Annotated in this window: 47 protein-coding genes, 1 tRNA gene, 1 pseudogene and 1 riboswitch (1 of these 50 running past the window's edge); of the genes and pseudogenes, 31 read left to right on the top strand and 18 right to left on the bottom strand. The window is 39.3% G+C overall.

All coding sequences use genetic code 11. The features are described from left to right. The 3 genes from thiD to H6G08_RS23655 all read left to right on the top strand — a co-directional run. Positions 1-461, top strand: partial view of a bifunctional hydroxymethylpyrimidine kinase/phosphomethylpyrimidine kinase gene (gene thiD, locus H6G08_RS23665; RefSeq protein ID WP_190547350.1) — the 3' portion only. Its footprint begins 367 nt before the window's first position; only the last 461 of its 828 coding nucleotides appear in the window; its start codon lies off the left edge, out of view; its stop codon occupies positions 459-461. A 191-nt stretch (positions 462-652) separates the two neighbouring features. Then, complete coding sequence (locus tag H6G08_RS23660; protein WP_190547348.1) at positions 653-1,279, top strand: hypothetical protein; 627 nt, start codon at positions 653-655, stop codon at positions 1,277-1,279. A 439-nt stretch (positions 1,280-1,718) separates the two neighbouring features. Further along, positions 1,719-2,057: a P-II family nitrogen regulator gene (locus tag H6G08_RS23655; RefSeq protein WP_017749852.1), complete on the top strand. Its 339-nt coding sequence runs from the start codon at positions 1,719-1,721 to the stop codon at positions 2,055-2,057. A 170-nt stretch (positions 2,058-2,227) separates the two neighbouring features. On the opposite strand, the gene rdgB is transcribed toward H6G08_RS23655, so the two are convergent. From rdgB to H6G08_RS23625, 6 genes are all read right to left on the bottom strand, one after another. Next, entirely contained in the window at positions 2,228-2,812 is a 585-nt protein-coding gene (gene rdgB, locus H6G08_RS23650; protein ID WP_190547346.1) for an RdgB/HAM1 family non-canonical purine NTP pyrophosphatase, read from the bottom strand. A 120-nt stretch (positions 2,813-2,932) separates the two neighbouring features. Beyond that, complete coding sequence (locus H6G08_RS23645; protein WP_190547341.1) at positions 2,933-4,369, bottom strand: phosphoglucomutase/phosphomannomutase family protein; 1,437 nt, start codon at positions 4,367-4,369, stop codon at positions 2,933-2,935. A 196-nt stretch (positions 4,370-4,565) separates the two neighbouring features. Then, on the bottom strand, positions 4,566-5,057 hold the full coding sequence (fcmC, locus tag H6G08_RS23640; RefSeq protein WP_096642207.1) for a filament morphology membrane protein FcmC: 492 nt from the start codon (positions 5,055-5,057) through the stop codon (positions 4,566-4,568). Positions 5,058-5,062: 5 nt separating this feature from the next. Further along, a complete protein-coding gene (fcmB, locus tag H6G08_RS23635; RefSeq protein WP_190547339.1) occupies positions 5,063-6,211 on the bottom strand; it encodes a filament morphology actin-like protein FcmB in 1,149 nt (382 codons plus the stop codon). Between the two features lie 210 nt (positions 6,212-6,421). Next, positions 6,422-7,045, bottom strand: coding sequence for a DedA family protein (locus H6G08_RS23630; protein ID WP_190547337.1), 624 nt, complete (start codon positions 7,043-7,045; stop codon positions 6,422-6,424). Between the two features lie 203 nt (positions 7,046-7,248). Next, on the bottom strand, positions 7,249-8,331 hold the full coding sequence (locus tag H6G08_RS23625) for a Gfo/Idh/MocA family oxidoreductase (protein ID WP_190547335.1): 1,083 nt from the start codon (positions 8,329-8,331) through the stop codon (positions 7,249-7,251). 614 nt (positions 8,332-8,945) lie between these two features. On the opposite strand from H6G08_RS23625, the gene queC reads away from it, so the two are divergent. Beyond that, positions 8,946-9,620, top strand: a complete 675-nt coding sequence (queC, locus tag H6G08_RS23620; protein WP_190547333.1) for a 7-cyano-7-deazaguanine synthase QueC — start codon at positions 8,946-8,948, stop codon at positions 9,618-9,620. Between the two features lie 176 nt (positions 9,621-9,796). On the opposite strand, the gene H6G08_RS23615 is transcribed toward queC, so the two are convergent. Continuing rightward, complete coding sequence (locus H6G08_RS23615) at positions 9,797-11,158, bottom strand: hemolysin family protein (protein ID WP_190547327.1); 1,362 nt, start codon at positions 11,156-11,158, stop codon at positions 9,797-9,799. Between the two features lie 206 nt (positions 11,159-11,364). Beyond that, the gene (locus tag H6G08_RS23610; protein ID WP_190547326.1) at positions 11,365-12,063 is read right to left on the bottom strand and encodes a hypothetical protein; all 699 of its coding nucleotides are present in this window, start codon (positions 12,061-12,063) and stop codon (positions 11,365-11,367) included. A 348-nt stretch (positions 12,064-12,411) separates the two neighbouring features. Between H6G08_RS23610 and H6G08_RS23605 the strand changes: the two genes are divergently transcribed. Then, positions 12,412-12,484 (top strand) — tRNA-Ile (locus H6G08_RS23605). 92 nt (positions 12,485-12,576) lie between these two features. Here H6G08_RS23605 and H6G08_RS23600 read toward each other — a convergent pair. Continuing rightward, on the bottom strand, positions 12,577-12,990 hold the full coding sequence (locus tag H6G08_RS23600) for a hypothetical protein (RefSeq protein WP_190547324.1): 414 nt from the start codon (positions 12,988-12,990) through the stop codon (positions 12,577-12,579). 101 nt (positions 12,991-13,091) lie between these two features. On the opposite strand from H6G08_RS23600, the gene pyrE reads away from it, so the two are divergent. Both pyrE and H6G08_RS23590 read left to right on the top strand, forming a co-directional pair. After that, complete coding sequence (gene pyrE / locus H6G08_RS23595) at positions 13,092-13,712, top strand: orotate phosphoribosyltransferase (protein WP_190547322.1); 621 nt, start codon at positions 13,092-13,094, stop codon at positions 13,710-13,712. A 108-nt stretch (positions 13,713-13,820) separates the two neighbouring features. After that, positions 13,821-14,663 carry an RpnC/YadD family protein gene (locus H6G08_RS23590; protein WP_190547320.1) on the top strand — a complete coding sequence of 281 codons (843 nt, stop codon included), beginning with the start codon at positions 13,821-13,823 and terminating at the stop codon, positions 14,661-14,663. A 45-nt stretch (positions 14,664-14,708) separates the two neighbouring features. Here the strand turns inward: H6G08_RS23590 and H6G08_RS23585 are convergent, their stop codons facing one another. Then, complete coding sequence (locus H6G08_RS23585; RefSeq protein WP_190547319.1) at positions 14,709-15,413, bottom strand: DUF4058 family protein; 705 nt, start codon at positions 15,411-15,413, stop codon at positions 14,709-14,711. 189 nt (positions 15,414-15,602) lie between these two features. Here H6G08_RS23585 and H6G08_RS23580 point away from each other — a divergent pair, with 189 nt between their 5' ends. Together H6G08_RS23580 and H6G08_RS23575 are read left to right on the top strand one after the other, a co-directional pair. Continuing rightward, a complete protein-coding gene (locus H6G08_RS23580; protein ID WP_190547318.1) occupies positions 15,603-15,890 on the top strand; it encodes a Txe/YoeB family addiction module toxin in 288 nt (95 codons plus the stop codon). Between the two features lie 49 nt (positions 15,891-15,939). Beyond that, positions 15,940-16,254 carry a type II toxin-antitoxin system Phd/YefM family antitoxin gene (locus tag H6G08_RS23575; RefSeq protein ID WP_190547316.1) on the top strand — a complete coding sequence of 105 codons (315 nt, stop codon included), beginning with the start codon at positions 15,940-15,942 and terminating at the stop codon, positions 16,252-16,254. 203 nt (positions 16,255-16,457) lie between these two features. Here the strand turns inward: H6G08_RS23575 and thiC are convergent, their stop codons facing one another. Further along, positions 16,458-17,837: a phosphomethylpyrimidine synthase gene (gene thiC / locus H6G08_RS23570; protein WP_190547315.1), complete on the bottom strand. Its 1,380-nt coding sequence runs from the start codon at positions 17,835-17,837 to the stop codon at positions 16,458-16,460. A gap of 6 nt (positions 17,838-17,843) precedes the next feature. Beyond that, positions 17,844-17,940: riboswitch (TPP riboswitch) on the bottom strand. Between the two features lie 687 nt (positions 17,941-18,627). On the opposite strand from thiC, the gene H6G08_RS23565 reads away from it, so the two are divergent. From H6G08_RS23565 to H6G08_RS23550, 4 genes are all read left to right on the top strand, one after another. Further along, on the top strand, positions 18,628-19,221 hold the full coding sequence (locus H6G08_RS23565) for an rRNA large subunit pseudouridine synthase E (protein ID WP_190547380.1): 594 nt from the start codon (positions 18,628-18,630) through the stop codon (positions 19,219-19,221). A 346-nt stretch (positions 19,222-19,567) separates the two neighbouring features. Next, entirely contained in the window at positions 19,568-21,298 is a 1,731-nt protein-coding gene (locus H6G08_RS23560; protein ID WP_190547314.1) for a sensor histidine kinase, read from the top strand. A gap of 262 nt (positions 21,299-21,560) precedes the next feature. Then, on the top strand, positions 21,561-23,561 hold the full coding sequence (locus H6G08_RS23555; RefSeq protein ID WP_190547313.1) for a serine/threonine phosphatase: 2,001 nt from the start codon (positions 21,561-21,563) through the stop codon (positions 23,559-23,561). A 104-nt stretch (positions 23,562-23,665) separates the two neighbouring features. After that, the gene (locus H6G08_RS23550; RefSeq protein WP_190547378.1) at positions 23,666-24,919 is read left to right on the top strand and encodes a protein kinase domain-containing protein; all 1,254 of its coding nucleotides are present in this window, start codon (positions 23,666-23,668) and stop codon (positions 24,917-24,919) included. Between the two features lie 53 nt (positions 24,920-24,972). On the opposite strand, the gene H6G08_RS23545 is transcribed toward H6G08_RS23550, so the two are convergent. Beyond that, entirely contained in the window at positions 24,973-25,191 is a 219-nt protein-coding gene (locus H6G08_RS23545) for a DUF4327 family protein (RefSeq protein WP_096642191.1), read from the bottom strand. Between the two features lie 943 nt (positions 25,192-26,134). On the opposite strand from H6G08_RS23545, the gene H6G08_RS23540 reads away from it, so the two are divergent. From H6G08_RS23540 to H6G08_RS37680, 5 genes are all read left to right on the top strand, one after another. Further along, positions 26,135-26,527, top strand: a complete 393-nt coding sequence (locus tag H6G08_RS23540) for a tetratricopeptide repeat protein (protein ID WP_190547311.1) — start codon at positions 26,135-26,137, stop codon at positions 26,525-26,527. A gap of 171 nt (positions 26,528-26,698) precedes the next feature. Next, positions 26,699-27,523 (top strand): methionyl-tRNA formyltransferase, encoded by an 825-nt coding sequence (locus tag H6G08_RS23535; protein WP_190547309.1) that lies wholly within the window; start codon positions 26,699-26,701, stop codon positions 27,521-27,523. A gap of 244 nt (positions 27,524-27,767) precedes the next feature. Further along, on the top strand, positions 27,768-28,199 hold the full coding sequence (locus H6G08_RS23530; RefSeq protein WP_190547307.1) for a sugar 3,4-ketoisomerase: 432 nt from the start codon (positions 27,768-27,770) through the stop codon (positions 28,197-28,199). After that, positions 28,180-29,304 (top strand): DegT/DnrJ/EryC1/StrS family aminotransferase, encoded by a 1,125-nt coding sequence (locus H6G08_RS23525; RefSeq protein ID WP_190547306.1) that lies wholly within the window; start codon positions 28,180-28,182, stop codon positions 29,302-29,304. The genes H6G08_RS23530 and H6G08_RS23525 overlap by 20 nt, the downstream gene beginning before the upstream one ends. Next, positions 29,291-35,095 (top strand): glycosyltransferase, encoded by a 5,805-nt coding sequence (locus tag H6G08_RS37680; RefSeq protein ID WP_190547305.1) that lies wholly within the window; start codon positions 29,291-29,293, stop codon positions 35,093-35,095. Before H6G08_RS23525 ends, H6G08_RS37680 begins: the two co-directional genes overlap by 14 nt. 174 nt (positions 35,096-35,269) lie before the next feature. Here H6G08_RS37680 and H6G08_RS23515 read toward each other — a convergent pair whose 3' ends face one another. Both H6G08_RS23515 and H6G08_RS23510 read right to left on the bottom strand, forming a co-directional pair. After that, positions 35,270-37,498: an O-linked N-acetylglucosamine transferase, SPINDLY family protein gene (locus H6G08_RS23515; protein WP_190547303.1), complete on the bottom strand. Its 2,229-nt coding sequence runs from the start codon at positions 37,496-37,498 to the stop codon at positions 35,270-35,272. A gap of 236 nt (positions 37,499-37,734) precedes the next feature. Next, entirely contained in the window at positions 37,735-38,274 is a 540-nt protein-coding gene (locus H6G08_RS23510; protein ID WP_190547300.1) for a type IV pilin-like G/H family protein, read from the bottom strand. A 306-nt stretch (positions 38,275-38,580) separates the two neighbouring features. Here H6G08_RS23510 and trxB point away from each other — a divergent pair, with 306 nt between their 5' ends. The 4 genes from trxB to H6G08_RS23490 all read left to right on the top strand — a co-directional run bounded on the left by trxB (position 38,581) and on the right by H6G08_RS23490 (position 42,458). After that, the gene (gene trxB, locus H6G08_RS23505; RefSeq protein ID WP_190547299.1) at positions 38,581-39,954 is read left to right on the top strand and encodes a thioredoxin-disulfide reductase; all 1,374 of its coding nucleotides are present in this window, start codon (positions 38,581-38,583) and stop codon (positions 39,952-39,954) included. A gap of 179 nt (positions 39,955-40,133) precedes the next feature. Beyond that, the gene (locus H6G08_RS23500; protein ID WP_190547297.1) at positions 40,134-41,108 is read left to right on the top strand and encodes a cysteine synthase A; all 975 of its coding nucleotides are present in this window, start codon (positions 40,134-40,136) and stop codon (positions 41,106-41,108) included. Positions 41,109-41,189: 81 nt separating this feature from the next. Further along, positions 41,190-41,522, top strand: a complete 333-nt coding sequence (locus H6G08_RS23495) for a (2Fe-2S) ferredoxin domain-containing protein (protein ID WP_190547295.1) — start codon at positions 41,190-41,192, stop codon at positions 41,520-41,522. A 54-nt stretch (positions 41,523-41,576) separates the two neighbouring features. After that, the gene (locus tag H6G08_RS23490) at positions 41,577-42,458 is read left to right on the top strand and encodes a DUF5331 domain-containing protein (protein ID WP_190547293.1); all 882 of its coding nucleotides are present in this window, start codon (positions 41,577-41,579) and stop codon (positions 42,456-42,458) included. Positions 42,459-42,652: 194 nt separating this feature from the next. Here the strand turns inward: H6G08_RS23490 and H6G08_RS37675 are convergent, their stop codons facing one another. Then, complete coding sequence (locus tag H6G08_RS37675; RefSeq protein ID WP_242046253.1) at positions 42,653-42,892, bottom strand: hypothetical protein; 240 nt, start codon at positions 42,890-42,892, stop codon at positions 42,653-42,655. Between the two features lie 232 nt (positions 42,893-43,124). Then, complete coding sequence (ygfZ, locus tag H6G08_RS23480) at positions 43,125-44,114, bottom strand: CAF17-like 4Fe-4S cluster assembly/insertion protein YgfZ (RefSeq protein ID WP_190547291.1); 990 nt, start codon at positions 44,112-44,114, stop codon at positions 43,125-43,127. 207 nt (positions 44,115-44,321) lie between these two features. On the opposite strand from ygfZ, the gene cobJ reads away from it, so the two are divergent. Further along, positions 44,322-46,055 carry a precorrin-3B C(17)-methyltransferase gene (cobJ, locus tag H6G08_RS23475; protein ID WP_190547290.1) on the top strand — a complete coding sequence of 578 codons (1,734 nt, stop codon included), beginning with the start codon at positions 44,322-44,324 and terminating at the stop codon, positions 46,053-46,055. 243 nt (positions 46,056-46,298) lie between these two features. Beyond that, on the top strand, positions 46,299-46,655 hold the full coding sequence (locus H6G08_RS23470; protein WP_190547288.1) for a hypothetical protein: 357 nt from the start codon (positions 46,299-46,301) through the stop codon (positions 46,653-46,655). A gap of 426 nt (positions 46,656-47,081) precedes the next feature. Here the strand turns inward: H6G08_RS23470 and H6G08_RS23465 are convergent, their stop codons facing one another. After that, complete coding sequence (locus tag H6G08_RS23465) at positions 47,082-47,324, bottom strand: hypothetical protein (RefSeq protein ID WP_190547286.1); 243 nt, start codon at positions 47,322-47,324, stop codon at positions 47,082-47,084. A 544-nt stretch (positions 47,325-47,868) separates the two neighbouring features. On the opposite strand from H6G08_RS23465, the gene H6G08_RS23460 reads away from it, so the two are divergent. The 4 genes from H6G08_RS23460 to H6G08_RS23445 all read left to right on the top strand — a co-directional run bounded on the left by H6G08_RS23460 (position 47,869) and on the right by H6G08_RS23445 (position 52,694). Beyond that, entirely contained in the window at positions 47,869-48,705 is an 837-nt protein-coding gene (locus H6G08_RS23460; protein WP_190547284.1) for a class I SAM-dependent methyltransferase, read from the top strand. Between the two features lie 69 nt (positions 48,706-48,774). Next, positions 48,775-49,461 carry a sigma-70 RNA polymerase sigma factor region 4 domain-containing protein gene (locus H6G08_RS23455; RefSeq protein WP_190547282.1) on the top strand — a complete coding sequence of 229 codons (687 nt, stop codon included), beginning with the start codon at positions 48,775-48,777 and terminating at the stop codon, positions 49,459-49,461. Between the two features lie 14 nt (positions 49,462-49,475). Then, complete coding sequence (locus tag H6G08_RS23450) at positions 49,476-50,630, top strand: DUF1822 family protein (RefSeq protein WP_190547280.1); 1,155 nt, start codon at positions 49,476-49,478, stop codon at positions 50,628-50,630. A gap of 78 nt (positions 50,631-50,708) precedes the next feature. Continuing rightward, positions 50,709-52,694 (top strand): CHAT domain-containing protein, encoded by a 1,986-nt coding sequence (locus H6G08_RS23445; RefSeq protein WP_190547278.1) that lies wholly within the window; start codon positions 50,709-50,711, stop codon positions 52,692-52,694. A 31-nt stretch (positions 52,695-52,725) separates the two neighbouring features. Here H6G08_RS23445 and H6G08_RS23440 read toward each other — a convergent pair whose 3' ends face one another. Further along, the gene (locus H6G08_RS23440; protein WP_190547276.1) at positions 52,726-53,697 is read right to left on the bottom strand and encodes an SGNH/GDSL hydrolase family protein; all 972 of its coding nucleotides are present in this window, start codon (positions 53,695-53,697) and stop codon (positions 52,726-52,728) included. A 460-nt stretch (positions 53,698-54,157) separates the two neighbouring features. Here H6G08_RS23440 and H6G08_RS37245 point away from each other — a divergent pair, with 460 nt between their 5' ends. The 3 genes and pseudogenes from H6G08_RS37245 to H6G08_RS23430 all read left to right on the top strand — a co-directional run. Further along, the gene (locus H6G08_RS37245; protein WP_190477982.1) at positions 54,158-54,298 is read left to right on the top strand and encodes a hypothetical protein; all 141 of its coding nucleotides are present in this window, start codon (positions 54,158-54,160) and stop codon (positions 54,296-54,298) included. A 191-nt stretch (positions 54,299-54,489) separates the two neighbouring features. Next, entirely contained in the window at positions 54,490-57,384 is a 2,895-nt protein-coding gene (locus H6G08_RS23435) for a glycerol-3-phosphate acyltransferase (protein WP_190547274.1), read from the top strand. Between the two features lie 6 nt (positions 57,385-57,390). Then, positions 57,391-57,567, top strand: a pseudogene (locus H6G08_RS23430) (cupin domain-containing protein); the annotation flags it as partial. Between the last annotated feature and the right edge of the window lie 104 nt (positions 57,568-57,671).

Below are 57,671 nucleotides of genomic sequence, written 5' to 3'. Positions count from 1 at the left end.
TTGATGATGATGCAGTATATACTCTTTGCCATGCTTTAATCCCCCAGGCGGCTATTGTGACGCCAAACCGTTATGAAGCGCAAATTATGAGTGGGTTAACTATTGATAGCCTGGATGATATGCAAGCAGCAGCGCAAATTATTCACCAGAAATTAGGCGCGAAAGCGGTTTTGGTAAAGGGTGGTGGAATGGAGGGAAAAGCACATGGTGTTGATATCTGGTTTGATGGCGAACAATTATCAACCTTGTCAACTCAGTTGATAGATACAAAAAATACTCATGGTACTGGTTGTACTTTATCAGCTGCGATCGCGGCTAACCTAGCTAAAAACTACGATATATTCACAGCAGTACAACAGGCAAAGAACTATGTTACAACTGCCCTCACTTACTCTCTTGATATTGGTCAAGGACAAGGCCCTGTAGGACATTTTTTCCCTTTACTGCAAAATAACAATTAGTATGTTATCTGCTGTACTTCAAGCCAATAGGGCTTTAAGGTACTTAGTATGTAATTATTTCATCATCTCCTGCAAAAATCTTTGCCCTGTTATCATTTTTCTATTATTCTTGGGCATAGTTTCAGTGTTGACTATCTCTGATAGTATCTCTAGAACCATAACCTACTCTAATTTTTCATGCTAAGTAACCTATGCAAGCAACAAATTCTATTTACAGCAATCCAAATACACAAAATACACCCACTTATCCCCCCTCAGTACCCCTGTCTGTATATCGGGAATTAGCAGATGAGTTACAAACAGCACAAGCACAATTAAAAAGCCTATCTACTAAAAACCAGCAATTAACACAAGAAAATCAACTACTACGTCAGGAAATGACTAAATTGATTCAATCTTGTCTGCGGTTACAAAAATTGGTGGATGTTCCCGGACAACAGCCAAATATAGCTAATAACCAAGCTAATAGTCCAGCACCTGCTAATAATACCCAAGGGAAAAAGACAGCACCGCCAAAAGCAGCCACAAAAGCACGTCCCCAGCAGCAAGTTGCGCGTCCTCGTCCACCTGTATCGGAAACCCCAAGTAGTAAAATTCCAGCTGCTTCCGTCTCTGCGCCTGTGATGGAAATGATCCCGCCAACACCGCAACCAGTTTTTATAGAAGAGCAGGAAGTTAGGTATTATGCTGCTAATGAGTCAAAAACTAAGGAAATTAGCGGTTGGTGGTTAGTTATTAGTATTTTATTAATTATGCTGGCAGCTTTTAGTGCTGGGTATTTGGTTGTGCGACCTTTATTTGAACACCAGAGCCGTTAGTTACATCTGTCTGTATTGCAGTTGTAACTTGATACTTGTTGAAAAATTTCGCCCTCACAATTATAATACCAATTTGAAAAATGATTGCGACAGATGCACAGCCCCAAACCCTTGTTGTGTTTGGTTTCTTAATTTTGAATTTTGAATTTTGAATTTTGAATTGGTATAAATTAATATTTCAGGACATTTACCTATTTTTTGTTAACAAAAAATACATATTTTCATGCAAAAATATGCTTGTTTTTTTGATATCATAATCACAAAAAATAGTTTAATAACAAATACATTGCCATAGTTAATTTAAGAACTGTTCCCATCTGTCATTTAAAGTCGTAAATTATTACATATATTTTTAAAATAGTTCTACTAGTTAAAGTCTCAGACAAAGAATCTGGTTAGATAGATAAACAAAGCTAGTAGAAACAAGGAGTCCAATTTAATGAAAAAAGTAGAAGCAATTATCCGTCCATTTAAGCTGGATGAAGTCAAAATTGCCTTGGTAAATGCCGGTATTGTTGGGATGACTGTTTCCGAAGTTCGCGGATTTGGGAGACAAAAAGGTCAAACCGAACGCTATCGCGGTTCTGAGTACACCGTCGAGTTTCTGCAAAAACTGAAAGTAGAAATCGTTGTGGAAGACAACCAAGTTGATATGGTGGTAGACAAAATTATTGCTGCTGCCCGCACTGGTGAAATTGGTGATGGTAAAATCTTCATTTCGCCTGTGGAACAAGTTGTTCGGATTCGGACGGGAGAAAAGAATACAGAAGCAGTTTAAAATCTGATGGCTGAGTTTTGAGTACTGAGTGGTTAAAAAAGAGTTAATAGAGTAAAGTTTTGGGTTTTTAGAAGATGCTTAATACCTCTATATTAAGAGAGTTTTGAAAAAATGGTGAAATATCATCTTTTCACACTAAATTAACGCAAAATTTACTCCAAACTCCCAACTTATGACTCAGGACTCAGCTTTGCTAATTGCGGAAGTAACGCTGTAAAAGCTTTACCACGATGACTAAGCGATCGCTTTAATTGTGGTGTCATCTGCGCAAAGGTTAATTGTTTATCTGGCACATAAAAAATCGGATCGTAGCCAAAACCACGAGTACCGCGAGGCGCATGAAGGATGACACCGCGACAAATACCTTCAGATTGCAGGACTATTTCACCATCAGGACTGGCGATCGCAATTACGCAAACAAATTGCGCTTGTCGGTTAATCTCCGCGCCTAATTCGCTTAATACTCTAGCAATACGTTCGGCGTCGTTTCTTGCGTAACGTGCAGAATAAACCCCTGGTGCGCCATCTAAAGCATCTACTTGTAAGCCAGAATCATCAGCTATAGCCCATTGTCCCGTAGCTTTGGCGGTTTGGGAAGCTTTCAGACAAGCATTAGCGGCGAAAGTCTCCCCTGTCTCTTCAATTTCTAATTCTTCCGGTTTCAGGGATAATTCCCAGCCAGAATCAGCCAGATAAGCTTGCATTTCTTTTAACTTACCGGGGTTACCTGTGGCTACTATAAGTTGTTTAGTCATTGGTCAGAAATGCGATTAATCGCGTCTGTACATTGGTCAATGTCAATAGTCAATGGTCAATGGTCAATAGTCAATATGGTTAGGAATTTTTGACTGTGGACTTTTGACTATTGACTAATTTTACGTCGCCCAGTGTTTCGCCCAAGCAAGAGTTTCATGTACGCGATCGATTGTAGCGGCTTCGCAGTACAGGCGTAAAACTGGTTCGGTTCCGCTAAAGCGAATCATTAACCAGCTATTATCAGCTAGGCGGAATTTATAGCCGTCGATGGTTTGACAGTCAGTTACAGCTTGTCCGGCTATTTCTGTTAATGGTTGGGTTTGCAGTTGTTGCAAAAGCCGCGATCGCACTTCCATACTCGCTAGGGGTAAATCAATGCGATCGTAGGCGGAATCAAAGCCTGTTTGCTGTTGTAACTGTCGGTAATATTCCCCTAAATCTTGTCCTGATTCAACTATGGCTTCTAGCACATATAAAGCTGATAGCAGTGCATCTCTTTCAGGAATATGGCTACCATAGCCAATTCCTCCCGATTCTTCACCACCTAACAAAACTTCTGCAGCTAACATTCTGTCAGCAATATATTTATAGCCAACAGGTGTCTCAAAGACAGAGAGTTTATGTAATGCAGCTACTAGGGGAATTAAGTCAGAACCACTGACTGTTTTGACGATTTCACCTGTAAAACTACGCCGTAAGGTTAAATGGTCAATTAATATCGGAATTAAGACTTGAGAACTTAAAAAGTTAGCATCGCCATCAACGGCGGCGATGCGATCGCAGTCACCATCAAATACTAAACCTACAGCTAAGTTATTTGGATTGCTGGCGCGGTGATTTTTGATGACTGTAAATAGCTGGGAGAGGTATTTTGGTAAGGGTTCTGGCGCACCACCACCAAATAAAGGATCGCGATCGCTGTTGATTTCCTGGACGCGATCGCCCAATAATCTAGCTAATCCAGTAGCCGCAGCTCCATGCATGACATCGGCAAATACAGTTAATCTCCCATCAGCGATCGCTGTGCGAATTTTGCTAATATCAACTTTACCTTCTAAACCTGCCGTATAGCTGGGCCAAGGGTCAAATTTCTCCACTTTACCAGGTGTAGCTGCTGTAGGTACTCCTTGCGGTAAAAGTGTTTCTATTTCTTTGGTAAATTCTGGCGATACCGAACCCCCAAAATATCCCTTGACTTTTAATCCTAAATATGCACCAGGATTATGACTGGCAGTAATTACCAAAGCACCCAAAGCATTAAGTTGTTTCGCCGCCCAGCTAAAAGCCGGAGTGGGCGCATAACTATCGCTGAGTAGCACATCAAATCCGATAGCAGTAACAGCATCAGCGACAGCACGGGCAAAATCTTCTGCCATAAATCGGCGATCGTAGCCGACAACTATTTTCTTAGTCCCGACAATTGAAAAATAAGTATCATATAATACTTTCGCGGCAACTGGTGCAACCAAGGCTAGGCGTTCAAAGGTGAATTCTTCACCAATCACACCTCGCCAGCCGTCTGTACCAAATTTGATGGAGTTTGCTACAACTGGCATGGAGTTATCCTAATTTTTACTGAGGATTCTATCATTTAGACTGTAAGCTTTATTAAAAAAATATAGTACTAATACGTATAATTTCTAGTAACTAGCTGTGAAATTTCCGCGAATAAAAATATTAATAATCCTTAATAGCGAACACTATTAAGGATTTTATATAGGAGCAGGAAACTGCTCAACACCCCGATAGTCTTTAAAAATCATCAAGAAACTGGCTAAGTCTGCTGATCACCGGGTCAACCTCTTGAGGAGGAGGTGGAGGCGGAACATAGGTATTATGGACTACCTCCCCTACTGGTGTTCCTGAAGCTGCATACTGAATCACTGGTCGTTCAGCGACCATGATAGCCAAATGGGCAACTTGCTGAGTAAGTTGCAGAATTTGGCTTTCCATTGATTCTAAACGATGAGATTCTTTGGCAAAAAAGCGTTCCTCAAGGTCAGCCAGTTGATGTTGCAGTCTACCGATTTCTTGTTCAACCGCCGTTGTCGATATTGTGTGCGCACCAGGTTTGACTGATTCCGGGACACATAAAGATTGCCATAAAGCTTCTTTACAGAGGTCGCTGAAAGTTTTATCGACTTGTTTCTCTAAATAGCTTTCTACAAGAGCCAACAAGCTTTCATCAGCAACCCCTGGATTGAACGTGACCGATTTAACTACTTTTTTTGACCATTGGAACATCAGTTTTAAGCCCTAGAAGAGCGAACAGCAGATAATTGCGCCTCTCCATAAATATACTGCCCCAAGGCATTAGCTTGTCGGGAAGGTGCAGCTAAATAAGCGTTAATTCTAGCCTCCTTCAATAGCCGTTGTACATCTTCCCAGAAAAATTGACCGCCACCACCGGTGATGATCACATCAGTTACCCGTTCTGGTAACCAGGCGAGAACGCGACTGCAAATTTCTCGAGAAAACATCTCTGTGAGATTGGGGAGAAAATCATCAAGATTTGTTGGCTTGCTGGCACCTTTGGGACGGTAGAATCTTTCGCCTTTGGGTTTATTTACAGCCGAAATCAATGCCAAAGATTGACTATCAGCGCCTTCAATTTCAGCAGCGACAAGTTCATAAAACTTATTCATCCCGAAATCTTCACTCTTAGAAGCGCCTCGAGCGAAGCGGAAGTTATCCACCATCAACAAATCGATGGTTTGATGGCCAATATCGACGATACCCACGGAAATTTTCGTAAAATCCGGGAGAGTAGCACCTTTTTGTGGTTGAGCTTCTGTCCACAGCAGGCTACCGTAGCCTTCTGGCATTACCCAAACTTTACTAATGTTGAGGTTGATGGTTTCGCCACGGAAGTTTAACACATGGGGGCCGCTTACCAAGCTGGTCAACTGTGCTTTTTCTTTTTCAAATTGTTCTAGAGATAGGAAAGGTAAACCTAGAACGACGGAAATCTCGTCTTTGAGTTTAAAGTAGCCCGCACTGGCTAATACTTTTACGAGTGCATCCTCTACCTTGGATTGACCTACTCCCAAATTAGCCCCAAAGTCTGCGGCTAGTTGACCGACTGCATAGCCATTACCTTGATACTCTAGCCACAAATCCATTAACGGATCTGTCGCGCGGGCTTCAAACACACCGCCACGTACTTGTTCGATGGACATTTGCTTGACGTTTGCTGGTACGAACACCACATTATTGGGTTCGCGAGTAACGCAAGTCTTGGTAGAAGTTCTGCCTAAATCCACACTGAGAATTGCCTTACCAGAAAAGGTGCTTGGCTTGGGTGTCGTAGTCGCGTTAATGGGGGTAGACGCAGACACCCGATTCATAGGTATAGCGGCGGCATTTATTGGGGTAGCGGCGGAAGGTTGGTCTGTCATAAAGCTCCTAGTCCTAACTTAACTGTAAAAACTAAATCCTGCTCAATCTTACAAAAATGGGAATTATCAAAAATTCCTGGCTGCGTCAAGTGTAGCTAGAAATACGCAAAAAATTAAGTCAGGCGATCGCGAATCTAGCATTATTGGGGATAGTTTAGGCCAATATCAAGTATATTTAACACCTATTTTGATGCCAAAAACCTTTCTATTTCATTTTCTAGTGATTTTACGCTTGCGTTTGAATACCCAAATAAAAAATCCCACAATCAAGCTCCCAAGCACAATTTTTGATACAGGCGCAAGGTACTTGTCCACCAGTTCATACTGACTACCCAACAGATATCCTGAGTATGTTAGCAAACCTACCCAAGCTGCGCTACCCATAGTTGTGTAAAATAAAAAAGGCACTAAAGGCATATTGCTCAGACCAGCCGGCACAGAGATTAAAGTCCTGATTCCTGGCACTAACCGACCAAGTAATACAGCCTTACTACCTTTTTTATTAAACCATTGGTTTGCTTTGGTAATATCGTCACTCGATATGGCAATCCATTTACCATATTTATCGGCTAATTTTTTCAAGCGGTTTTCGCCTAAAAACTGTCCTGGGTAGTACCAAATTAATGCACCTAATACCGAACCTAAAAGTCCGGCGAGAAACACGCCAATAATACTCAGCTTTGCGCCTCCTGGCTGATGGGGACTGGCGGTAAATCCTGCCAATGGCATAATTAACTCTGAAGGAATCGGCGGAAAAAGATTCTCTAAAAACATCAACAGAGCAATCCCCCAATATCCTAGAGAGTTGATTGTATTAGTTATCCATTCCAGCATGATTTAATTCCTACAATTACTGTATTTAGTTACAAAATTTCCTTATCTGTACCGCAGATAAGCTCAATAAATTAAGTTGAGAAAATCTGCGAATTACACATAAAAAATTAAAATCAAAGATTTAGCTCACAAGAAAAGGCAAAAATCAAAAATGCTTTTAACATTTGACTTTTGCCTTTTGATTTCATCTTCCTCCAACTTTTCTAGACTGTTGGAGTTAGTGATTGTACTCTTGGTTCTGATTGCCAATCTAATGGATTCCAAACTTTATCTTCTAGAGCCATTTGCTCAATTAAACTGGCTAGTCTTAAAGCTTTTAAGGCTTGTTCCCCGCCAACGGAAGGTTGATTTCCACCATGTACGCAGTTGACAAAATGTTCTAGCTCTGCACTGAGAGGTTGAACATTAGTCGTATAAACTTTCTCAATCACACCATCCTGGCGATAAAGTACTTGTCTTGGATCGTTGAGAGAATTGTGATTTGTTTGGCGGTGAATCAAAATTTCATTCTTGAGGAAATCCGCTTCCGTAAAGGAATTTTTGCAATGGGCAACTATCCGCCGGATTTTCCGATGAGTGACTTTGCTTGCAGTTAAAGTTGCTACAATACCATTAGCGAATCCTAAGGTGGCAGTCACGTAATCTAGATAACCAGAGTCTAATGCACGGGTGCCACTAGCGGTTAACTTGACGACTGGAGAGGCTGCTAATTCCAGAAGTAAGTCAATGTCATGGATCATTAAATCCAGCACCACAGATACATCATTTGCCCGATCTGAATAAGGACTCATACGATGGGCTTCTATCGCCAATAAATCCTCGGTTTTCAGTACTTTACTCAGTTCGCGAAATGCGGGATTGAAGCGTTCAATGTGACCTACTTGGAGAATACACTGAGATTCAGCAGCAGCATTCACGAGGGATTCTGCTTCCGAAATACTAGCAGCAATTGGTTTTTCAATTAAAACGTGAATTCCGGCTAACAAACAGTTAATACCCACAGCGTAATGCAAGCGTGTAGGAACGGCAATGCAAACTGCTTCTACATGAGGTAGTAAGTCACAGTAATCTTCAAAAAATTTGACTTTGTATTTGCTAGCAGTTTCTAATCCTCGTTCGACGTTAATATCGGAAACACCCACCAGTTCAACATCTTTCATTGAACTCAGGACTCGGGTATGATGTTGCCCCATGTTACCCACTCCAATTACGCCTATGCGAATTGGTCGTGGTTGGTTGCGCTGTGTATATGGATTTGGTTCTGCCACTGACATGCTATTTTGCACTATGATTCTCTCCTCAACCACCAAATTTAGAGACGCTACGGTCGTTGGCCTTTATACTTAACTGCCTGTTACGATCCGTCTAAAACCATCCAGATGGTAACATAGAGGTTCTGTTTATGAAGAATTTCAAAGTTTGTTATGGGTTCCCGCAATCTGAGTATCTTTTGGAATTTGAGTTGATTGTTGATTAATTTTTTACACTTTACACAAAATATAAAATGTCTTTTTATTAACTTTACAATCTCAGTAATACTTAAAACTCAATTACTCAATAGGAATTAGGTAATTGATTATTTCAATCACTATTTGGTTGAGATAATCAAAAGTCATCCTTTTTTGTGAGTAAAATTACATAAAAATCAAAATTTCCTACTTAACTTAGGTCGGAAAAAAATTGCAGTCATTGAACAATAGTGAAGACTAATGAGTAATTTAATAATTTTTACATAATTATCTGTAACACTGACAGATTAGGCAGTGATATTTTTAGAGACTTTAGTTGAGAGAATGTCCTTTGACGGTTGAGGTCGTAATTGAAAATGCGATCGCTCACAAAAGTGCAAAGGCAACCGCAGTCAGATTTCGCGATTAAAAAGCCCAAATTATTAACCCCGATGAAAGCTGTAATTCTGTTGTCTGGAGGATTAGACTCTTCCACAATTCTGTATCAAGCCAAAGCTGATGGCTATGAGTGCCACGCCCTTTCTTTTGATTATCGCCAGCGACATCAGCGAGAGTTACAGTCTGCCCTATTGGTAGCACAAAAAGCTGGGGTAGCAACACATCAGATAGTCAACTTTGATTTACGTCAATGGGGCGGTTCAGCCCTAACAGATGATGACATAGATTTACCACAGGAACGTTCCCTGACGGAAATGTCGCAAAATATTCCTGTAACTTATGTTCCTGCCCGAAATACAATCTTTTTAAGTTTTGCCCTCGCTTATGCAGAAACAATCACTGCCGAACGTGTCTATATTGGTGTTAATGCTTTAGATTACTCTGGTTATCCTGATTGTCGCCCCGACTATATCCAGGCGATGCAAGAAGTTTTTCGCTTAGGAACTAAGCAAGGTAGGGAGGGAGAAGCGATTACGATTGTTGCGCCCTTAATTAATTTGAAAAAAACCGAAATTATCCAGCTTGGTAATCAACTGGGCGTACCTTGGGAACTCACATGGTCTTGTTATGCTGGTGCTGATGTCGCCTGTGGTGTCTGTGATTCTTGCCGCCTCAGGCTAGCAGCCTTTGGGGAATTAGGTTTAAGTGACCCTGTGGCTTACGCTTAGTGGTAGCAGGGAGCAGGGAAGGGGGACAATTGTACAGACGCGATTCATCGCGTCTCTGCCCAATGCCCAATGCCCAATGCCCAATGCCCAATGCCCAATGCCCAATGCCCAATGCCCAATGCCCAATGCCCAATGCCCAATGCCCAATGCCCAATGCCCAATGCCCAATGCCCAACTCACTGACTTTCTGTCTCTTCCTTCAGCCGTCGTAGTTGGACTTGGTGCAACCGGGGGCCTATGACGGAAACTACGGTAAATTCCAGATTTTGAAAACTGAATGTTTCCCCTTTGGCGGGTAGTTTTTGCAGATGATACAGCAGAAAACCCCCCAGGGTTTGATATTCTTTTGCCAGAGGTAAATTCAAATTTAAAATGGCGTTGAGGTCTTCTAAGTTGATTTGTGCTTGCACGAGAAATGTTTGCTCATCTAACATTTGGATGAGTAAATCTTCAGTACTATCAAGTACACCTGCATCGCCAATAATTTCCGCAATCACATCTTGAAGTGTAACTAAGCCGACAATTCCGCCAAATTCATTCACCACCATCACCATAGCGGGCTTTTCTTGCTGCATCATTGGTAAAAGTTCGCTTAAGGGAGTGTGTTCGGGAACAAACCGGGCTGGACGCATCCAAGGTTGAATCGATGATTTTAAAGTCAGCTTACCTACAGCTAAAGGCTGTGCCATATCTTTAAAGTAAGCAATACCGCGAATATCGTCTAAAGAGTCGCCGATAATGGGGTAACGGGAATGACCAGTATCAGCCATTTCATGGAGGAATTGCTCAAATGTAGCGTCTTTAGGTAAGGCAACGATGCTGGTGCGGGGAATCATCACTTCTTGCACCTTGACATCGCCAAATTCAAAGATGTTATTCAGCAATTCTCGCTCAGAACGCTGTAAACCAGTGGATTCTCGTTCTGTAGAGATGATTAGCTGCAATTCTTCGGGGGTAACAGGTGGTCTCCAGCCTTGACCGGTGTATTCAATACCAAACAATCTTAACAGCCAGCGATTTGATTGGTTAAGAATCCAGATAAAGGGGCTGAAAAAACGGACGATCGCTTTGACTGAAGGCCCTAAAAATCTGGCAAGCTGTTCTGAATACAGCATCGCCACTGATTTAGGGCAGAGTTCTCCTAAAACTATTTGTAAATAGGCAATTAAAAAGAAAGCGATGGGGATAGAGAGAGAATGAGCGATCAACAGACTCATTTTTTGCGGTAAAGGCCAGGATTTCAACCATGCATCTACCAACAGCACAATTGTATTTTCGCCAATCCAGCCTAATGCCAAACTAGAAAGAGTAATGCCTAACTGGGTGGTAGATAGCAGGCGATCGATACTACGCTGCAACATTTCTACAGCGATCGCGGGAATGTCACCAGCTTGGACTAACTGATGGATACGCGATCGCCTCACTGTCACCATTGAAAACTCGGCTGTGACAAAAAAAGCATTGATGGTAATCAGTAGCAAAACTGATAACAATCGCAGCCCCACATCTGTCCAAATTAAACTAGGAAAACCACTCACCGCTACAGCTCGTGTACAACTTATGCACCCACTCTTGGATTGGTAATTTTAGATTTGGGAATTAGGGATGGTGGTTGCGATCGTTCCCCAGTTCCCAATACTACACAACAACAGTAACTTGACTCAGGAACTTGCTTACTCTAATAGCTTTAACATCGCCATCTCAATCTCAAATTTCCCATCCCTTATTTTCACAATTGCCTAGTTTATTTTTCTACCGGAATATTTGACACTTCCAACTTTAATTCTTGAGCAGGATAGTCTGTCAACGACAGAGAAATCTTACTGACATCATCAAGTAAAGCTGTGGGAATGCTCACTGTACCAGAAAACGTTGGCCCGTTAGCTGGTAATTCTGCTGGTAAACCCTCTGTACTGGCGCTAAGAGTACGTCCCTTATCATCGGTGACATCCAAGAAACTATATAAGAAGCGCACAGAATCAGCACCTTTATTCTGCATTTTCACTCTCAGGAGTAAATCTCCCCCAGAATAGCGTGCAGATTGGACAGCGAAAGTTACACCTTTATTTTCAGCTGTAACGGGAAATCCTTTTTGGGGTTTTTCTTCAGCTACTTCTGAAGGCTTTTCTTGTGGCTTTTGCTGATTATTAGTCTCCTCTTCATCTTCATCTAGTTTTTCGGATTTAGCAGCTTTGGTTTTACCTTCAATGCGTGCTTTAACAATTTTTAGTATTTCTTCTTCTCTTAAGAGTACTAAGCTTCCTGCTTGGGAGTTAGAGGATTTACTGGTAGTAAATTTACTGGTAGGACGACCATCTGGCGTAGTTACACCTTTGAGTGCGGAACTCCCTAAGGTGAACCCCCAAAATGCACTAACAGATCCTGCGCCCAACATCAGGGTTAACAAAATTAACGTAAGAAGTACAGTGGAATTTAGTTTCATCGCTCTGGCGCTGTTGGCAAATTAGCCTAGTTTATTTAAAAAACATCTTTAGACTGTTGACCTTGCCCATTTTAGACTTTAGATTACCGATTTGAGATTTTTTTGCTTGAGAACTTATTACAGCCTGAGTGCTAGTAACCTGCACATCCGCCTATATACCGAGTTTCCAGCCCTATCCATTCATCGGCAGGGTCAATCTAAAGTTTCCTATCATAATTGTGTACAATCGCCTACTGAGTTAGTCTGGACTATTTCATAATCAAATTATGTAGTAAAAAAATCTGCTAAACTATTATCCAGGGTACAAAAGCTGGTATAATCAGCGTACAATATATAATAAAAATCCGCCCAGGGTTGGCCGAGCGGTTGAGGCAGCGAACTCATAATTCGCCCAAGGCAGGTTCAACTCCTGCACCCTGGATTAAAAAATTTATAAAATTAGAGTGCTGAACTAGCATCAGCAGTCAGCACTGAGCAATCTTAACTGTGGCAATCTAGCCGTTGTAGTAAATTTTAAAAGCGAAACTCGGTGCCAACTTTCATCCGTTCAGCATTGCTGCGGGGAGACATGAGAATCGATGTACCGTAAGGATTAGGTAAATCTGGGGTACGCAGATAGGGATCGTTGGTAGCTTGCTGTGTCATCATATCCCGGTAAATCCCATTAATTAATTCACCATCACGGGCGATTTCGTTTTCTGGAAAAGTGTTGGAAAATGACCCAGCACCGAGAAAAGAGTCTAACTGCCGTTTTAAACTGCGATTGTCATAGAAATTCGGGTTATGACGAAAATAGGCTCGCTCCATAGCATCACTGTTGGTTTCATAATTGGATGTTGTGGTTTGAGCGTTGCTAACTGAAGGAACAGCAATAGTAGTAGCTACCAGTACTAAAAAAATACTTGAAGGTCGAAGTTTTATACCCATATTCATGACTCCTCAAATTTTGGGCAAATCTTAATTTATGCTTAAATTCAGAACACCGATCGGTTCAACCTTTGGTGTAGCACAATAATTAACCTCTTGTAATGACTTATTCTACTGAAACCGACAACTTATCCAATATTTGGGCGGCTACTGCTGACTTGACTACGCTGCGCCAAAATTTACTAGATTTATTTTGTCAACTGGCTTATCAAGAGGGTGATTTTGTTCTTTCTTCTGGGTTACGTAGTACTTACTACGTGAACAAAACACAAGTAACGCTACATCCCCAAGGCGCTTTAGCTGTAGGTAGGCTACTTTTTCCTTTATTACCTGGCGATACCCAAGCTGTAGCTGGTTTAACATTGGGTGCTGACCCCATTGTGACAGCAGTTAGCGTGGTTTCTGTGTATGAAAATCAACCAATTCCCGCGCTGATTATTCGTAAAGAAGCCAAAGGTTATGGAACCAAGGCTTATATTGAAGGGCCGAGTTTGCCAGAAGGTGCAAAGGTTGTAGTGTTGGAAGATGTAGTTACAACTGGCCAATCTGCACTGAAAGCAGTTAATCGTCTCCAAGAAGCAGGTTATACAGTTGAGGAAGTAATTGCACTAGTAGACAGATTGCAAGGAGGCGCAGAGTTATATCAGTCAGCAGGCTTAAAGTTTACAGCGTTATTTTCGATTGAAGAAATTCAGCAGCGGTATCGGGAATTAGGAAGTTAATTGACTGATGCAAGATGCGATCGCATTTTTACTTTGTTGGTAATTAACCGATCAAGAGTGCGATCGCATTTTTGATATTGTGAATAATTTCTCTGCATCTACAAATCAATGACAAAATCCGCAGACGTTAGTACAAAACGCTTAATTAGCCTCGCACCAGATAACTGGGTAAAGTGGGTTACAGGCATTCCTGATATTATCGCAGGTGAAATACTCAATTCAGAATTTCAATGGATCAGTCGAGAAAGTGACGTTTTAATTCGCGCGAAAAATCCCCAGTATGGTAATTTTTTAGTTCTCAATGAACTACAACTGCGTCCCACGCCAGAAATGCCCAGAAGAATGCGTGCTTATGCCGCACTTGCAGAAGAAAAATATAAATTACTAACATATCCTGTATTAATTAATATTTTGAAAACTGGCGATGCAGAAATACCTACAAGTTATGAAACCAATATTGCTGGTTTGCGGGCAATTCAAGATTATCGTGTCATCAATTTGTGGGAAGTTGATGTAAATATTGCTTTTGAACAGCCTTTACCATCTTTACTACCTTTTGTGCCAATTCTTAAAGGTGGTGAAAACGAATCAATCATTAGAGAAGCCTTAAGAATTCTCCGGGATGACGAACAGCTAAACCAACTTGAGACGGTTTTAGCATTTTTTGCTACGTTTGTATTAGAAAGCGCCCTAGTTCAAGAAATCATGAGGTGGGATATGGCTGTATTGCGCGAATCGCCTTGGTATCAAGAAATATTAAAACAAGGACGACAGGAAGGTACTGAATTAGCATTGCAGGGTATCGAGATTCTATTAGAGATGAAGTTTGGTAGTACAGGTTTAGAATTGATGCCAATAATCTCTCAAATAAATGATTTAGAAAGATTAAAATCGATTCAACAGGCGATTAAAACTGCTAATTCAGTTGAGGATTTACGACAAATTCTTTAGTGCTGGATAAGTGCATTCCTAATAACTTCACCTACCAATGTATAACTAAGCAGTATGCATTGGAATTCGCTGTTCTCGGCAAGTCCGTTCGTAAATACTATCTAGTTCTACTGGTAAACAAATTTCACCATGCAACCACAATGGTAAAGTCGGTAGCATACTACCTACATTCAGTTTTTCTTGCCAAATATCTAGTTTATACTGCCCATTTTGTTGGATGGGTCGATAGGCAGTAGCATAAAGTTCAGCATTAAAAAGCAATGCATTATTTTCTGCGACACGGGTTAATAATTCATTGTGGAGATTTGTCTTCCGTTCTGTTACAACATCAACAATTACTAAACCAATACCTTGTCGTAAATAGGTTTCACATTTAGAAACAAAAGCATTGCGATGAGTAGAACGGTCTTTATTAGCAGGACTGACTAGTTCTATTGCTCCGGCTAAAGTTGGGCCAGCCTCAGTATTAAAAATATTTACTTCTACTGTTTCATCTGTGGGTAGAAAAGCTATTGTTTGATCGGGTGGTGGCGGACTCCAAATATTATAAATATTTTTTGATTCCTGCCATGACTCTTCAAAAGCTGCTATATCAATTTCAATGCCAAATTGTACATTTGGTTCAGCAAAATAACCTTCTGGCAATTTAGCATTTAAATCAGATGCAATATAAGTCGCCCAGGCATTATGAAATGCGTGCCAGTGACGGCGAATTGAGAGTGGTGGACGAAAATGGTCTTGCAGCATCATATTTCTACATTCCCAGTGCCATACTCTTAGCAAGTTAGTTCACGATGCATTCGGTAACGTTTACTCGTCGAAAGAAGAACGCATTTCTTATATTATCTTGTTTACGTTTAGTTAGTATTGATACAAATTAACTTTACTTATTTACAGATTAGCGATTAAATTGAAAATAGCTCTTCAAGGCTTGATTACATGGGTGATGAGGGTGACATTCAACGTCAGCGCGAAGCTGTATTTCAGCCAGAATTTATAGAAGACTTAGAATACTGGGTTGACAAAGACCGGAAAATGGCGCTGCGTATACTTAAAATAGTCAAAGAAATTTTACGAGATCCTTTTGAAGGCATTGGTAAGCCTGAACCGTTAAAATATGAGTATTCTGGATGCTGGTCGCGTCGTATCAATCAAGAACATCGGCTTGTTTACCTAGTAAGCGATGACAGAATTGATTTTCTTAAAGCTCGATATCATTACGAATAAGTATGTAGCTTTAAAAAGTTGAAAAAATAGTCAAGAAATGTAAATTATTATGTCAATTAAAATTACATCAGAAGAAGCCGCTAAAAATTTAGACACCATTTGTAATCAACTTATTGACACCAATGAAGTAGTTAGAATTAGCCGACCTGATGGTAAAAATGTTGTATTAATTTCTGAAACTGAATTAGAAAGCTTACTAGAAACACTTTATTTACTTCGCTTTCCAGCAAATTCTACTCGTTTATTTACTGCTTTACAACGTGCAAAAGAAAAAATTGTTAAGCCTCAATCTGTTAGCGAATTATACGAAAGGTTAGGGTTACAGGAAGAAGATAAAAGTAGTGATATCAACTTAGCTAGTTAGCTAAAAGTTTTATTGTTAGGGAATGATTTTATCGATTTTTCTTTACGTCTTTGCACCTAGCCTACGGAAACTACTTTGTAAAATGCGTGCAACGCAATTCATATTTTTATTGTGCAATCCCATTTTTAAAGATGTATATAATTAGCCTGCGAAGGCAGGCTTTGTATTGATAGCCCCACCCTTATAGGGTGAGGGCTATCTGATTAACTTTGTGTCACTGCTTCCTTATCTTTCGCCAAGAACTTCTCAAGTTCTGTCAACGCATCAGCATCAACTTTGGTTTGCATGGGACAGAACTTAGGCCCGCACATAGAACAAAATTCAGCAGTTTTATAAATATCTGCTGGTAAAGTTTCATCGTGATATTCTTTAGCTCTTTCTGGATCGAGTGATAATTCAAATTGACGATTCCAGTCAAAGTTATAACGGGCTTTCGACAATTCATCATCTCTATCTCTAGCACCTTGACGATGTCTAGCGATATCGGCGGCATGTGCGGCAATTTTATAAGCGATTAAGCCATTGCGCACATCTTCAGCATTGGGTAAACCCAAGTGTTCTTTGGGCGTGACATAGCACAACATTGCTGTACCATACCAACCAGCCATTGCAGCACCAATCGCTGAGGTAATATGGTCATAACCAGGAGCAATATCTGTCACCAATGGCCCCAACACATAGAAAGGCGCTTCGGAACACTCTTCCATTTGCTTGCGGACATTAAACTCAATTTGATCCATTGGTACATGTCCAGGCCCTTCTACCATTACCTGAACATTATCTTCCCAAGCTCTACGGGTTAGCTGTCCGAGGGTTTTCAATTCGGCTAATTGGGCAGCATCTGAGGCATCATGAGTACAGCCAGGGCGGAGAGAATCACCTAAACTAAAGGAAACATCGTATTTTTTGAAAATTTCAATGATGTCCCGGAAGTGTGTGTATAGCGGATTTTGTTTGTGGTGATGCAGCATCCACCGCGCTAAAATACCGCCACCACGAGAGACAATTCCTGTAATCCGGCTTCTGACTAAAGGTAAATGTTCTAGCAAAATTCCCGCATGGATAGTTTGATAATCTACCCCTTGCTGGGCGTGTTTTTCGATGACATGAAGAAAGTCATCGGGAGTAAGTTTCTCAATTGTGCCGTGAACGCTTTCTAAAGCTTGATAAACGGGTACCGTACCAATAGGAACAGGTGAAGCTTGAATAATCGCGGTACGAATTTCATCTAAGTTACCGCCGCCTGTGGACAAGTCCATTACGGTATCAGCACCATACTTAACCGCTAGTTTGAGTTTATCCACTTCTTCTTGAAGATTGGAAGAGTTGGGAGAAGCACCGATATTAGCATTTACCTTACATTTAGAGGCAATACCAATAGCCATTGGCTCTAAATTGGTGTGATTAATATTAGCAGGGATAATCATTCGCCCCCGCGCCACTTCCTCACGAATGAGATCCGCAGGAAGGTTTTCCCGTTGGGCGACGTAGTGCATTTCTTCTGTGATGACACCCTGACGCGCGTAGTGCATTTGAGTTACATTGCTCTGCCCACGACGCTTGGCAACCCATTCTGTCCGCATATTGAATTCCTCGATAAACAGCTTCCCTCCGCTGGTATTACCCAGACTCAGGTGTTAAGGGTGTGATCTCAGCCTAGTTATTCAGGCACCCCTAGCATGGATGTAGATTGTACCATTTTGCTTATGGCTGCAAGCAATGCTGTTAACAATTCCTGAGGTGAGAGAAAAAGCTGTTAACAACTTTCTTGAAAATAGCGTTGACTGTTGACTGTTGACTGTTGACTGGAAAGAGAAATTTTCACGGTTGGTTGTGAGATTGTCTCGTGATTAGCTGATTAGTATAAAGCGATCGCACTCACCCTCAACTATCTAACTTGTCAACTAGCAGATGGATGATTTTTATAGCCAATCCTCATCTTTTCCTCATTTTTAATTGCTATAAGCGACACAGGTATACATTGAACCTATACAGTACTCCCCGGCTGTTGCGTCGGGGTTTTTTCTTATAGCATGATGCGATCGCTATCTTTGAGCAAGTCTTAATTAACCAGCAAGTAACACCAAGCGATCGCCTTTTTGACACTTCACCCATGCTGGTTGTAAATACTTAGGTACAGATTTATCGCATCATCAACAATTTAGAACTTGGCATAATTAATTTTTTACTATATTTTTGTTCTCAAAATGCCCGAAATCGTGCTTTATTCTAGTAAGCCAGTAGAGGGTGTGCCGGGATGATGGGAATGTGAAAAGGTAGGAAAAGTGGGGAGAATATCGAAAAAGCTGCCTTCCCAATGCCCCATGCCCAATGCCCAATGCCCAATGCCCAATGCCCAATGCCCAATGCCCCATGCCCAATAACAATAGATATATTATTTTTCATAAACCCTATGGCGTTCTGAGCCAGTTTACCCAGGAAACACCCAAACACCGTACCCTAAAAGAATATATTCCCGTTCCTGATGTTTATCCTGTGGGGCGTTTAGATTGGGATAGTGAAGGCTTACTGCTGCTCACCAATAATGGACAATTGCAACATCGTCTTGCCAATCCAAAATTTGGCCATGAACGTACATATTGGGTACAGGTAGAACGCATCCCCGATGCAGAGGCTATAAATAAGTTGCAAACTGGGGTAAAAGTTCAAGATTACCGTACTCGACCAGCTAAAGTACAGTTATTACTAGAACAACCACCTGTAAGCGATCGCAATCCACCAATTAGATTTCGCCAAAATATACCAACAGCTTGGCTAGAAATGACTCTCACTGAGGGAAAAAATCGACAAGTGCGGCGGATGACTGCTGCTGTAGGATTTCCAACTTTGCGATTAATTCGCGTGAGTATCGCTCACTTACAATTAGATGGTTTAGAACTAGGTCAATGGCGTGACCTCACAGATTCAGAAATTAACATGTTTTCTCAGTTAGGGAATAAATCCTGAGTCAATTTTCCAATTAATTTCTGTATCTATTTAATAAGTATTATTGCTTATTTTTTCTCAATAAAAATTGTCCAGTCAAACTCTGCGGATGAGGCTGTGTTTCAGGCTGTATATATAAAATAAATTTTTTCTCTGGAATTAACTAGGGAAAAAATGTAGCCTAGTAAACATAATTTACTCCTTAACTTGAGCTAAAAATTCACAAACGATAAAACAGTGTTGTAGTTTGTTACATAAGTTTTTATTTTCATTTTTTGACAAAAATCTCAGCAAAAGCCTTATAATATTCTTTTTTTTATTCCTGCCGATATCTACGTCAACCCTTGGGTGCAAGTGATTAAATCTTATGAGCCTTAATCAGCAATCTATTTGGCATGAAAATCGCCAACCACAAGATATCTTATCTACAACCCCTGCACGCTTGGAACTTGTGCCTGAACGACCCTGCGATTTACACATTTGTACAGCAGAAACCTTGCATTGTCTGCAACAGGAACTTAACTTGTATCGTAGGCTTTATGAAAATATTCCTTCTGTATATTTTAGTTTGGATACAACAGGAATAATTTTGTCAGTCAATAAGTTTGGCGCTAACTGTCTGGGATATACCGTAGAGGAATTGCTCGATCAATCTGTTTTTAATTTATTTACACAATCAGACAGACAAAAATTATTTCAAGCATTTAAAACACTATTAAATAGTACCACTGATAGAGAAATTACCAATTGGGAGTTTCGCTTAAATTGTCCCGCCAGCAAGATTTTTTGGGTAAAAGTAGTTGCTCGTTTATTACCAGAAGAAGAGATAAATTATCTCATAGATGAAAGCTTGAGCGATGAATGTCCTCCGAAAAAGCCACAAATTCTCATGGTTTTAGAAGACATTACTGCTCATAAACAAGCAGAAGATGCATTACGAGAAAGCGAACAACGCTTTCATACTATGGCTAATACCGCACCAGTAATGTTATGGATGGCGGGAGTAGATGGCCTATTTAATTTTTTTAATCAATCTTGGTTAAAATTTACTGGCCGGACTATGGAACAGCAGCAAGGTTTAGGTTGGCTAGAAGGAGTTCATCCCCAAGATCAAGAATTCTGTCAAGAAATTTATGATTCAGCCTTCCATGCCAGAGGTAAATTTGAGATGGAATACCGACTGATGCGTCATGATGGCGAATATCGTTGGATTTTAGATACTGGCGTACCTCGGTTTACACCTGATGGCAAGTTTGTTGGTTACATAGGATGTTGCATAGATATTACAGAGCGTAAATTAGCAGAAGTCGCGCTTAAACATAGCCAAGCATCTGTACAGGCGCAATTAGAAGAAATGGAAGGACTAAATCGCCTCAAAGATGAATTTCTCAGTACAGTTTCTCACGAACTCCGCACGCCACTTACCAATATGAAAATGGCGATTCAAATGCTGGGTATCGCGCTCAATCAAGAGCAAAACTTTATGATAGAGATGGCCAAGCCACAAGCACAACGCTCGAAAGCGGCTCGCTATTATGAAATTTTAGATAATGAATGCGATCGCGAAATTAATCTCATTAGTAATTTTCTAGATTTACAAAGATTGGATACAACAACTAAACCCTTAGTGCTGGAAACAATTCAAATACAGCAATGGCTGTGGCGAGTAGTTGAACTCTTTAAAGCACGCAATCGCAACTCTAGCCAGCAAAAATTGCGCCTCAGCGTCGCCGCTAATCTCCCAACTTTTGTCTGCGATCCCTTTAGTCTAGAACGCATTTTAATAGAATTACTCACCAATGCTTGTAAATTCAGCCCTCCAGATGCAGAAATTACAATTTCCGCCCAATTAAAAACTCCCAATCTCCAATTTCAAGTGATTAATTCGGGTGTAGAAATTCCTAGTTCCGAATTACCGCGGATTTTCGATAAATTTTACCGCATTCCTAGCAACGACCCCTGGAAGCAGGGTGGTACAGGACTAGGTTTAGCATTAGTACAGAAGCTCACCAAGTATTTAGGAGGAACAATCGAAGTAGAAAGCGGGTCAAACCTTACCTGTTTTACAATTCAGTTACCGCTCAATCATGAGGTGTAAAGGAGATTTTGCCAGAGTTATTAGTCATTTATTTAACGCCTGCTTCCTTGTCTTCCTTCCCTTACACCCCAATGTTAGAAAAATTAGCTTGCGAATATCTAAAATATTTAGCTAATATGCGTCACAATTAATACTGCTACTAAAATTCGCTGTGAAACCGCAATTTTTTATTAGGTCTACTTTAGGCAGGGGTAGCCAGTTGTGGCACTATGAATTTGAAGTGGCTAGAAGCACCTTGGAACGGGAATGAGGAACTTCCACTATGCTGATTTGCCCTCAGTGTAAATTTGAAAACTCTAATACCAATAAATTCTGCCAAAACTGTGGTGCATCACTGACACAGAAATTCTGTCCTGAATGCAGTACCTCAGTACCTGTAAACGCACAAAATTGTCCTAACTGCGGCGCAGATTGTGGAACAGTCTGGCTGGCTATTATTGCCAAACAGCCGACTGTCATCGGAGAAATAAGTACTGGGGACTATGGGAAAAATGAGGAAGTAGAAAAAGATGAGGGTGCAATATCATCGCCATCTGCTGTACCTGTTAGCGCTCCACTGGTAGTAGGCTCTTATTTAGACCCAGAGCAACGCTATCAGTTATTAGAGCCACTACCCAGCTTAGAAGAACTTGCCCCTGATGCTGAGGTGTGTATTCAAGTTATTGACTGCCAACCATATCAAATTTCCCCACTGGCGACAATGTTAGAAAATCGCCAAAAGGGCCTGGTAACACCATCAGTAGAAGCAACGGCAATTCCCCAACTGGCTAAACCTTATATTGCTTTACAAGCACAAGGGAATCCAGGAATTCCAGAAATTCATGATGCATGGCAACAAGGCGATATACAAGTCGTACTCATCCCAGACAAGTCCCATTGGCCGCATTTACTTGACCGATGGCAAGAAAACACAACCAGTTCATTGCAAATTTTACATTGGTGTTATCAAATGACCCAATTGTGGACATTGCTAGAACCAGTCAATTGTTGTCAAAGTCTGTTGGATCTATCAAATTTGCTCTTAGATGAAGACCAAACATTGACTCTAGGGCGCTTATATTCTGCGCCATTAACTAAGTATATTAATACTAATGTATCGGTAGACAATAACGAACAGCAAGCAGGGGAACCAGAACAGCTTTTAACAATCCAAGCGTTGGGGAGAGTTTGGCAGGCACTATTTAGACAGTCGCAACGGACTCAATTTGGTTCTATAGTCCAGATGTTAGGAGATTTAGAACTCGGTAAAATTGAGACGATCGCACAATTGCGATCGCGTTTAGAAGAAATGTCTACAGAAATAGTCGCCTCTACATGGGAAACTTTACCGCCTACCGAAGAACAGTACCCTAGCGCACCAACCATGCTGCAAGTAGATGAGCTAGACAATTTCAACTCAAAAAGCGAAGATATGCCTACAGTTGTCTTGCCGATGCAGCTTAGTAGCTTGCAAGATGCGGGACAAACTGATGTTGGTCGTCAACGTCATCACAATGAAGACTACTTTGGCATTGAAAGTAATATTAATAAACTAGAGTTACCCAAAACTCGCGTTCTTCAAGCTCGTGGCTTATATATTCTCTGTGACGGTATGGGCGGTCATGCTGGTGGTGAAATAGCTAGCGAATTGGCAGTCAGTACGATCAGGCAGTACTTTCAACAGCAATGGATAGACAACCAACTGCCAACAGAAGATGAGATTCGCGAAGCAGTATATCTCGCCAATCAGGCAATTTACGATCTCAATCAAAAAGATGCTCGTTCTGGGGTGGGACGCATGGGTACTACCCTAGTCATGCTGCTAATTCAGGACAGCCACGCCGCCGTTGCTCATGTGGGAGATAGCCGTCTCTATTCCATCACTCATAAACGCGGACTGGAACAAATCACCATCGACCACGAAGTCGGTCAACGAGAAATTACTAGGGGAGTAGATGCTAGCATCGCTTACGCCCGTCCCGATGCTTACCAACTTACTCAAGCTTTAGGGCCCCGTGACGAACACTCAATAAATCCTGATGTAGACTTTTTTGAGATTAATGAAGATACTCTCTTCTTACTAGCCTCGGACGGTTTATCGGATAATGATTTATTAGAAAGCCATTGGCAGACGCACTTATTGCCTCTGCTTGGTTCTGGGACAAACCTAGAAGCAGGTGTCACAGACCTAATTGATTTAGCCAATCAATACAATGGCCATGACAATATTACTGCTATCCTGATCAGGGCAAAAGTGCGTCCCAATCTCGATAGTCAAAGATAAATCGGGGCTAGGAATTGTACAGACGCGATTAATCGCGTCTCTACCCAATGACCCAATGCCCCAAGCCCCATGACCCATGCCCCATTACCTTATTAGTTTGTATTGTGGTTACTCTGACCCTGCTAGAACCGCAACAAAAAACACCACTCAAGCAATGGTATTTTGAAAACTCTTCCCTGATTAAGATTGGCAGAGCGACAGATAATGACGTTGTTTTGAGCGATACTTTAGTTTCTCGCTACCATCTAGAACTTAAACAAGTTAATTCTGCCAAAAATGGTAGTTTGTGGCAGGTGATTAGTCACGGCACTAATGGCACTTTCCTCAATGGTGTGCTTGTGACTCAGAGCCAACTACCAGATAATTCTCTGCTGCAATTAGCACAGGGAGGCCCCATCATCAAATTCCAATTGCAAGAGGTAACAGCACCCGATTCTTGGCTGCTACAACCAGAGATTCCTGGCTCAACAGAAAAGACAATTGCACCTTCATTTGTTCACTGTACCCATGAAGGAAACTCCCCGAAAAATCTGTTCTGTATTCATTGCGGTCAACCACTGACAGTAGAAAAGAAGATTCGCCAGTATCAAGTATTACGAACATTAGGACAAGGCGGTATGGGTACTACCTATCTCGCCTGGGATACAGCAGGTGCAATTGTGGGACATCCCCAACTGCTGGTATTAAAACAGATGAATGCTGATATGGCAAAAATTGCCAAAGCCCAAGAGTTATTTGAACGCGAAGCCTATACTCTCAGATCCTTGAACCATTCGGGAATACCCAAATATTATGATTTTTTTGTCGAAAGTGGCAAAAAATACTTGGCTATGGAATTAGTCCACGGGCAAGATTTAGAAAAGCGGATTTATACCACAGGGCCAGTTACCCCCAAACAAGCGATCGCCTGGATGATCCAGACCTGTGATATTTTAGACTATCTCCACAGCCAACAACCGCCACTGATTCACCGGGATATTAAACCCGCTAATCTAATGGTGAAAAATTCTAATAATCGGATAGTAGTGCTAGATTTTGGTGCAGTTAAAGAAATTGGTACAGCACCAGGTACTCGGATTGGTGCAGAGGGTTACTGCGCTCCCGAACAAGAACGAGGACAACCCCTGACGCAATCAGATTTATACGCTATTGGCCCAACTTTAATTTTCTTGCTGACTGGGGAAAACCCTTTCAAGTTTTACCATCAACGTGGAAGACATTTTCGCTTTGATGTCAGCAGTATTCCGACAATTACGCCGCAATTAAGAGAAATAATTGACCGGGTAACAGAGCCTTTACCACGCGATCGCTATCAGACAGCTAAAGAGCTTTCTTTGGCATTAACTGCTTGCCAATAAAGGGATGTAGTCAACAGTGGAGGCTGAAACATTTCATCCTTCACTTCAACAATTTATTCTTCATCCCAGGCTTCCACTGCCAACAATTCACTGATTGGATCTTGCATACTAAAGCCAAAATCTAACAGTTCTTGTTTCCAATGTTGCCATTCATTGCCATAGAGCAAAGCAATTTTCCAAATACTATCATTTGGCTTGATAATGTTGGATTCGACGAGTGATTGCACGTTACGCTGCAATTTCACCATTGGGTGAATTACTTGCTGAGTCATAACCTCGATTCAATTCAGATTTTGTTTAGTAAATACTTAATCAAAACTGCTTTCCGTTTTGCAAATTTTACCTATGCGTAGAGCGTTGTAATTTGGGCAAAGCTAGTCTTAACTTCTTAAATATACCATACTCGCCCTAAATATGTTGCTCCATAAGTCGGTTTTGTACGGTAATTACCACCACAACCAACTCAGCCCAAGAGATTGACAGTAACCGCAAAACGCAAAACCAGCCGTCCTCACAGATGCATCAATAGCATAAGCAAACACGACTAGTAACACTGTATTTGTTTTCGTCAACAAAATGTGTGCAGATTTTAGAAAACCCATAAGAAACGGGCTGATATAAAGTTAATTAACTGACGGTGAAATTATTTACCCTGTTGGAATCCTATATACAATATCGCAAACATTCCAGCATAAACAACGTTATTGCAAATCTTCATATAAATTTTATTTCCACCCTAAAAACATGTTAGAGCAAGTATATATTTTTACTTCTATTTGTAAATAGAAATCAAGCTTTTGGTAGATGGAGAAAAGCAAAATTATGAGCAATTTACATGGTAGTCTCTCACAAAACAATCTCACAACCAAATATAAAAATCTCTCTCCCCTAGCCCCTAGTGCGTGTTTTCAAAGTTGCCGTCACCCTAAAGGGTGCGGCTATATAAACAAAGTCCGCCTGCGCGGACTACGAAAAATAAGGCTTTTTAGCCCACCTGCGTGGGCTTTGTTCGTGTAGCCTCAGGCATTGGTTCCTGAAGGGGTTTGAAAACACGCCCTAGCCCCTAGCACAAGACTATGGAGATCGTCCAGACTCATCTGTTAAAGGTTGTGTAAAAAATTTTTAGTTAAGATGTTAGTTTCTTGAGAGCAGTGGGTATCCTCATACCAGAGGGTTGCTAGTACCTAAGTAATTACCACAGGATCTAAGGAAAATATGGGAGCGGGAGAAGAATACTTAATTAATCGCAAGAAGCAGATTCAACGCCGACAAAAATTTTTAACAATAGTGTCAATTGCATGTTTCTTAGGCCCCATCTTGTTTTCAGCAGTTCCTGTCATCCAAAAAGCTTTGCAAGAACCACAGCCAAAGGCTGTAACTCAGAAATCTCCTGATGTTTTATTACAGGAACAGGCAAAGGGTTGGGAAATGGTGTTACAAAGAGAACCACAAAACCAACTAGCTTTAGAAGGTTTAGTAAATGTACGGATCAAGTTGAACGATACTCAAGGTGCTATTCAAATTTTAGAAAAGCTAGTGAAGTTACACCCAGAACGCCAAGACTACAAGGTCGTTTTAGAGAAAATGAAGCAAGAAGTAGGTAAATAATAGCGACAGGCGAGATCGCTAAACCAATATTACAAAAAGTTTAGATACTACAAAAAATAAATTGTGATTAAAAAGATGCTTGCAGATGATCTTAAAAGAATATTTTCATAGTTCAAAAATAGAAAATTTTTCTACACAAATGCTATTGTTGGGCTTATTTAGGAGTTGATAATGAAAATTTGTATTGCTGGACAAAATGACATAGCCGTAAAATCCACTAGTTTCTTGATATCCGAAAAAATAGTATTACCAGAAGATTTAATTGTTTGCTTTAATCAAGCAGATACTGGTAAAGACTTATTTCAAAAATCATTTAAGAAATATTCTCAAGAGCATAATTTAGTAAATGCAAAGCTTGAGGATTTGTATAACATAAATAACTTATTATTTATATCTCTTCAATATGATAAAATAATATTTCCTGAAAAATTTAAGAGCAATCTTCTGTTTAATATTCATTTCTCTTTACTTCCTAAGTATAAAGGAATGTATACATCTGTATGGCCCATCTTAAATGGAGATCAATATAGTGGTGTAACACTTCATACAATAGATGCAGGAATAGATACAGGAGAGATAATAGACCAAATTAAGTTTGATATAAATTTTCATGATACCAGTAGAGATTTATATCTTAAATACATAGAACATGGAATTTATTTATTTAAGAAAAATATCTATGACTTAGTATCTGGTCATTATAAAACAGTTCAACAATCTGCTATTGAATCCTCATATTATTCTAAATGTTCAATTAATTTCAGCAATATAAGTATCAATTTAAATAAGAGTGCTTTTGAAATACGAAATCAAATAAGAGCTTTTAATTTTAAAGAATATCAAATTCCTGTAATATATGGTTTTAAAATAGTTTCAGCCAACATTTTAGATTCAATCACAAGAAAGAAACCTGGCACTATATTATATAGTACCCAGGACTACATTGATATTTCCACAATAGATTATGACCTGCGACTTAATAAGGAGAAACTATAAAAATAGTAAGATAAAATTATTTATATTTATTGACTTTACAAATTCAAATAAATATTTTATTTGTAAGTAAGCAATTAAATAAAAACATAAATTAAATAATTTTTAAATATAAATTTGAAACCTACTAGATAACCTTAGATAATCTAGATATTAATTGTATGATGGATTAATTTATATTATTTATGCTAAAAAATATTAACAAAATCTCAAAGTTACATTTATTTGAAATAATTCAATTATTCTTATGACTATAGAAGATTGCCGTATTATCCATTTACCAAAAGTACAAGATCCAAGAGGGAATTTAACATTTATAGAAGGTAAAAAGCATGTTCCTTTTGATATAAAAAGAGCTTATTATCTCTATGATGTTCCTGGAGGTGCAGAGAGAGGTGGACATGCACATCAACAATTGGAACAACTAATTATTGCTATGTCCGGTAGTTTTGATGTTGTTTTAGATGATGGACATGGTCAATGGCGTTTTCATCTAAATCGCTCATATTACGGTCTTTATATTAGCTCTATGGTCTGGCGGGAACTAGATAATTTTTCGTCTGGTTCAGTTTGTATGGTTTTAGCATCAACTTACTATGAAGAATCTGACTACTATCGCAATTATGACGAATTTATAAAGGCTGTAAGGAAAATAGACAATGGAAGTCCCGTTTCTTGATTTAAAGACGCCTTATTTAGAATTAAAAGATGAACTTGATGCAGCTTATCAGCGTGTTATGGAGTCTGGCTGGTATATTTTGGGTCAGGAATTAGAAGCTTTTGAAGAAGAATTTGCAGCTTATTGTGAAGCAAAATATTGTGTTGGTGTGGCTAATGGCTTAGACAGTTTACATTTAATTTTGCGAGCAATGGAAATAGGATCAGGTGATGAGGTAATTGTTCCAGCTAATACATATATCGCCACTTGGTTAGCCGTTTCTTATGCAGGAGCAATACCAGTTCCAGTAGAACCAGATATAAAAACTTATAATATTGATCCGACCAAAATAGAAGTAGCCATTACTTCTAAAACAAAAGCAATTATTGCCGTTCATCTTTATGGACAGCCAGCAGATATAGATTCTATTAATCAAATTGCTAGCAAACACAATATTAGAGTAATTGAAGATGCTGCTCAAGCTCATGGCGCACGTTACAAAAGTCGTCGTGTTGGTAGTTTAGGAGATGCAGCTGGATTTAGTTTCTATCCTGGTAAAAATTTAGGCGCATTTGGGGATGGAGGTGCAGTTACTACTAATAATGAGAAATTAGCTGATAAAATTCGTTTACTGCGTAACTATGGTTCAAGAATTAAATATTATAACGAAATTCAAGGATTTAATTCTCGCTTAGATGAATTACAAGCTGCTTTTTTAAGGGTGAAGCTTGCTAAGTTAGATGAATGGAATGAACGCCGTAAAAAACTAGCTATATACTACCTAGACAAATTACAAAAAATTACTAATTTAAAATTACCCTACGTTCCTGAATGGGCTGAACCAGTATGGCATTTATTTGTAATTAGTCACAAGTATAGAGATAAATTAAAACAATATTTAGCTGATGCGGAAGTTAAGACTTTAATTCACTATCCTATACCGCCCCATTTATCAAATATTTATGCCGAACAACTAGGTAGATTTCTGCAAACTAAGAGCTATTCAATTACAGAAATTTTATCTCAAGAAATACTTAGTTTACCAATTAATCCTCATCTGCATCAAACAGAAGTAAAAAGAGTTATTGAAATTTTATCAAAGGTATTAAAAAATGACATTATCTAATCCTTTAATTAGTGTAATTATGACTACATATAATCATGAATTATATGTAGGCGAGGCTATAGAAAGTGTTCTATCTCAAACATACGAAAATATTGAACTAATTATTGTAAATGATGGCTCTACAGATAGAACAGATGACATTATTAAAAAATTCGATGATAAGCGAATTACTTATATTTATCAAAAAAACCAAGGCACAAGTAGTGCAACAAATAAGGCTATATTAGCTTCTAAAGGAAAATATATTGCTTTAATGTCTGGAGATGATATTTGTTACACTTCTAAGCTAGAAAAACAATATAATTATCTTTCAAATTTTGATATAAGAGTTGTATTTTCTTGGGTAGACTTTATTAATGAAAGCAGTCAACTTATAGATTGTCCTCATTTTCTAGAACAATTGTTTAATCATCCTAATAGAGCTAGACATGAAATCCTAAGATATTTATTTTTTCGGGGCAACTATATTAATGCTGTCACTGGGTTGATAAGTAAAGAACTACTTTTAGAAACTGGACTTTTCAATTTAGCGTCTATTCAGCTACAAGATTTTGAAATGTGGCTTAAATTAATTAAAAGAGATGAAATATATATCTTACCTGAACCATTAGTTAAATATAGAGTCATTACTCAAGGAAAAAACTTGAGTAATCCATCTAATTCTATTCGTTCAGATTTTGAATATCAGCAAATATATAGAAGTATATTTGACGATGTTCCAAAAGAGTTTTTTAAAGCTGCCTTTGCAGATATAATTAGAAACCCACAATTTAGTAATAGAATCGATTATGAATTAGAAAAAGCTTTTTTATATTTACAGCATAACTCTAGTTATGTACAAATTATTGGGTGTGAAAAGCTGTTTAAGCTATTCCAAGATCCAGATATTGTGGTACAGTCAACTTCAAAATATAATTTTTCCTTGGTTGATTTGTACAAGTTAACAAATCAAATAGATTTTTTAAATAAAAAATCATCAATTGAAAATCAGGAAATATTAAAACAACAAGAAAAAGAATTAGTAAAATATAATTTAATCATAAATCATTTTGATTATGAAATTAAAAGAAATTTAAACTTCTTGTCTGCTAATACTCATTCTCTAAAATATAAACCCATTTTTAGTATTATTTTTCCTGTTTATAATACCCCGTCAACATACTTAAGAGATGCTATTGAATCTGTATTAGATCAAATTTATCCTTATTGGGAATTATGTATTGCTGATGATGCTTCTACAGAAGCTCATGTGAGAAAGATATTAGGAGAATATGCTCAAAAAGACTCGCGCATTAAAGTAGTCTTCAGGGATAAAAATGGTCATATCTCTCGTACTTCTAACTCGGCGATAGAAATAGCTACGGGAGAGTTTATAGCACTCTTCGATCATGATGACTTATTAACATCAGATGCTTTATACGAAGTAGCCTTGCTACTCAATCAGCATCCAGATGCGGATATGATTTATTCAGATGAAGATAAAGTTAATGATCATAATCAATTTCTTTATCCTACATATAAACCAGATTGGTGTCCTGATTCCTTTTTCTCTAGGATGTATACTTGCCATCTGGGTGTTTATCGGCGATCGCTTGTCAATAAAATTGGTGGTTTTAGAGTAGGTTATGAAGGAAGCCAAGATTACGATTTAGTTTTGAGATTTACAGAAGAAACCAAGAAAATATTTCATATACCTAAAGTTCTTTATCATTGGCGTCTTCATGCTGGTTCTACATCTGCTTCTACAACTGCAAAATCTTACGCTTATGAAGCAGCAATCAAAGCTTTAACAGATGCGCTACAGAGAAGAGGTGAGAAAGGAGTAGTTTTACAAGATGCCAACATTCCCGGACATTATCATGTTCGTTACGAGATAGAAGATTATAAATTAGTAAGTATTATTATTCTTACTCAAGATTTTTGCTCAAACTTAAACCAATGTCTAGAATCAATCTTTGCTGAAACCCTATATCCTAATTATGAAGTGATTGTTATACAGACTGGTAATATAACATCCACAACAGAGGAAAGTATTCAACATTGGCAAGTTCAGCAACCTGGTAAATTTAAACATTATTTGCATCAAATTCCCTTTAACTATTCTGTACTGAATAACTATGCTGTTAAAAAATCTCAAGGTGATTATTTACTGTTTTTGAATAATGATACTCAAATTATTCAAGGTGATTGGCTCAATGCAATGGTTGAGCAGGTTCAAAGAGAATCGATTGGTGCTGTCGGTACATTATTAACTTACCCTAATAATTCTATTCAACATGTAGGCTCGGTACTAGGTTTAGGCAAAATAGCCAATCATATCTACAAAGGGTTGACGAGAATTGCTGAAGATCATGCTGTAACCAATATTTTATTGATTAATAATATCTCCATTGTCACAGGTGCTTGTTTAATGTGCCGTAGAGAGGTATTTGATACTATTAGTGGATTTGATGAAGCATTACCTATTCATTACAATGATGTGGATTTATGTTTAAAAATAAAAAGTCATGGTTATCACAATATTTATATCCCGCATGTCAGGCTAATTCACCAAGAGTTAAAAAGTTGGCAAGAGCAAATTAGTCAAGAAGAGCTTTTACAGCTTGAAGCAGCTGCATTTAAATTAATGCAGGATAGATGGGGAATTAAGTTAAATAGCGATCCTTGTTTTAGTCCTCACTTAATTAGGCATCTCAATTTCCAGATTCAATCAGAGAATCAAGAGAGTACACAATTTATTCATGAAGGTAAAGAAAATAAGGAACAAGCTCTTTCTCAACCTTTGGTAAGTATTTGTATTCCTACTTATAATGGGGAAAAATTTATTGCTGAAGCAATTAATAGTGTTTTGTCTCAAACTTACCCAAGTTTAGAAATTATCTTGTCTGATGATAGTTCTACTGACAAAACAGTTGACATTGCTAAGTCCTTACTACAAAAATCATCCGTAAAATTTTCAATTCTTGAACATAGTCAATACGGACTAGCTAATAATTGGAATTTCTGCATTTCTCAAGCTCAAGGTAAATATATCAAGTTTTTATTTCAAGATGATTTATTAGAGCCAAATGCTGTTGCATTAATGGTGAACATAGCTGAGAAAGATAAAGAAATAGGTTTGGTATTCTCTCCTAGAAAAATATTTACTAATACTGGGGATACTATATATGATTCCAACTTTTTAAGAGAGCATGAGGCAAAGGATGTTCACAAAGCTTGGTCAAAATTACAACCAATTCAACTAGGACAGGAGCTACTTCAATCTCCGAATATCTTTGATGCCCCAATTAATAAAGTAGGTGAGCCAAGTACAGTCTTAATTAGGAAAGAGATTTTTGATTCATTGGGATTGTTTAATTCTGAGTTTTGTCAACTCGTAGATTTAGAAATGTGGCTCCGAATTATGAGCCAATACAAAATTGGTTTTGTCGATAAATATTTATCCAAGTTTCGGATACATTCGCAGCAACAAACTCGTCGCAATGCATCTGTAGAAAAAGCTATATTCTCAGATTATCAAAAGCTGTTTCATGCAATCTATAACGATCAACGCTACCCTCAAGTTACAAGACAGCTAGCTTTTTATCAAAATGCGGTTTTGAGTCAACAGGATTCAGACTTGCGTCAATCGCGCAGACAACTAGCAGATCAATGGCTGAATATAACCCCTGAGCAGATGCCTATTATGTACGCAGGTATATTAGGGGAAACACATAAAGTGTTAGTGAATAGTAGCATCAAATACAAGAGTCTAACTGATGAAGAACAGATTTTTGTTGATAGCCTAATTCAGCATATTGAAGCAGGTTTTGAGCAGCCAAAAGCAATTCAATACTTACTTGCAGTGATGCTGTATCAGCGTGCCGATCGGTTACGATTACCTTACGATCTCTCTGATATACCTCATTGGTTAGTGAAGGACTATGTGCAATTTTTATTTGCTTCTCCTGTTCACTTCCAAGAAATTGGAGAAGCAAATAATTACTATAACTATATGCAGGGGTGGCTGGATTACTTACATACATCTATATCTCAGGAACCTGACTCTATAGTTTTGCATACAGCAGTTAACTATTTTGCTCAAATTGCTAATTTCATTCCGCTATACTTTAATGAAGCAAATCTGAAAGATATTTATGTTAAGCGGGCAGATATACTAGAGTTTTTCTTGAAAAACAAAGGACATGAAGTTGATTATGAGTTTACAGAAATACCTGTAAATAGAAAAAAAATCCGATTGGGAATTTTAGCATCGCATTTTACACCAGGCTCGGAAACATTTGCTTATCTTCCAGTTTATGAGTATCTGAGTAGGGAGTTTGAAGTTATTTTATACTCTCTAACTAAAACAGGTCATAGTTTAGAACAATATTGCCAAAGTTGTGCCAACTTCTTCAAGCGGCTACCACAAGATTTAACACAACAAGTCAATACAATTCGTGCGGACGATCTAGATATATTATTCATTGCTACCAATGTGACAGCAGTAACAAATCAAATCTGCTTATTGGCAATGCACAGGTTAGCCAGAATACAAGTTACTAGTGGGGGTTCAGTTGTCACAACTGGAATACGGCACATTGATTATTATATTTCTGGTACCCTCACCGATCCATCAGCAACAGCACAAGAACAGTATCGAGAAAAGTTGCTGAAATTAGAAGGGACTGCTCATTGTTTTAGTTATGGTACCGAACAAGAACAAGTAAATGTTGAAGTTACTCGAAAAAAGTTAGGGATTGCTGAAGATACTGTAGCTTTTATATCTGGTGCTAACTTCTATAAGATGATTCCAGAGCTAATTAATACATGGGCCAAAATTATTGTAGAAGTGCCAAATTCAGTTTTAGTATTACTCCCGTATGGCCCAAATTGGTCAAATTCTTATCCAAAGGAATCTTTTGAAAATTATTTGATTAACGTCTTTGAAGAATATGGTATATCAGCAGATAGATTGATAGTTTTAGCTCCTCAACCTGTACCGAATCGAGAAGAGGTTAAGGAATACTTAAAAATTGCTGATGTCTATCTTGATTCTTATCCATTTGCTGGGACTACTTCTCTCATTGAGCCATTACAGGTTAATTTACCAGTAATTGCTAGACAAGGTAATAGTTTTCGCTCGGCAATGGGTGCTGCTATGATCCGATCAATGAAGATTTCTGATTTAGTTGCTGATAGTGAAGAGTCTTATATCAAGTTAGCGATCGCACTTGGTAACGATCCTGAATTACGTCACAACAAGAGGCAGCAAATTCAGGAAAAAATGCAAGCTAATCCTAGTTTTTTGGATAGCCGCTCCTATTCAGCTAAGATTGAAAGCTTATTTAAACAAGTCTTCAACAATTATCTTGTAGAAACTCTCAGCCAAAATCTACCCTTGAGAGATATTAACCTGATTATTTTCCCAGATTGGACTCAGTCGGAAGAATCAATTGGTTTAGAATTAGAACGAGTTATCAAAGCTCTTGCTAATTATCCTGACAGTGAAAAAACTACCTTGCTTATCGATACAAATAATATTGCAGTGGAGGATGCAGAAATCTTTTTGTCAAGTGTTGCTATGAATCTCTTGATGAATGAAGATTTAGATATAACTGAGGGATTAGAAATTTCTTTGGTCGATAAACTCGGTGATAATCAGTGGCAAGCTTTATTACTTAGTCTGACAGGAAGAATTGTTTTAGAAAATGAAAATAAGCCAGCAATAACACATCTGCCAATCCAAGAAATTTATACTTGGGAGTTGGAGAAGTTAACCTCTTCGACTTTAGAGATAGAGCCTGTGTAGTTATAAAAGCCTAGATTGGATGGCAATAGGCTTGAGCTTTATACCAGAGATTAAAATCTCTGGTATTTTTTATTAAACCTCGTCCATTTTGAAACCTGGAGTAGTGCGGAACGGAAAGCCCCCTACTGCTAATAGGAAGCAAGATGCTCCCATTACTTTTAAAACTGTATTAATTTAATTCCCATCAACATACCTCTGCCACATTTGCTCGTAAGCTTGTTCCATATCACGAGTAAACTGCTTTGCATTCCACAATGGCGCTGTTTGCCTTGATTGGCGCAACTTCCAAGATATTTGTTGTCGTAATTTTTCATCTTTACCCAAGCGTACACCCCATTCTACATACTCATCTTCAGTCCAAGCGATGCCTTCTGTAATCCCTGCATTCATCATCATGGTGTAACTATTACGCGCTGCAAATTGCTGTCCAACTCTTGTGACTACAGGTATACACATCCACAGAGTTTCTAATGTTGTTGTAGCACCATTATAAGGATAGGTATCAAGTACTATATCAGCAATTGCTAAATTAGCACGGTGAATTGCTTCGGTAGGCGCACCAGGTAAAAATCTGAGGCGAGAGAAATCAACACCCTCTGTTTCTGCCATACCTTCAAAAAATTCTTTTGATGATTCTAGATCGGCATCACCTTTAATCAAAAGATAACTGTTAGGAACTTCTCTAATAATTCGTAACTGTAATTGTAAATGTTCCTGATGCCTTTTATATCCTTTTTGAGTCATAAAATAAACTATGGCATCACTAGGAATATCTAGATTTTCTCGTCGTAAATTAGGTACATCTACTTCAAAACCATCAACAGCTATGTAAGTTTGGGGTAATCTCCAAATTGTTTCGCTGTAATAATCTTGTGCAGATTCAGGTAATACGTAAGGATCGGCGATAAAATAATCAATTGATGGTAACCCTGAGGAATCCCAGCCTAACCAAGTTACTTGAATGGGCGCAGATTTGATGGACATTAGCTCACAAGAATGATCTAAGGTAATACTATCTAAATCCACTAGAATATCAATTTCATCTGCTTGAATTTGATCCCAGATGCCATAATCATAAATTCCAAATTGATGGAATTTATAAGAGTTATCTATAAAATTGTTTTTTGTGAATTGTTCTACAGTATTTGAATCATGCAAGAAATAGCTATGAATTTTAAATTTTTCTGGATTATGATATTTAAATAGCCATCGGCATAACCAACCTACAGAATGTCTTTTTAGACAATGAGAAATATAACCTATATTTAGAGTTTTTCTATCTTTAATAGCATTTTTTTTACGCAATATTAATAACTCATCTTGACGAGGCGAAATTTCATTATAGTGTTTGATTAGATTCTGCTGGCACAAACGAGAAATTTCATGTTGAATCCGATGGTTATTTTGAGGTTCGTCATAAATATATGGTAAGAAAAATACTGAATTAAATAGTACAGCAGAAGTTGCTTTGTCAAGATTATTTGGATTCTCTTGTATTAATTCTTTTGCAAGTAATACTTGCTGCTGCAAGCTAGCACACACTTCTTGCCAATAACTACCCGATGTCATAAAAGCTCTGACTATTAAAGCATTAGCAGAAACTTTATCAGCTAGAGTAGTTGCTAATTCATAATAACGTTTGGCTGTTTCTATACCTTTAGTATATTGTTGAGAATTTTGGTAAAAATGGGATAATTGTGTAATAACTCCGCGATGCCTAGGTGCTTGATGTAAACAGCATTCTGCAAAACGTGCTGCTAATCCCGGCATTTTTTTAAACACAGCAATGTTAATAACTTCCAGCATTGCTGTATCAATAATAATTAAGGGTTCTGAATAATAATTGAGACAAGCTTCAAAAAAATTAAATACAGATTCTTCAGTTGGCTTAGATACTAAAAGATTAATAATTACATCTAATAATAATTCAAAATCACAATTATTTATTTTTTTAGGTAATAACTCAATTATGAACTCTAATAAAATAGTGGTATGTTCGGTAAAATTTTCCGTTAAAAGCTCGATTTTAATAATATTGAACAAATTATTAATATTTTCAGGATTGATTTCTCTGATATGTTGGCAAATTGCCCATGCCGTTTGATAATCTTTAATATTTACTCGACGTTCCGATTCCTTTTCTAAAACCTCTAGTAATTCTGCTGTATACAGTTCTTCTTCTGTATCTGATAATGCCATCAACCAAGTCATTTGTGCTTCTGTTTCTTGTCCTTGCAGAAGCAACATTAATCCTAAATTCCAGTAGTGAGACTTGATATCTGGCTCTATCTCAATTGCCTGTTCGTAAAGACTAGCAGCAGCAATATAGTTTTCCTCAATTAGATATTTTTCTGCTTGCTGTTGCCAATTATTTTTGTTTGCATGAGGCTTTGATAAAGTCATATTAAATTCTGAGTTAATTTACTGTTCTGTTATATCTCAATATTTGAATTTCAGTAAGTTAATATTTGAATTTTAATAATATTAATCAAAATAATATTGACGAAAAATCTATTATTATTAATAGCCTCTTCAAACAGATTTTAAATCTAACAGAAATATTCACCCTCGAAAAGGTTTCCGAGAGTGAATAGATATCTCTTACTTGCATAGAGTAAGAGTATATGGTTGATTGATATTTATTTAATAAACTTGCCGCTAGAGTTGCAAGAAGTTGCTGTTGTTTCCATCAAAGCATTCCCAGCGGTTCCTACGTTGACTGATTCACAAAGGAAAGCAATACTAGTTAATTCAGAGTTTGCACCTACGGCTTCTAAGTAAACTCTACCACCATAGTTTTTCAGACCAGTAGCAACATTAGTTGAGTAGCTGGTGGCAGTAGCATTGGTACCAGTTCCTGTTCCTGCTACTGCTGTTGTAAAGTAATTATAGTTTTGAGTTGCGGTTTTAATACCAATACCTGTGTCATTCACAGTGCTAGCAAATGCGTCATTTTCTGTGTAGAAAGCTTGTTGACCTTTGTTCATGGAACCAACATAGGTCTTAGATTCTGATTGTTTAGCTTTCTTAGCTTGGTTGAGGAATGAGGGTAGAGCGATCGCAGACAGAATACCGATAATGATGATTACTACCAACAGTTCAATAAGTGTAAAACCTTGTTCGTCTTTCTTTTTACCGAGAATGTGCTGAAGGAATTTTGCTTTAAGTTCGGTTTTCATAAGTGTTTTCCCTGCGGTCTGGGTGAGTTGTTTGTTCTAGAAAGAACTTACCCATCTGATTACAGTTTCATATCACTAAGTAGAAAAAATATTTTTGTGTTGTTTCATATACAAGATTTTAGGTAATGAGGAGATAGTAGCGTTACCGTGAGAAAAGTTGAAGGGAGTAAGGAACGACGATTGAAGCTTAGTCTGCGCATATCTACTTGTAACCTGCGATCGCTCTCAATTCCCTAGTCTTCCCAATTGCGATCGCAGTTTGTTATGCTATATTAAGCGTAGTCGTTATGAGTTTGTATAACTGTTATGACCAACCCGACAGTAGAAAATTTGGTAATTATCGGTTCTGGGCCAGCAGGATACACGGCGGCGATATATGCCGGGCGAGCTAACTTGAAACCTGTGGTATTTGAAGGCTTCCAAGCAGGGGGTTTGCCTGGTGGGCAATTGATGACAACGACGGAAGTGGAAAACTTTCCTGGGTTTCCCCAAGGGATTACCGGGCCGGAATTAATGGACAGAATGAAGGCGCAAGCTGAACGCTGGGGGGCTGAGTTATATACAGAAGATGTAATATCAGTTGATTTGACTCAGCGTCCGTTTACTATCCGCTCAGAGGAAAGGGAAGTTAAAGCCAACAGTATTATTATTGCCACTGGTGCAACTGCCAAGCGTTTAGGTTTACCCAGCGAACATGAATTTTGGAGTCGGGGAATTTCTGCTTGTGCGATTTGCGATGGTGCAACGCCGATTTTCCACGGTGCGGAACTGGCTGTGATTGGTGCTGGTGACTCGGCGGCGGAAGAATCAATTTACTTAACCAAGTATGGTTCTAAAGTCAATCTGCTGGTGCGTTCTGATAAAATGCGGGCTTCTAAAGCCATGCAAGACAGGGTTTTGAGCAATCCTAAAATCCAGGTACATTGGAACACAGAAGCGGTAGATATCTTTGGTAACGGCCACATGGATGGGGTAAAAATCCGCAATACCAAAACTGGTGAAGAAAGCAAACTACATGTGAAAGGTTTGTTCTACGCTATTGGTCACACTCCGAATACTTCTTTATTTAAGGGACAATTAGAACTAGATGAAGTTGGATATGTTGCTACCAAGCATGGTTCTGTAGAAACCAGCGTTGAAGGTGTATTTGCGGCTGGTGATGTGCAAGATCATGAGTTTCGCCAAGCAATCACGGCTGCGGGGACTGGTTGTATGTCCGCGATGTTGGCTGAACGCTGGTTATCTTCTAATGGATTGATTCAAGAATTCCATCAACAGCCAGAAACACCAACTAATGAATTAGAACATCAGCCAGCAGCGAAGAAAACTGAAGCTGAACAACAAGCAGAATTTAGTTTAAATGCGACACGCCATGAAGGTGGTTATGCTTTGCGGAAACTTTTCCATGAAAGCGATCGCTTGCTGTTGGTAAAATATGTTGCGCCTGGTTGCGGCCCTTGTCATACCCTGAAACCAATACTCAATAAAGTGGTTGATGAATTTGACGGCAAAATTCACTTTGTCGAAATTGATATCGATAAAGACCGCGATATTGCTGAAAATGCTGGGGTGACAGGCACACCGACGATTCAATTGTTCAAAAATAAAGAACTGATCAAAGAAGTCAAAGGTGTGAAGCAGAAAAGCGAGTATCGCCAATTGATTGAAAGTAATCTTTGAAGCATTGGGATTTGGGGATGAGGGAAGGGGCAAGGAGGACAAGGGAAGGGGGACAAGGAGGACAAGGGAGAAATAATTAATGCCCAATGCCCCATGCCCATTTTCCTTGACACAATAAATCCATATTGCCGCCACTATAAGCCAAAATTTTTATAGACAGAACTTAGGTACAGGCAAAAATGGATATCAAACATGGCTTCGTCGGTAGCATTGGCAATACACCTCTTATTCGCTTAAACAGCTTTAGTGAGGAAACAGGGTGTGAAATTCTCGCTAAAGCAGAGTTTCTTAATCCTGGTGGTTCCGTCAAAGACCGCGCTGCACTTTATATTATTGAAGATGCGGAAAAAAAAGGCTTGCTCAAACCTGGCGGTACAGTAGTTGAAGGTACAGCTGGTAATACTGGTATTGGATTGGCGCATATTTGTAACGCCAAAGGTTATAAATGCCTAATTATTATTCCGAATACACAGTCTCAAGAAAAAATAGACGCATTAACAACTTTAGGTGCAGAAGTTCGCCCGGTTCCTGCTGTACCTTATAAAGATCCCAATAATTATGTCAGACTCTCTGGGAGAATAGCGGCTGAATTAGATAATGCCATTTGGGCGAATCAATTTGATAATTTAGCTAACCGCCAAGCCCATTATGAAACTACAGGGCCAGAAATTTGGGCGCAAACAGATGGTAAAGTTGACGGTTGGGTTGCTGCAACGGGAACTGGCGGTACATTTGCTGGTGTGGCACTTTACTTAAAAGAAAAGAATCCAGCAGTTAAATGCGTTGTGGCAGATCCTTTAGGTAGCGGGCTTTACAGCTACATCAAAACTGGTGAAATCAGCATAGAAGGTAGTTCCATCACTGAAGGTATTGGTAACAGTCGCATTACAGCGAATATGGAAGGCGTACCAGCAGATGACGCAATTCAGATAGATGATAAAGAAGCGTTGCGAGTAGTTTATCAACTGCTGAGAAAAGATGGATTATTAATGGGCGGCTCCACAGGGATTAATGTGGGGGCGGCTGTTGCTTTAGCCAAGCAGTTAGGCCCCGGACATACTATTGTTACCATTTTGTGTGATAGTGGTTCGCGCTATCAGTCGCGGATATTCAATCGGGAATGGTTAGCTTCTAAGGGGCTTTCTGTGGGTTAATCAGAGACGCGATTAATCGCGTCTGTACAAGTGTTATTTCTTCCCGTTGTCTTCTCCTCTGCGTCTCTGTAGTTGGAAAAAATGTCAAACACCACTCAATCATCGGACTTTCCTAGAACAGATCCCAATTCTTTGCCTAAATGCGTGCGCGTTTGTCAAAACCGTGCTTGTAAAAAACAAGGTGCAGCTGATGTTTTAGCGGCCTTTGCTGCTTTGCCTGTTGCTGGTGTAATTGTTACAGCTAGCGGTTGTTTAGGACAATGTGGCAATGGGCCAATGGTATTAGTATTACCTGAGATGGTCTGGTATAGCGGCGTTCAACCGAGTGAAGTACCTCTATTGGTAGAACAACATCTATTAGGCGATCAAAGAGTCAAGCAGATGCTTTATTATCGGTTTCATCCCCAGGGATAAAGTGTTTCAAAATATATCAGTCTGCACTCTTTGTTGACCGAAGTGAGGAAGCCAATGAATATTCAGCAGCTACGTCAATCATTAAAAATGAAGTGGCTGGGTTATTACGCACAAAATCGCCCTTGGTTAGTAAAAATGCGAATTTGGGGTACTTATGATGGCGTGCGCCGGCCTTGTTCTGGTTTTATGTTGGCGACTTTATCTGTGTTAGAACCGCAGTTTGAACAGATACTTGATTTTATAACTGAACTCAGCAATAATCCTGATAAAATTATTGCGGCTTTGGGTCTTAACTTCAGTCCTGACGAAGAGTTGGATTTGATAATTCAAGATGATTTTATGGCCGCTGATTCATTGTCAAATGAGCCGTTAACAGAAATTAAGGATCGAGTTCAGCATGTATCTTTGGTAACTGAAAATTTAGAGGATATTTCTAATTCGCCAACAAGAATATTAAATTCTGAACAGCCGCTTGGTGATATGGCTCCAACCAAGATTAATGTATCATCGTTTACGGGAGCTAATGAAGTAGTTCGCGATCGCCAACCTGTGACATCAGTTGCAGTGGCTACTCCAGTGAGTCGAGAATCTTCAGCGACGACGCTAGTTATGGATAAGCTAGCTAGTGAAACCATAGTGCAAAATCAGCCAGAGCGATCGCTTGCTATCAGTAATAAGATTTCTAAACAAGGTACAACTATGTTACCTTCGGCAATGCCTACGGAGATTCCCCAAAATTACACTAGTTTGAAATCGCTGGCTGTTGCGATCAAAATTCCTAGCAATGATAGTCAATTGAAGATGCAATTGCCCGTTGTTCCTACTAAAACTCAAATCTCACCTAGTAGTAATGCTCGTAGTTTGGCTTCTTGGGTGGACGAATTTTGTCAAGGTGTTGATTGGAATCCAGAGGAGGCTATTTATATTCATTTTTGAATGGTCATTTGTCATTTGTCATTTGTCATTAGAAGAGTTTTTACTGTTAACTCATGACTAATGACTAATTTTCAGATGTAAGTCAGTCGGTATAAGTAAAGCAAACCATATTACGAAACGTAAATAGACTTGAATCCCTTACCAATGACTAATGACGAATGACAGCCTTTGCCAGTTTATTTAATTACGCCGACTTACTTAATTAACTCTGATTTGCTTGCTTGTTCGCAACAACAACCCGCAACTCCATCTGTGGGATGAATTTCGGACATATTATTGAGAATTGAGGAGTTGGTAAATAAGGGAGATGAAAGTATTTGCCATTGTACAGTTGAGATATTCAAGTCTTTGATTAACCCAGTTTTGATGTCTAGCACCCAACCATGAATGTTTGGGGCGTTTTGCTCGTGGAGTGCTGTTAAAGTAATTCGCATCTAGAGCTAGTTTCTCAGCTACCCAAGACTGATTATTGCTGAGAAGTTCATCAATGGTGTGATATTTCATCAATGATTGAAGAAATCTATGATAAGCATTGTATTTTATCTATATCTAGATCTAAAGTTTAAAAATGTAAATTTAATCTCTGCCGATGAGATGGGATGCATCTCAAAAGCTAGATAAATAAACAAAGATATTCATCAGCAAAAGTGCTTATGAGATAAAAGTTTAAACTGAAGGATATTCGTGAGAAACAAAGGGTATTGCTATTACTTCGCCTTCGGTTTCTCCTACTTGCACTTTTAAGCCTACACCGCCAGCTTTGGTGCGAATGTAACCTAGTCCAAAGTGTCCATCGGCTGTTTGGGTGTAACTGGTGAGTTTACCAACTTTTTCATCCCCAATGGCGATCGCACTGCCAATTTCCGCAAAACCACTTAGGCGTATTCCCCAAAGGTTTTGTTTTACACCTTTATATGTATTCAATCTGGCAATGGTTTCTTGTCCGATATAGCAGCCTTTATTAAAGGATATGGTTTGCCACAAGCCAACTTCTAGGGGATTGTAATCATCTGTGAGTTCTGCGTCTGGGGCGGGTCTTCCTTGTAATATTCGTAACGTATCCCAAGCGCGATCGCTCAATTCTACTGCGCCTAATTCTAAAATTTGACTCCACAGTTTCTCTTTTTCAAAGACAGGCAAAATTAGAGTATATCCAGGAGAAGCCAAGCCACTACCAACGGCAATAATTAAGTTACCGTTGACTACTACATGACTTCCATAGGGTTGACCGAGAATTGATTCTGCGCCTAATTTTTCGATAATTGCATGACTTTCAGGGCCGATGAGGCTCAAGGTTGCAGTTTCAGCAGTTACATCGGTTAATTGCACTTTATCAGCAAAAAAGATATAGCGGTCTAACCACTGCATGATATATTCGCGACGGTTAGGCGAAACCAACAATAAAACCGCATCTTCTAAAACGTAGGCAGTAACTAAATCAATGGTGCGAGCGGTGGATGTTACCATTACCGTATCGCAACCTTGACCAGGTTTTAAGCTTTGGAAATCGTTAGTACTTTGGTTGTGTAAAAAGCGGATGCGATCGGTATCAGAAACACGAATGCGTCCAAAAAAAGAGCGATCGCATACAGCAACACCTTCTGTTACCGCTTGGATAGCTGCTGCGTCTTGAGCGTCAATTGCAGATGTTGGCATGGTAATGAAGAGTTGCTTTTATTTCAAGGGTTTCGCATTGGAATATTACCAAATTATCTTTGATTGGTTCAAGGGCATGGGGCATTGGGCATTGGGCATGGAAGGGGGACAACTGAAAATTGTACAGACGCGATTGATCGCGTCTCTAACAACTTGACTATTGACTGTGGACTCTTAACTATACCTATATACAGTTTCAGAAGTTTTATGATGACGAAGGTTGCACCTGCTGTTGTGGTGTTGGGTCAAAATAGTGTAGCAGTAGCACGCAAAATAACTAGTGTTTTACCAGGGGCGACGTTATACGGTTTGGCGGGACGTACTATTGAGGTAGATGTTAGCTTTAGTAATTTTGGTGAGACGGTGCGGGAGTTATTCGCCCAGGGAACGCCGGTGATTGGGATTTGTGCGGCGGGTATTTTAATTAGAACCTTAGCGCCGATGATTTCTGATAAACGCCAAGAACCGCCAGTAGTCGCTGTAGCTGAAGATGGTAGCGCGGTTGTTCCCCTGTTGGGTGGATTGAGTGGGGTAAATGATTTAGCGCGGCGGATTGCTAAGGTTTTTGATGTGAAAGCCGCAATTACAACTACTGGCGATATCCGGTTTCGCACAGCGTTGTTGTCTCCGCCTGCTGGTTATCATTTGGCTAATCCTGATGATGCAAAAACTTTTATTTCTGATTTGCTAGCTGGGGCGCAGGTAAAGTTGGAAGGAATAGCGCTTTGGTTAACTAACAGTCAATTACCCATCGATCCAAATGGAAATTTAACTATTAAAATTAGCGATCGCTTGCTTCAGCCGACATCAAACTGTTTAATATACAATCCGGCAACAATTGCGATCGCTATTAGTGAAATTTCTGGAACTGAGGATGAGGTACTAGCATCCATACAGCAACTATTAACAGAGGCGGAAATTGCACCAGCATCGATAGCTGGGGTATTTGCACCCCTGACCATCGCCGCAAATCCGGTAATTCATGCCGTTGCTAGCGCCTTGAAAGTCCCTACACGCTTTTTTACTTCAAATCACTTAGAAAGTTTATTAACACAAGGTTATAGCCCCAGCCAAGCGGTAGCTATTGCCGCTATAGGGACAGATGGTGAGGTAATTAAGACAGAGAAAGGAATAGCGATCGCAATTTCCCCCGAACCTATCAACCCCAACACTATCGGACAATCACGGGGACGATTAGCGGTAATTGGTACGGGGCCAGGTAGTTTGCAATGGATGTCTCCGGAAGTGAAAGAAATCCTCAAATCTGCTACTGATTTAGTCGGTTATACAACTTACTTAAATTTGGTAGGTTCCTTAGCTGAAGGTAAGCAACGACATGATTCTGATAATCGCCAAGAAATCTCACGGGCGGAAATGGCATTAGATTTAGCAGCCCAAGGACGATATGTAGCTGTAGTATCCTCTGGAGATCCGGGAATTTATGCGATGGCGACAGCGATTTTTGAAGTTTTGGATCGCCACAATAAACCAGAATGGGACAGTATAGAAATTCATGTTGCACCGGGAATTTCCGCCATGCAAGCCACAGCAGCAGCTATAGGCGCACCTTTGGGACATGATTTTTGTACTATTTCCCTTTCAGATATTTTAAAGCCTTGGTCAATAATTGAACAGCGAATTGCGGCGGCGGCTGAAGCTGATTTTGCGATCGCCTTCTACAATCCTGTATCTAAAGAGCGTACTTGGCAACTAACAGAAGCGAGAAATATCTTGCTGCGCTATAGAACACCTGACACCCCAGTAATCTTAGGGCGAAACCTCGGACGCAATGGACAAACTGTAAAAGTAATTACCCTTGAGGACTTAACACCAGAAGTAGCCGATATGCGAACCCTAATTATTATAGGTTCTAGCAAAACCAAGACAATTCAACGCCCTGATGGTAATGTCTCCGTTTACACTCCCCGCCACTACAGTTAAAATCGCAACATTAAAAACAAAAATAGACTTAAATACAGCATGTCATTAATACCTAGCAAATCCTCCGCGTACCTTTGCGTTTACCTTTGCGCCCCTTTGCGTTGAACTTTCAGCCCCAATTCCCCACAATTTGATCCAAAGCTGTACTAACGTTAAAAAACTGACATTCCTGATGCATATTAGTTTGTACTGTAAGATGAAATCGGCTCATTTAAGTAGTTGAAATTTTCACCTGGAAATCTAATGAACAAGTTCTTACTTCACTTACTTTCAACTCCTGTAGTTATTAGCTCTATCCTGTCTACAGGAATCGTCATTAATCAAGCTCAAGCTATCGAGCCACAACCTACAAATACACAAGATCGTCTCACCTGTATCCGTAATAAACATAAAGTAGGTCTAGTCTGCGCCAGAGCTTCTGTTTTGGCAGAAATTCCTAAATATCAGCCAGAAACCGAACCAGTCTCAGCAGATGGAGTACCGATCCTAGAGTTTAACGATCAAGAAAGTGATATGGCGATCGCTTTATTTGGCTGTGATTGTGGTGCTTGTATAAATTCTTTAAGAAAAATGCAGGGTGCAACTCCATTAGTTTATTAACTAATCAAATTAATTATTCATGAAATAGAGATCCTTTTCAGGGCGTAACCCAGGTTATGTCCTGATTTTGTAATATATCTACCTTAAAAAGCTACTATCAGCCTCAATCATGCATTTATCAGATATTTTCCAATAGAAAATACTTTTGTTTATTTCTTTAGCGGTGATACTACTCTGGTTAATTTTGCATCACTGATTTCTTCTCTTTCAAGAATATAATAAATCGTATTTTCTCTCTTCAATCTACCACAATCAACTTGAACTAATTTTAGATTAGCATTTATCAAATCAGCAGTAAAATGCAATTAGGGTTTATGCATAAATAAACCCTAAATAAACATCAGCTTAAGCAAATAAAGAACCTAAAAAGACTATTTCCGCCACTGATATGGCGAACAATAAATTCTTAGTTTTGGACAAATAAGTTTATTTCTTGTCATTAGATTGCTTGTCACTATAATAGTCAACAATCTCAACAGCACAATTAGATATCATAGATATCAAAGCTATTTCAGTTGAATTCCCTGGATTCAAAATTGTAACAAAAGTTACGAAAACAATGATTGCCAACTTTAGTTGTAAAGCATTGGGATATAAACGGGAATCTGTTTTCTTAGCTCGAAAATTAGAGTCTTGCGCACGATCAGGAGATGATTGTGGATACGGCATTTATTCAGACCTCCTGCTGATTCTAATTTATACTAAGGTCGATGTATATTTAAATTTTTGCGAATTTTTATCGACCAAGCTAACTGCGATTGTCCTTGTATAAAGTTATCGGTCAATCAATAACGAGCTATGCAAAAACATAATGTTTGCACTTTGTCAAGTAAACAAACGCCAACAAATTGGCAATTGAGATGCAAATATAAAATTAATAAAACTTTACATCATAGCTTTTCTGAACGCTACATCTGTAAATGTGCAAGACATATAAGCAAGGAACATTTAAGCTCATCCCATCCCGCAAAGGGATTTAACGTTGACAGTTAACAGTTAACAGTCATCAGTCATCAGTCAACGGTTTCATTCCATCCCTAGAAGAAATGGGTGTTCCCGATACTTTGTTATAAGATTCACACAAATATTTTGCATAAAAGAAGTTCTAGAGATCGACACACTAATAGAGCTTGGCTCATCCCAGAAAATGAAAATTAGTAAAGTGGATGAGCAGAAATAGCTGTTGTCAAGACAAAACTAAGGACTAAAACTCATGTCTGTTTCTAAATTTCCCAGACAAAACTTGATAGCGTTACCTTCCTTCAACAGAATTTGGAGTTACTTCCAATTCATTCGAGAGCAAGAATTTTATGGAATTCCAGCTACGCCTCTACAATTAATTCTGGGGATGATAAATCGCACAGTTAAAGGACATGTATATTCTGGCCCTTTTGCTGGCTTGCAATATGTTCCTGAAAGTATTATGAGCGCTCACTATCCAAAATTACTAGGTACTTATGAATTAGAACTCCATCCTATTATCGAAAAGCTTTGCCAAACTGACTTTGAAAAGATTATCAATGTGGGTGCAGGTGAGGGTTACTACTCGATTGGTTTTGCAACGCGAAACAAACAAGCTAAAATTGTTGCGTTTGAGCCAGGTACTCAAGGACGTAAACTGATTAAAGAGATGGCTCGGTTGAATGGAGTTGAAAAGCAGCTTGATTTGCAAGGATTATGTGATATTACAAGTTTTCAGGACGCTTTAAATGATTCTCTGAAATACCTTGTGATTATGGACTGTGAGGGTAGTGAAAGCATTCTGCTCGATCCGAGAAATTTCCCCAATTTGAAAACAGCAACAATAGTTGTGGAAATGCACACTTCTAACGTTCCAGGACTTGATGAAATCATCATCTCGCGGTTTCAAGATACCCATAATATTGCTGAAATATGGACTCGCGATCGCACAGTAAAAGATTTTCCCTTCAAACTCCCTACATGGGTCTATCTTTTATTTAAAAATACTCTCCTGAATATCATGTATGAAAATCGAGGAAAGTCAATGTGTTTCTTTTATTTAGAACCAAAAATATACAATCAATCTTAAAATTTGATATTTTACAAGTGGTCAAAACTGCTCAAGTGCCAACTTCAACTTATAAGCTATCAAGTAGCGATGATGACAACAATATATAGTGATGATGATGCACTACGGCCGCAAAGCGAACAGCTTTACTATTGTATTCGAGAAATACTGCAACAAGAAAATGGGAGCCGAGAGCAACGCAAAGCACTCAATCGTCTGCTATATCTCATCCCAAAATTACCAGGTATTAGAAAAACATTAGACCCGCGTATAGAATACCAAGAGGCGTTGAACCGAGCTTTAGAGAATGTTTGGTCGAACATTCATAGCTTTCCCAGCTTGTATGGGTTAGACATTAGCGATGTAGATGTAATTCATGTTCAATGCTGTTTTACCAAGTGGTTTAATAAGATTCTTCAACGGAGGATATTCGATATCTATCGCGAACAAGGAAGACAACCATTGTGTTTTGAAGATACAGAAAACATTGGTTTTACCTTAGATCCATTAAACCGACTAGCCGATGAAGAACTGCTCAATAAAATTAAAAACTACATTCACCAAGACCCAGAAAGATTATTGCAGCAGTGTCATCTAAAAACCGCTCCTCAGTGTAACTGTCAAGAATTAGTTAAGAGAAGATTGCTAAGTGACAATGCACAAAAATGGCGAGATATTGCACAAGAATTACATCTACCTCAAGGAACTGTCACTGCATTTTGGAATAGACAATGCATACCTTTGTTGAGAGCTATAGCGCTGAAACTAGGTTATTAAATAGAGAAGGCATCATGAACGAGCAACAATTATTTCCGATAACTATTCCACTAAACAAAGAAGCCCATAACTTAGCAAGAAACTTTGCCTTAAAGCAAGCTAAATCTGAGCAACGCGAACTAGTTTATCGTAATACTTTAGCAGTTTGGGCGGTAAATCATTTCTTACAATGGATGGAAATAGATACAGATTTGCAAGAAAGTGAAAGCTGGAATCCAATCATTCATACCTTCAATAATGTTGCTGACATATTTATTCCCTCAGCAGGAAGGTTGGAATGTCGTCCAATCCTAGAAGGGGAAACATCTATTTACTTACCTCATGAGGTTAGAGAAAATCGGATTGCTTATATAGCAGTTCAATTTTTACAGAAATTGAACCAAGTGCAATTACTAGGATGTTATATTCCTGGAATTGATGAATCACCTGAGCAATTGGATATTCAAAATCTATCCTGTCTTGATACTTTACTAAATCATTTGGAATGGTTAGAACGAGTTAACGCGCGGGGAGGGTTAACCAGACTCAAAGATATTTTAGAGCGTCAACTTGGAGCAGGTTGGGACACAGTTGAAACAACCAATCTCGTTAGTGGAATAAATCCACGTTTTAGACAAGGTCATATTAGTACATTAATACTTGACAATCCAGAAACCATTAATTATTGGATTGAGCAATTGCATAGTGATGATGAACTTTGCACTCAAGAAGCAGCTCAGAGATTAGGGGAAATTGGTTTTGGTAAATCAGAAGCGATCGCTGCATTGACACAACTACTAAAAGTTACCCACAATGAAGATACTCGTTGGCAAGCTGCATTAAGTTTGGGGAAACTTGACCATCATCATCCGCAAGCTGCTGTGCGTCAGCGCAAACAAATTCAATTACGCAGCGATTGTTTTGTGACTCTAGTTATGAGTTGCAGACCAAACGATGATGGTTCAATTAGAGTGCGAGTACAAGTGTATCCTATTGAACCTGATATTTTTGTTCCTACTGGTTGTAAATTAGCCATACTTGATGAATCTGAACAAGTCTGGCAAGAGTTTGAAGCACAAGATAAGGATGATTATATTCAAAAATCCTTTGATGTCGCTCCTGGTGACCGTTTTGCAGTGAAAGTAGGGTTATGTTATGCTACTAGCCACATAGAGCATTTTATTTGCTAACGCAACTGGGGGCGATTTAATGTGGCGAGAGTTGCTGTTTTAAGACTTGAAGGTCACTTTGACAAAGGATTCAGTGCGATGCTTCGGCTTGGAGAAGCTGGCAAAGCTCCTTCAGTAGGTCACACAGGCAAATTGCCCCCAGATACTCAACTTCCTGAATTCTATAAACTCTGGCGCTCAAAATATAGTCAATTAGGTAAGCGTCTGCGCGCATTAAGAAACGTAGAAGATCAAAGCGGTGGTTTTTCTTCAGTGAAAGATTGTGACCAAGCATCTCAAAGTTTAGCCAGCAGCTTTAATCAATGGCTTAATTCAGAGGATTTTCTACCTCTGAAAAAAATTTTAGAACAAGTAGATAGTTCTGAAGAACTTAGGATAGTGATCCAAAATAATGAAGTCGATCTGCTCAGAAAGCTACCTTGGCATTTGTGGGATATTATTCAGAGCCACAACGCAGAAATTGCTATTAGTTCTCCCAATTATCAGATACCAGAACGAATCCAAAGAATCAGATTTAAACCAAGAATTTTAGCGATTCTCGGTAATAGTGAGGGCATAAAGGTAGACGTAGATAAAAAATTATTAGAGCAGTTAGGAAAAGAAAAGAATGCGGAAATTGTTTATCTCTTAGAACCCAATCGCAAGCAGATATACGAAGCACTTTGGAAAGATGATAAAGGCTGGGATATTTTATTTTTTGCAGGTCATGGAGCTAGCCATATTCATAATGGAGAAGGCAGAATTTACATTAATAAAAATGACAGCCTATCCATTAGTGACTTGAAAGAAGACCTGAAGACAGCTATTAAAAGAGGTTTACGACTAGCTATTTTTAATTCTTGTGAGGGATTAGGACTAGTGAAGGAGCTAGAAAGTCTACATATTCCACAGGTTATTGTCATGAAAGAGCCTGTACCTGATGAAGTAGCGCAGGAGTTTCTGAAGTATTTTCTCAACTACTTTGCAAATGGAGAATCATTATATTCTGCTGTCAGAAAAGCGCGAGAAAAACTTCAAGAAATCGAAAATCTGTTACCTTCGGCAACCTGGTTACCAGTGATTTGTCAAAATCCAGCAGAAGTACCTCTAACATGGCAAGAGCTAACCCCTCCTAAAGTGGATTATGTTAGCAAAATAATAGAATATTTGCTGCTAGGAATTTTTTCTCTGGGGGAGTTATTAGAAGCAGAAGTAGGGGACAACCAAGAGAATATATCTAACTCTCAACAGCCAGATGTCATCGAGTTAACTAATGTTGGCGATTTTTGGACGCGCAACTTGAGCAAGGGACAGTGGGTATCCATTACAGGAGCGCTCTCCCAATATGCTCCCATGTTTATTGGCCCGCCAATGCTCAAACGCGAAGTTCTCAGAGGTTATCGGCGTGCTATACCCAAGGAAGACTATGAAAATTCATACAACCAAACGGCTGTGGATGCTAATATAGCTTTTACTGCTGCACAAATGGTTTTGAGATTAAATCCTGAAGAAACTCAATCTGACTGGGTATACATGGGTTTTTACCACAGTATTGTTCGTAATTCTATTCCGGTTTTTGTTGCCAAGAAATATTACACCAATGTAGTAGAGCCTCTGTTTGAAAAAGACGGTAATAGAATTGCCTATGTAGTAGAAGCGAAAATTACGGGACGGTTAATTCCTTTCCCTAGTAATTATATTAAAGAATTCATTGAAAAAAATAACATTAAAAGCTATATTAAGCCAGAACTTTTGAGTGATGTAGATAAAGAAATCTTAGCCATATTTGTTGATGGAATTCACACAAAGATTGAATATCTGGGAACAGCAAGATATTTGGACGGAGATATTTGGGTTGCTTTAAAATCAGGGGTAGAAGAAATTTTTGTCAGTAGATTTATTAATCTGTCTGATGTTGAAGATGTGCGTCAACAATCCCAGGCTTTGCAATCGGAAGCAAGAGAATTCTCTCCTGATGGCGAACTGGTTTATCAATTCGATCAGGTTGAAAAGTTAATTCCTGGCTATCAGACTGTTAATTCAATGATAGAACGCTTTACTAAAAGACGACCACCTGATGCATAGACATCATTCTGAAAAGGTTGGTATTAATCGTCTACATCGATATTGCATTATCACTTTGATTTAAGATTTTTACTAGCGATCGCGCGATAATTTGGCTAACTACTCGATTACCTGCTAAATTTAGGTGAATGTGGTCTTGATACAAGGCTTTGACGTTTGGGGTATTGTTAAATATAGGCAATACATCTATATAAGTAATCTGTTGCCCTTGGGTAAATTCCTTGAGCCTTTGACGCGCCTTAATTTCATAATCGCGAGAACCTGGTTCGCCAATTTCGCGCAATAGGGGAGTCATCACTAACAGAAATTGGCTGTTGCTTTGTTGGGTTAGCACTTGGGTTTTACCAATTGCTGCTAAATTTATTCCCACACGATCGCCTGATTCTTTTTGTATGGCTTGAAGTTCTGGATGTGGCTTGTCTTTAATTAAATAACGCTGCCAAAGTTCTATCATTGCTAGAGGTGGTTTGCGATCTGGATAATTGCGATCGCGTCCCACTGGTAAGGATGTGGGAGCCGTAGCAAATAAATCATCGGTATTAATTAATAACACCACCGCCTGGGATTGGAAATTCCCAAATCTTTGTAGGTAAGCTAATTCATTTCTCGGCCCCCAAGAGTTAGCCGATGCATTTAATACTTCAATTTGCTGGTATTTATCCTGAGTGGCTGACGTTAAAGCGCCCATCAGTAACTGCGAAATTGTATTATCTTGATCTGTCCACCAACCACCGTTAGCGATGGAGTCGCCCAAAATTAACACCCGGATTGTATCAGGTGCAGGTGTTTTGGTAATCGGCTGGCTACGCATAGAATATTCATTAATCTCAATGCGATTGCCAAATCGACGAGTTTTTTGGTTCGGCGCTAACAAATAACCTATCTGCGGATCGCTAATGTAAGTTAGGGGATTACCAAAACCAAACAGCGATCGCAATCCTACCTCAATTCCTACCAGTAAGCCGATAATTACTGCCAACGCGATCGTTAAGGCTAATTTCACCCAAAATTACCATCCCATTAATTAAAAAAAATTAATCTATTGCACTTAAAGTATTAAATTATACTATTTATATTTCAGCCCTGAGACAGATTTTTCATAGATTTCTCATAATTTATTGTCTTTCTTGCCTCAATTCATCTATGTATAAATAATTAAAAACTAGTATTATAAATCACTTATATCCCTAAATTGCCAGATGCCATCTGTTGTTTTACCAATGACAAAGCGCAAAGTCTGAGCGGAGGTTTCCTCCGATCAGAACTTTGTAAGAATGACCAATGACAAATGACCACTTAGTATAGAATATTACTTTTATCTTTAAAGATATGAATAAATTTGTGGCGCTTTTCGTTGCAAAGCTTAAACAAAATAATCATGACATTTTAATAATATCGTTAAACAGAAAGACTACAATCAAAACGGACAAATTAGCACTGTAACAAAGGAGGCTTACAAAGCTATGTCCGACTTAAATCGTGGCATCATGAAATTTGATGGAGCTGATTCTCCAAAAGTAGTTACTATCTCTACTGTGCTGCTATTGGGTTCAATCGCTGGTCTAATTATTTGGGCACTACAAGCGGCTTATGCGCTAAACTAAGAGTTAGCTGCTTAGTATTTGGTCAGTTGGCAGGTCACTGGCGAAGATGGCTTCTGCCTCAGCTAAGTGTGCCCTGCCTAACTCTTCAAAGCGCCCTTGAAAGCATCAATAAAATTTCCGTAAGATTTGAGATTTGAGATTTGAGATGCAAAATGCCAAGTGCAAAATAAATCTAAAATCAAAAATCCAAGATGTCTGAACTTTGGGGTGCCTTAACGATTTTAATTGTCTGCCCCTTACTGGGTGCGTTACCGCTAATTGCCTGGATTACCTACGCCCTAACAGGGAGGAAATTAGCCAAACTCGGTACGGGAAATATCAGTGTGTCAGCTGCTTTTTACCACGGTGGCAAACTGGTAGGGATTCTCGCCGTATTATCAGAAGCGTTTAAAGGGATTGCTGCTGTTCTCATCGCCCGTGCTTTTTTTAGTGAGGGATCGACTTGGGAAATCATCGCCCTCATAGCCTTGGTAATTGGTAGATATTCTCTAGGCAAAGGAGCCGGTACAACAAACGTCGTCTGGGGATTTTTGGTACACGATCCGCTAGTGGCAGGGTTTACAGGTTTTTTAGCCGCGATTAGTTTGATGATTTTACAATCGAAAAAAATCGTCAAATTTGGTGTTTTGTTGTTATTTCCCCTATTTGTCTTAATATTGCATATTGAAGATTTTCCCCGCGTTATCGCTGCGGCTAGTTTAGCTGGCTTATTAGCTTGGATTTATCTCAAAATTCCTGACGATCTTAAACTTCCAGCCCAAGGTGCAAAACCAGAATCAAAAGCGATGCTGGAATTATTGGGCGGTGAAACTCAGCTGATGTCTCTCAAAGATGAGTTAGATGAGACAAAAGTTGGACATAAAGCAGCAGCGCTATCCCAACTCAAGCGTTGGGGTTACCCAGTTCCTAAAGGATGGGTACTCGCTCCCGAAGACGATCCCACAGGAGTAATCGACTTTTTCCAGCCATCGGAATTATCGCCTTTAGTAGTGCGTTCTTCAGCCATTGGCGAAGATTCCGAACAAGCTTCAGCAGCTGGACAGTATGAAACGGTGTTGAATGTTACCAGCGAACAGAAATTAGCCGAAGCGATCGCTCAAGTTCGAGCTTCCTACGATCATCCTACTGCAGTACAATATAGGCGCGATCGCGGTTTACCAGATCAAGCAATGGCGGTGCTGATTCAGCAACAAGTCCAAAGCGTTTATTCTGGTGTAGCTTTCAGTCGCGATCCCATCACTCAGCAAGGCGATGCCATTGTCATTGAAGCTTTACCCGGTAGCGCCAGTCAAGTTGTCTCTGGCAGAGTCACCCCAGAACAATATCGGGCTTTTGTGGTAGAGACAGAAAATTTCTCTTCCGTACAATTAGAAGGTGCAGGAAGAGTACCACAAGCCTTAATTAAACAAGTCGCATTATTAGCTCGACGTTTAGAAAAACGTTACCACGGTATCCCCCAAGATATTGAGTGGAGTTATGACGGTCAAACTTTGTGGGTATTACAAGCTAGACCCATCACCACTTTATTACCCATTTGGACAAGAAAAATCGCTGCTGAAGTTATCCCCGGCGTGATTCATCCCTTAACTTGGTCGGTGAACCGTCCTTTAACTTGTGGTGTTTGGGGGGAAATATTTACACTAGGTTTAGGCGATCGCGTTTTAGGATTAGATTTTGCCGAAACTGCAACTCTGCATTACTCCAGGGCATATTTTAATGCATCCCTCCTGGGACAGATATTTTTGCGGATGGGATTACCGCCAGAAAGTTTAGAATTTTTAACCAGAGGCGATAGCTTAAGTAAACCGCCCATACTTTCGACTTTACAGAATATACCGGGATTGTTGCGGTTAATCCGGCGAGAAATGGATTTAGAAACCGATTTTAAGCGAGATTACCGCGAGAAGTTTGTGCCGGTATTATCTCAATTAGCCCATGAATCTATTGAAGCACTAGAGCCAGCCGAATTATTGGCGCGAGTGGACATGATTTTAGAAGTGCTGCGTCTTGCCACTTACTATAGTATTTTCGCTCCCATCAGTGCGGCTATTAGGCAAAAAATTTATCGAGTCAAAGATGGAGAGATTGATAATAGTGTGGCACCAGAGGTAGCCGTATTGCGATCGCTCAGTGCTTTAGCCCAAAATGCCAAACAAGTATTAGCTGAATTTGAGCCAGAGAAAGTTTTTGAGCAGTTGGAAGCAACCCCCGAAGGACAGAATATTATTTACGATTTTAACGAACTGCTGCAAGACTACGGCTATTTAAGCGAAGTAGGTACAGATATCTCTGTTAGCACTTGGAAAGAAAACCCCGAATATGTTAAACAGCTGTTTGTGCAATTAATGCAGGGAAGTGACGCAGCGATAGATGGTGTAGATCCGATTAACCAAGTTTTTTCGGGGAAACGCAAACGGGGAAATGTCCAACGGCGCGTGGATTTAAAAGGTAGAGTAACTGAAGTTTATTCGCGCCTGTTAGCAGAATTACGCTGGAGTTTTATCGCTTTAGAGCAGATTTGGTTAAAATCTGGGTTGCTGCAAGAAACTGGCGATATCTTTTTCTTGGAATTAGAGGAAATTGGTAGTTTAGTGACAGCGACGGATTTAGAATTGAGCCACCAATTACATAAATTACTCGAAAAAAGGCGATCGCAATTTTCCCAAGATAGCCAAATTACCCAAATCCCTCTTTTAGTTTACGGTCATACACCACCCCATCCCCTAGCTCCCTCAGCTTTGTACTCCGATCAAGTTTTACAAGGAATTCCCGCCAGTCACGGACAAGCTGAAGGGAAAGTGAAGGTGTTACGCAATTTACAAAACCTACCAACAATAGATAGAGAGACAATTCTTGTAGTACCTTACACAGACTCCGCCTGGGCACCAATATTGGTAAGGGCTGGCGGCTTAATTGCCGAAGCTGGCGGTAGACTTTCTCACGGTGCGATCGTCGCGCGTGAATACGGAATTCCCGCAATCATGGATGTAAGCGGCGCTACTTGGTTACTCCAAGATGGGCAGCGAGTACGGATAGATGGCTCTAGGGGTATTGTGGAATTATCCAATGATTTGAGACCTGAATAGACTCGAATGATTACCACTTCCCTGAACGAATTACCAGAACAACCCGTATCTCATAACCCGGAAATTAAGAAAAAAGTCATGCTAAAGCTGGGGGACTTACCCCATTTAACGAACTTTTCTCAAGCGCGTTTTGCGCCCGGACAAAGCGCCCCCGCCCACGCCCATCAAGATATGTCTGAATTGACACTCCCCCGACTGTTTAAATTTCGCTACGCTCATTTAAACAAAAAGTCGGGGGATTCTCTAAGAAGCACTTAGAAGGGACAGTCAAAAGTCCCCCTACCTGC

Origin of the sequence: Calothrix anomala FACHB-343, from assembly GCF_014696435.1 — a bacterium.
GTDB lineage: Bacteria > Cyanobacteriota > Cyanobacteriia > Cyanobacteriales > Nostocaceae > Aulosira > Aulosira anomala_A.
The sequence above is the reverse complement of the archived record's forward strand: the minus strand, read 5'-3'. Positions and strand labels throughout refer to the sequence as shown.

Excerpts from the sequence above, each read along its gene's own strand:
- H6G08_RS23660 (WP_190547348.1), top strand. The coding sequence starts at position 653 with ATGCAAGCAACAAATTCTATTTACAGCAATCCAAATACACAAAATACA.
- H6G08_RS23655 (WP_017749852.1), top strand. The coding sequence starts at position 1,719 with ATGAAAAAAGTAGAAGCAATTATCCGTCCATTTAAGCTGGATGAAGTC.
- rdgB (WP_190547346.1), bottom strand. The coding sequence starts at position 2,812 with ATGACTAAACAACTTATAGTAGCCACAGGTAACCCCGGTAAGTTAAAA.
- H6G08_RS23645 (WP_190547341.1), bottom strand. The coding sequence starts at position 4,369 with ATGCCAGTTGTAGCAAACTCCATCAAATTTGGTACAGACGGCTGGCGA.
- fcmC (WP_096642207.1), bottom strand. The coding sequence starts at position 5,057 with ATGTTCCAATGGTCAAAAAAAGTAGTTAAATCGGTCACGTTCAATCCA.
- fcmB (WP_190547339.1), bottom strand. The coding sequence starts at position 6,211 with ATGACAGACCAACCTTCCGCCGCTACCCCAATAAATGCCGCCGCTATA.
- H6G08_RS23630 (WP_190547337.1), bottom strand. The coding sequence starts at position 7,045 with ATGCTGGAATGGATAACTAATACAATCAACTCTCTAGGATATTGGGGG.
- queC (WP_190547333.1), top strand. The coding sequence starts at position 8,946 with ATGAAAGCTGTAATTCTGTTGTCTGGAGGATTAGACTCTTCCACAATT.
- H6G08_RS23610 (WP_190547326.1), bottom strand. The coding sequence starts at position 12,063 with ATGAAACTAAATTCCACTGTACTTCTTACGTTAATTTTGTTAACCCTG.
- H6G08_RS23600 (WP_190547324.1), bottom strand. The coding sequence starts at position 12,990 with ATGGGTATAAAACTTCGACCTTCAAGTATTTTTTTAGTACTGGTAGCT.
- pyrE (WP_190547322.1), top strand. The coding sequence starts at position 13,092 with ATGACTTATTCTACTGAAACCGACAACTTATCCAATATTTGGGCGGCT.
- H6G08_RS23590 (WP_190547320.1), top strand. The coding sequence starts at position 13,821 with ATGACAAAATCCGCAGACGTTAGTACAAAACGCTTAATTAGCCTCGCA.
- H6G08_RS23585 (WP_190547319.1), bottom strand. The coding sequence starts at position 15,413 with ATGATGCTGCAAGACCATTTTCGTCCACCACTCTCAATTCGCCGTCAC.
- H6G08_RS23580 (WP_190547318.1), top strand. The coding sequence starts at position 15,603 with ATGGGTGATGAGGGTGACATTCAACGTCAGCGCGAAGCTGTATTTCAG.
- H6G08_RS23575 (WP_190547316.1), top strand. The coding sequence starts at position 15,940 with ATGTCAATTAAAATTACATCAGAAGAAGCCGCTAAAAATTTAGACACC.
- thiC (WP_190547315.1), bottom strand. The coding sequence starts at position 17,837 with ATGCGGACAGAATGGGTTGCCAAGCGTCGTGGGCAGAGCAATGTAACT.
- H6G08_RS23565 (WP_190547380.1), top strand. The coding sequence starts at position 18,628 with ATGCCCAATAACAATAGATATATTATTTTTCATAAACCCTATGGCGTT.
- H6G08_RS23560 (WP_190547314.1), top strand. The coding sequence starts at position 19,568 with ATGAGCCTTAATCAGCAATCTATTTGGCATGAAAATCGCCAACCACAA.
- H6G08_RS23555 (WP_190547313.1), top strand. The coding sequence starts at position 21,561 with ATGCTGATTTGCCCTCAGTGTAAATTTGAAAACTCTAATACCAATAAA.
- H6G08_RS23545 (WP_096642191.1), bottom strand. The coding sequence starts at position 25,191 with ATGACTCAGCAAGTAATTCACCCAATGGTGAAATTGCAGCGTAACGTG.
- H6G08_RS23540 (WP_190547311.1), top strand. The coding sequence starts at position 26,135 with ATGGGAGCGGGAGAAGAATACTTAATTAATCGCAAGAAGCAGATTCAA.
- H6G08_RS23535 (WP_190547309.1), top strand. The coding sequence starts at position 26,699 with ATGAAAATTTGTATTGCTGGACAAAATGACATAGCCGTAAAATCCACT.
- H6G08_RS23530 (WP_190547307.1), top strand. The coding sequence starts at position 27,768 with ATGACTATAGAAGATTGCCGTATTATCCATTTACCAAAAGTACAAGAT.
- H6G08_RS23525 (WP_190547306.1), top strand. The coding sequence starts at position 28,180 with ATGGAAGTCCCGTTTCTTGATTTAAAGACGCCTTATTTAGAATTAAAA.
- H6G08_RS37680 (WP_190547305.1), top strand. The coding sequence starts at position 29,291 with ATGACATTATCTAATCCTTTAATTAGTGTAATTATGACTACATATAAT.
- H6G08_RS23515 (WP_190547303.1), bottom strand. The coding sequence starts at position 37,498 with ATGACTTTATCAAAGCCTCATGCAAACAAAAATAATTGGCAACAGCAA.
- H6G08_RS23510 (WP_190547300.1), bottom strand. The coding sequence starts at position 38,274 with ATGAAAACCGAACTTAAAGCAAAATTCCTTCAGCACATTCTCGGTAAA.
- trxB (WP_190547299.1), top strand. The coding sequence starts at position 38,581 with ATGACCAACCCGACAGTAGAAAATTTGGTAATTATCGGTTCTGGGCCA.
- H6G08_RS23500 (WP_190547297.1), top strand. The coding sequence starts at position 40,134 with ATGGATATCAAACATGGCTTCGTCGGTAGCATTGGCAATACACCTCTT.
- H6G08_RS23495 (WP_190547295.1), top strand. The coding sequence starts at position 41,190 with ATGTCAAACACCACTCAATCATCGGACTTTCCTAGAACAGATCCCAAT.
- H6G08_RS23490 (WP_190547293.1), top strand. The coding sequence starts at position 41,577 with ATGAATATTCAGCAGCTACGTCAATCATTAAAAATGAAGTGGCTGGGT.
- H6G08_RS37675 (WP_242046253.1), bottom strand. The coding sequence starts at position 42,892 with ATGCGAATTACTTTAACAGCACTCCACGAGCAAAACGCCCCAAACATT.
- ygfZ (WP_190547291.1), bottom strand. The coding sequence starts at position 44,114 with ATGCCAACATCTGCAATTGACGCTCAAGACGCAGCAGCTATCCAAGCG.
- cobJ (WP_190547290.1), top strand. The coding sequence starts at position 44,322 with ATGATGACGAAGGTTGCACCTGCTGTTGTGGTGTTGGGTCAAAATAGT.
- H6G08_RS23470 (WP_190547288.1), top strand. The coding sequence starts at position 46,299 with ATGAACAAGTTCTTACTTCACTTACTTTCAACTCCTGTAGTTATTAGC.
- H6G08_RS23465 (WP_190547286.1), bottom strand. The coding sequence starts at position 47,324 with ATGCCGTATCCACAATCATCTCCTGATCGTGCGCAAGACTCTAATTTT.
- H6G08_RS23460 (WP_190547284.1), top strand. The coding sequence starts at position 47,869 with ATGTCTGTTTCTAAATTTCCCAGACAAAACTTGATAGCGTTACCTTCC.
- H6G08_RS23455 (WP_190547282.1), top strand. The coding sequence starts at position 48,775 with ATGATGACAACAATATATAGTGATGATGATGCACTACGGCCGCAAAGC.
- H6G08_RS23450 (WP_190547280.1), top strand. The coding sequence starts at position 49,476 with ATGAACGAGCAACAATTATTTCCGATAACTATTCCACTAAACAAAGAA.
- H6G08_RS23445 (WP_190547278.1), top strand. The coding sequence starts at position 50,709 with ATGCTTCGGCTTGGAGAAGCTGGCAAAGCTCCTTCAGTAGGTCACACA.
- H6G08_RS37245 (WP_190477982.1), top strand. The coding sequence starts at position 54,158 with ATGTCCGACTTAAATCGTGGCATCATGAAATTTGATGGAGCTGATTCT.
- H6G08_RS23435 (WP_190547274.1), top strand. The coding sequence starts at position 54,490 with ATGTCTGAACTTTGGGGTGCCTTAACGATTTTAATTGTCTGCCCCTTA.